This is a genomic window from Scytonema sp. PCC 10023, assembly GCF_963920835.1.
Taxonomy (GTDB): Bacteria; Cyanobacteriota; Cyanobacteriia; order Cyanobacteriales; family Nostocaceae; genus Kalymmatonema.
Genome location: NZ_CAWUDP010000007.1, coordinates 115,344 through 171,851, shown reverse-complemented (window position 1 = coordinate 171,851; position 56,508 = coordinate 115,344). Strand labels below are relative to the sequence as shown.

The following is a 56,508-nucleotide window of genomic DNA, read 5'->3' as shown; positions in this document are numbered from 1 at the left end:
AATCTGAAATGGTTTCCAAGGCTATGTAATATTTGCCTATACTTTCACCAACTATTACTCCCCTTTTTGAGTGTAAGATTACCGATGTCGTTTCTTCTCCCCTGCACCGGGTGCACACCTTACGGTAATCTTTGGGCGGGAAAGGAGTAGAGGATTGACAACCAGATAGACACAATAACAAACAAGCCCAATTAGAATCAGCGCTGGCGAAACTCAAAGAAATGAAAGTTTCGACAAGCGTAATTGTTCAACCTTGGGTTTGGGCGCAATGCTCCGACTTTCCTGATTCACGTGAACTTGAAGTCCAACGAAAAGATTTTTAGAACCAAGAACAGGCGGAGTCTACCGTGTCACAGCAGCGACTTGCGTCGTAGTGTCACCCAGTAGCTCAACATAGACAAGTGCTGACCGGGTTCACGAGAGTCGGTAGACTTGTTACGCTGCCAAATTCTCATCTAATCAACAAATCTTTACAATAAATGGGAAAATCGGTAGCTTTCACCTGCGCTTATGGGTTGGTAATTGCGATTGAGCGCAACTACCACCCCTATTAATTTTAATCTTCGTGGTCTTCAAAGGGATCGCTCAATTCCTTGCTAGGAGGGCCAAAAGAGGTGTAGATGGACAGCGCGGTGATTGTAATGACAATAGCACAGACGGAAATGCTAAGAACTATTGCGGGTTCCATGACAAGTATAGATAATGTGTTTTATTCCTATAGAATATTACAGAAGATTAAAAAATGCTTTGGCAACTCATATTAGGTGAACTATGGCACAAAGGACGCGGTTGGGAGATATCCTCAGACCTTTGAACTCTGAGTACGGTAAAGTAGCTCCGGGCTGGGGTACTACGCCCCTAATGGCTGTTTTTATGCTGCTATTTTTCGTGTTTCTGCTGATTATTCTGCAACTCTACAACAAGTCCCTGATCATCCAAGATGTTTCTGTTGACTGGCGGACTTTGGGCGGTAAGTGATGTTTAAAGTTGAAAAGCCTGCATAACAAGTTACGTCACACCCGGTTCGTCCCGGGTTTTTTTGTCCGCTGCTAGCTGTTGGTGATCCGACTATCGCTACTACCGATTACCCACCACCCGCTTACGATTCATTAGACTACATATGTAGGTTTCTAAGTCGGTTTTGAGTTTACAGGAGAAAAACATGAATGTATTTGGTATCGGTTTACCAGAAATGGCTTTAATATTTGTGGTAGCGCTGTTAATCTTTGGTCCTAAGAAGCTACCCGAGGTTGGTCGCAGTTTGGGAAAAGCAATTCGCAGTTTTCAACAAGCTTCTAACGAGTTTCAAAATGAGTTTCAAAAAGAAGCAGTTCAGTTGCAAGAAGCTGTGAAAACAACTGCTGAACTAGAAACCAAGGAAATACAAGCAGCTCAGTTGCCGCAAGACACTGCGAGTTCCGCCCAAAAAAGCTAGACTGAAGGCAAAATGACGGAAGCTATTGCCAAAAAAATGGTGATTCCCCAGCTAATAGTTGGGTTGGGGAACCCAGAACCCAAGTACGACAAAACTCGCCACAATATCGGTTTTGCTGCTGTAGACGCGCTATCTCGTTGTTGGAAGATTCCTTTAGCAGAAAATCGTAAGTTTCAAGGGGAGTATGGCGAGGGAATCGCAGCTACTGGAGATAAAATCCGCTTGCTGAAGCCATTGACTTATATGAATCGTTCCGGACAAGCAATGCAATCCGTGACAAGTTGGTATAAGTTAGAACCTGAATTGGTGTTGGTCATTTATGATGAAATGGATTTACCCTTAGGAAAAACTCGGCTGCGCTTGTCTGGTTCTGCTGGGGGACACAACGGGATGAAAAGCGCGATCGCACATCTTGGAACGCAAAACTTTCCTCGTTTGCGTATCGGTATTGGCAAACCAAAAGGTGCAGCTAACGCCTCGGAATCAGGTAGCGTTTCTCATGTCCTAGGACGATTTTCTGCTGCTGAAAATGAGGTCATGTCTCTTGTCCTCCAGTTTGTCGTGGAATGTGTAGAACTGAGTCTCAAGCAGGGAGTAGAAAAGGCTATGAATGTTTGTAACAGCCGCTCTTTTGATAGTCCTGAGTCTTAGACTGTGTCTATGAATTAAGTATAAATACATAATTTTCTGACTTTACGCATCCGCAACCAAAATAAATCGTACCCCAACAACGGGTACGATTTATTTTGCTTAAGTAATGTATTAAGCAACCGAATGGGTTAAGACTTATTTTATTTCATACGTCGCTTGCGTCTAGCTGCTACTGCCTTGCGTTTGCGCTTTTCTTGTGGTGTTTCAAAATGCCTGTGGTACTTTACATCAGCTAAAATTCCAGCTTTGGAAACTTGGCGTTTAAAGCGACGCAAAGCTGAATCAATGCCTTCATTTTCTCCTAAAAGCACTTGGGTCATTCTTCTTGTTCCTCGTGTTCCTCATAATCAATATCTCCCATTGTAGTGCCGCCTTAACATTGGCGAAACTCCCCTTAAGAAAACTGAGACAGTAGCGGAAGTAGGGGATAAGAATTTTTGACGATTGATTATTGAGTCTGTTGGTCCATTTTGATTGCAAGCGCTAATTGATATAGTTGACGACGGGGAAGCGAAGTCATTTTTGCTAACTGACGGCTAGCCTGCGATCGCGATATTCCCTGACTCATAATCTTTAGCAACTCTGCTTTGAGTTCTTCTTCGCTAAGTTGCGGTTGAGCCGGTGGGGTTCCCGCCACGAGTAAAGTATATTCGCCTTGGGGTTCGCGTTGGCTGTAGTGAGCGATCGCACTCTCAATTGTTCCCCGCCAAAATTCCTCATACAATTTAGTTAACTCCCGCGCTATGACGATTTGGCGAGAAGTGCCGAAAATTTCTGCGAAATCTTGTAAAGTTTCGCGCAAGCGGTGGGGAGACTCGTAGAAAATGAGTGTGCGGGATTCTGTTTCTAGGGATTCTAAATGCGATCGCCTTTGTTGACCTTTAGCTGGCAAAAATCCTTCAAAAACAAATCGATCTGTTGGTAATCCTGCTGCACTCAATGCCGTAATTGCTGCATTGGCACCAGGAATTGGCACGACTGGTATACCAGCCTCAACACAAACTTTAACCAGTTCATATCCAGGATCAGAAATTCCTGGTACACCTGCATCAGTGACTAAAGCAATTGCTTTGCCGTTACTCAGTTGTTCTAATAACTCTGGGATGCGGCTGCTACGGTTATGTTCGTGGTAACTCACCTGCGGCGTTTTAATTTGAAAATGTTGTAGTAGTCTACCCGTGTGGCGCGTATCTTCCGCAGCGATGACATCCACTGTTTGCAAAATTTTTACGGCACGGAATGTCATATCTTCCAGATTGCCAATCGGTGTACCTACCACATAGAGTGTTGCTGGTTTTATGTCCATGCATAAATATTATCTTGTGGGGTGGGCATCTTGCCCGCCAGAAATTAGACTTTTTGCAAAAGTCTGTATTAACTATTCGGAACCACAGATTATTCAGTCTTGACAGGTGTTTCGCCTACTGCACAGAAATGGAAAAACATGGACTATTTGTCGGTTTAGTCACCTTGGACTTGATTTACCTTGCTGAGTCTCCCCCCAAAAATAACCAGAAGCTAGTCGCTGCTGACTATACTGTAACCGCAGGTGGTCCAGCAACTAACGCTGCTGTCACTTTCAGTCATTTGGGCAATCAAGCTACAGTCTTGGGTGTCATAGGTTCTCACCCAATGACGCAGCTAATTAAAGGAGATTTGGCAAATCACAAAGTCGCAATAACTGATCTTAACCCCACTACCCAAAACGCGCCGCCAGTTTCTTCTATTATTGTCACCCAAGCAACTGGTGAACGGGCAGTTATTTCCATCAACGCCGTCAAAACTCAAGCAAGCAGCGAATCTGTCCCGCCAGACATTTTGCAAAACGTTGATATAGTCTTGATTGATGGACATCAGATGACTGCTGGGAATCAAATTGCCCAAATCGCAAAAGCTAAGAATATCCCAGTTGCTATCGATGGCGGTAGTTGGAAACTCGGGTTTGACAAAGTCTTACCTTTTGTAGACTACGCTCTTTGTTCTGCTAATTTTTATCCCCCTAGCTGCCATACTGAGGATGAAGTTTTTACCTATCTGAGTCGAGTTGGTATTCCCCACATTGCCATCACTCATGGAGAAAAACCCATTCGATACCTCCAACACGGTAAGCCTGGCGTGATAGATGTGCCGACAGTACAAGCCGTTGATACACTGGGGGCTGGAGATATTTTCCACGGTGCTTTTTGTCATTACATTTTACGGGAAAGTTTTCCCACTGCACTGGAGCAAGCTGCCCATATTGCTTCTTTTTCCTGTCAATTTTTTGGCACACGCCGCTGGATGCATTCCCGTCAGTAAATTTTTCGCTTGAAACGAAGTGTTAGGTCTTCAGTCTATTGTTCGTCCAACTTGCTTAAACCAGGTAAGCTTGTCCCAGTACCCACGCTGAAAGCGGATTTTCTCATCTATGACATGAAAGAAGCCACAGCCTCTCAAAGTGTACTTTTTACCTACTGTGCCTAATTCCGTTCCATCCCCAACGAATGTGCCACCGCCAGACCATTCAAGAATAGCCCACTCTCCATCCTCAAATAAGTTTTCAATGTGGGTGTAAGTGTCTGGTGTTGAACGGAAGAAGTTGACAAAATCCCTATGAATGGCGCTTTTTCCCTCAAGAGGAGTCCCGATAGCAATCTGAATGTTCACAGCATCTTCGTGGTAAAGTGCGGCTGCGGCGTCTGCATCGTGAACGTTCATAGCGTCCACCCACGCACTAATCACTTGCTTTGGTGTTCTCATGGGTAATTTTCTCGAGCTTAACTATTTATCCAACAGAGTACAGTCGAGCCATCCTTTGGGAATGTGGCTTCCTAAGTAACGGTTTCATATAACACGCTTGCCTGTCATGCTATCCTACTAGTCGTGGGATAGCCTCCTGTGCATATCTCGATATAGCAGTGTGCGGTACAACACTCCTCAATTTGGAACACCACCCCACACGGGGCATTACATCCAATTAGACACCCAAGGGATATAAAGGGACAAGGCAATAAATGAAAGATTTAGAAAAAATCTTAGAATTAACTCGTTCCGTAGGTTGGGGAGCAACAGATATACTGCGCTCCTTCTACCATCAGACTGGCGACTACAATCTAGAAGTGCAGTATAAACAGAATGAGCCTGTCACAATTGCAGATGTAAATGTCAATAATTACATTTTAGATAACCTGCAAGCGGTTTTGGGTCATGATGATTTTGCCTACATTAGCGAAGAAACTTACAAAGTCGAACAAGCGAACCAAGAATGGGTGTGGATCATTGATCCATTGGATGGTACGCGAGACTTTATCGAAAAAACTGGGGAGTATGCAATTCACATTGCCTTAGTCCAAGAAACACGCCCAGTGCTTGCTGTAGTAGCAGTACCTGAAGCTCAAAAGTTGTACTATGCCATCAAGGGAGGCGGTGCTTTTGTGGAAACCCGTGATGGGAAAATACCGTTACAAGTGTCATCACGGGAACGTATCGAAGATTTAACCTTAGTTGTCAGTCGCAGTCACCGCAATCAAAGATTAAATTACCTACTACAACACTTACCATGTCAAAATCAGAAAGCAGTTGGCAGTGTAGGCGGCAAAATTGCTGCAATAGTTGAACAACGAGCAGATGTCTATATTTCTCTTTCTGGTAAGTCTGCCCCAAAAGATTGGGATATAGCTGCCCCAGAACTGATTCTGACAGAAGCTGGTGGCAAGTTCACTCATTTTGATGGTACGCCGTTGCAGTATAACACTGGTGATATCAATCAGTGGGGTGGTTTGCTTGCGAGCAACGGTCAGTATCACGAGGTTTTGTGTCAGGAAGCTGAAAGGATTTTGCAAGCGTGGGAAGAGGTGAAAAATTGATTGCTATGCAAATTTTAAAACTCAATATCTTCCAGTTTCACTCCTTGCCCAGATTGAAGGCTTTTTCTAGCTGATTTAATTTTATAGAGGAAGCGTGGGTTGTTTTCCAAACAGTAATCTAACCAGTCATCTTCTGATTGAAAACCAATGAGTATTCCTGCTGATTTGCCATTGTGAATAATCACAATTTCCTCCTCACCAGCAGACTGCAAATACTTGGATAAATTCTTTTGAATTTCAGAAAGCGCTATTTTCTTCATCGCGTTTCCCCACCTTTTCTAACCAAGCTTCTACTTCAGATTTGAATACAATTGCCAAAATTTCGATTGTGGTTTCTGTAACATCATAAACAATAAACAGGTCATGCACTCGTAACCGAAACTGCGACGGCGACATCCCTCGTAAACGCTTTATCCGATTCTTTCTGGTTTTGGTCGGCTCATGTCGCAGGTATTCTTTTATAGCATCACATACTGTCGAGCGAATATTTGGCTCTAAAGTGCGTAAGTCTTCGACGGCTTCTGGTGAAAAAATGATTTCATAGCTCGTTCTAGCTACGAGTAACGCTAGAATGACAGCTTGCTCAAGTTGAAACCCAGGGGGAATTGAATTCATCAAACCATTAGAATAAAAATACTTCTTTATTAACTTGGAAAAATTGTAAACAGGCAAAGGTAAATCGTAATACCCCCTACTAATTTAACCTTTAAATCACTCGATGAAATCACTCCATCAGTTGAGTTGCCACTTTTCTCACTTCTGTATGAAATTCCCAAAATCAATTATCTACCGTTAAACTTTGCACCCCTGTCATTCTATCTACCGCTGGTTAGTCATTCCCAATCTTTTCTAAAATCCGAAACTCTATCTGTGGATTTAATTCCTCAAGAATTGCTGATTTCCCATCAGGACGAAGTAACAAAGAGTCCTTAATAAACCAGTTGCAGCCCAATGAGAAACACCACAGACAATTAAATAATCACATCTTGGATATCAGTGAGTTATTTTACCGAAAATTTGGGTTTAAAGCCCCGCCCTTGTAGGGCGGCTTTTTATTGACAGCGTGCTAAAAGTATGAAATTATACTATTGCCCGTAGTCTAAAAGGCTCTAGTGAGGCAATATTGGGTACTCCCCAGCTACAATGCTCAGCTTCGTGCTCTTGTTGTAGGAAAGAGATAGAAGTAATTGAACAAATCTTTTCAAACGCGGTCGGGCAGTCCTTGCGAAAAGTGGACGTATCCAAACGGGGATACTTGAATGCAAGATTCAAGTATCTAGGGAGGACGGTTGAAGCAAGAATCCTCAGCATGACGGCTGAGGAGTGTCAACAATTCACCTTGACGAAAGACATGGAAGCGGGGTAAACCAGTTCTCAGGTTAGCCTCTGGTGCAACCATCCGAGGTTGGCGATCGCCCTTTGGGCGGCTCCTCCGGAGCATCGCCAATCTCGGTGACATCTACTAAAACGGAAGCATTATCTTGGTAATTTGAAGAATTCGCCGTCAGCAGTCATTTTTAGGGACGAGAAAGATGTCATTGCAGCAGTACAAAACACATCTGACAGCATTGGTGCTTTTTCTTCAGCTTACGCCATTTCTCACCAACTACCAGTCAACTGCCTCAGCCTTAATAGTGTAGAAGCGACGCCAGAAAATGTAGAAACTGGCAAGTATCAAATAGTACGTTTCATCGGTCTTGTCTCGAAAAAGACGACTTTTGAGGCGACTCAACCATTTATCAATTTTGCTAATAGCAAACCATCACCCTTAATACTGCATAAGTTCGGCTTTGTGTCATCTATCAAATAGAGTATATGCGTTGTTCAAACGTAATAATATTTATATATATATAAAACAACTCAATTTTTCTTAACATTTGAAAAAGCAAATGGTATTGCAGATGTCATTGCTAAAGCAGGCGATGGTGATAGATCATGAAGTAGGGCGATCTAAAATATCGCTCTGTTGTACCTGTACCTTAACCAAACCTTGAATTGAGATATAATTAAAGTTTCCACTGTTTGTTGTCAGTTGGGTGATCTACTATTTTAGGAGTGGAACGTATGAAAAGAGAACATCGACCAACAGTAGTCAATGATCGACTTAGGGACATCATTGCTCATGTAGAATCAACGTCACATACAAACCATCTCAAGTTACTTGAACCCTCTCAGCCCGTACAGACCTTACCAAAGAATAGCAGTTCTTGTGGTGAGGATGGGACTTCCAATTGAAAATATATTGGCAAAAGCAATTAAAGTACGTGTAGGAAGTACCCTATTTAGTATAACCTGAAATCAGTGTTTAGTTTGGCTTTGGATATCCTGGTTAGTTTTGCGATAGTGAGTTAACAACTTGATGTGAGGGGTTTTCTGAAATGTTTGTGACTTGTTACCCCCCTTGCCCCATACCCATAATAGTATAAGGGGCAGGGGATTTGTTTGTTTTACAAAAAATAAATATAGATAATAAATATAGATAAATAGAGTAAAGCGTTCTCTTCTGGCACAATGGTCACAACAGGCGATGAAGTTCTATCTTGCCAAGCTATCCATGACTGTTGCTGTTCACCTAGAAAACGTTTACAAGATTTACAATAATGTTCCCGTGGTCAATGACCTCTCATTTACAATCAATGCGGGAGAAATGTTTGGTTTACTTGGTCCGAATGGTGCGGGGAAATCTACGACAATTCGGATGTTGACCACGCTAACGAAACCAACCCAGGGACGGATAGACGTATCTGGCTATAATGTAGTGTCGCATTCGATATTAGCAAAGCAGCATATTGGGGTTGTGTTGCAGCAAATTAGTGTGGATGACGATTTAACCGTGTGGGAAAATATGGAGCTGCACGGCAGGCTACATCACATTGCTAATCCTGGGCGACAGCGGCTGATTCATCAATGGCTGGAGTACGTTGAACTCGCAACCAAACGCAATGACTTGGTAAAAACCCTGTCTGGGGGAATGAAGCGGCGGCTACAGATAGCAAGAGCGTTGTTACATCAACCGCAAATTCTGTTTCTAGATGAACCAACAGTGGGACTAGACCCCCAAACAAGGCGACGTCTTTGGGAAATTATTCGGGATTTGAACAAGCAAGGGATGACAATGCTGCTTACAACTCATTATATGGATGAGGTGGAGTATTTATGTAATCGCATTGGCATTATGGATAGTGGTAGATTAATTTCTCTTGGCACCCTACAAGAGTTGCGCTCCGCTCATGGCGAAGGTTTGGTCATGAAGCAAACAGGAGACCGTTGGGAATATCTCTTTTTCCCCACTTTGGAAGATGCAAATTTGTACTTAAATCAACAAAATGATAAAACAGGGATGATGGTACGTCCCTCTAACTTAGAAGATATTTTCGTTGAACTCACAGGACGCAAGTTGGATTAATCTTACCCCCTCAAAGTTCGGAGTACGGCTTCTACCCTTGCTACGCCGTCCTGCATACCCTGCTTTTGGTATAAATCCCGGGCTTGTTGAAACACTGTAATTGCTTCTTTTGATTTGCCCTGCTTCATTAAAATATTACCCCGCAACTCATAGACTTGAGGATTTTTCGGGTCAAGGTTGACAGCTTGTTCGTATGCCCATTTCAGATTGTTGTTCTCTCCTAAACGCAACAGAACTGTAGCCAACCCTATATAAGCGTTGACATTACTCCGGTTAGCTTGTATTGCTTGACGGTAGGCTTCCTTGGCGCTCCTGTTATCTCCCAAATTGCCACTGACATAACCCAAAGCATATTGATAATCGCTATTGTTAGGATTAAGGGCAACAGCACGACGGTACGCCTGTAGTGCTGCGGGAAAATTCCCTTGTTGGGCGTAGAGATAGCCAATCCCAGAATAAATCGTGGCGTTTTTTGGTTCTACAGCAGCAGCTCTTTGATAGATGGCGATCGCCCCATTGTAATCACCACTATCTACCAGCCTCCGCCCTTCCTCCAAAAGTCCCTTTAACTCCTGGTTGCTTTGCTGTTGTGGTAGTGCTTCTTGAGCCTGAGCTACCAAGGGTATTGTTGCTACAAAGCTTCCTACTAGGAGAACACTTAATATAAATGATGTTCGATTGTACACAGTAATTTACCTAAAAGTTTCTGCAACTTTTTCCCACAATCTCCGTGGCTGATTGTCCATTAAAACAGATCTATTTGGTTTTGCAAACTCTATTTGTTTACTTTTACAAAATATTTACGATAAATTTCCTTTTGTTCTGTGAAATTACAGTAAATTCGCATTCATTTTTCATATGCTCTGCTTTTCAGGTATCTGCTTCGATGCTTGAAAATCCAAGCAGCAGTATGAGCTGACAGTTATGTTTTTGAGGCAAATGTATGATTTTAACTACGACCGATGTGATTCAAGGAACCATCATTCAGTCATATTTAGGCATTGTAACGGCGGAAGTGGTCTATGGTAGCAATTTCCTGCGAGATTTTTTTGCTAGCATCCGCGATGTTATCGGTGGACGCACGGGTAGCTACGAACGCCTATTTGAGGAGGGTCAGCGCAAGGCTTTAGAAGAATTAGAGCGACGGGCATTACGTTTAGGAGCAGATGCTGTGGTTGGCATTGAAGTCGATACTGGCACAATCAATGTTGACCAATCAGGTGTTCTCATGCTGATTACTGCCACAGGCACTGCTGTGAAACTGCGTTAGTACTTAACAGTTATCAGTTAACAGTTATCAGTTAACAGTTATTAGTTCTTAATTATCATCTGTTCATTAATAACTTGTTAATGGTAACTGTTCAGCAATAACTGTTTTTATATCTATTCATTCCAGAGGTTATGCACTCTAATTGAATAATTAACTTTTCATCAAAAAATATTTATGCTAAACTTATTTTTAGATAAACGTAGAAGAAATAATTTGATATCATTTACCTTTTTGTTAAGTTATTCATACTTAATCAAACTTAAACAAATGTTAGAAAAATCTGATAATTTTTCTGACTAAAGATAGAGCTATTAACTATTTCTACTGATAGATATTTAAAACCATCACAAGCCATTTAATTTTAAGCATTAGCATCAATACCTGAGAAAAAACTTTACTTTAAAGTGGTAAGGGGAAAATAGTCTATGTCATACACAAATCGAGTAGGTGACGAAGTGATTACCGAACCTGTGATCGGTCGAGTAGGTGATTACCATGATCGTGTTCGCTGGGGTCCGATTATTTCTGGTTTGTTGGTTGCCCTAGCAACTCAATTGATTTTGAGCGCCATGTTTAGCGCGATCGCAGCAGGCACTGTTGAAGGTTCAGGTGCACCCAGAACAATTGCACCTAACGCTGCAGGTAATGCGGGAATTTGGTCAACCATCGGTTTGTTGATTTCCCTATTTACTGGTGCTTGGGTTATGGCTCGTGCTTGTGGTCCGATGAACCGCAATACAGCTCTTCTTAACGGCGCAATACTTTGGGCAACAACTTTAGCGTTAAGCTCTTGGCTATTAGCAAGTGGAGTATCAGGTGCTTTTGGTGTTGCTGCTTCTAATGCCGGAGAAGTTATTAACCAAGTGCAACAGCAAGGTGGTGTGAATATACCGCAAAACACACGCAACGTAACTGCCCAAGAAGCTCGTGAGATTGCAGCAAATGTACGTTCGGGATTGTGGTGGTTTGTATTTGGTTCTTTGTTAGGTTTACTTGCTTCAATGATTGGAGCTGCTGCTGGAACTCGCAGTCCGCGCACAACCCATCGCGCCTAAAAACTTCTTGAGAAAAAATAAATATCTCTACCTTGTTTTTCTAGCACCTTAGTGAAGGTGCCTTTTTGTTATCAAAATTTTGGGTCTAAAACCCCGTCCTTCCAGGACGGCTTTATTGACAAACACGATTTCCGAGTGAGACTATTTAATACAGAACAAATGCTTTTAAGTATAAGCAAGCAACGGAATAGATACAAATAAGAATAGTATCACGTAAGCAAAGCTAACGCTAAGCCGCGCTTGTGAAAGCTTAAAGGAAAAATAACGCGCCAAGCTAAAAAACGAGTAGGGAGGGGCACTCCCGAATTAACGCTTCAGGAGTTGTGACCAATACTTTTGTAGGTGAAAACCTATAAAAGCAAGTTGTGACGTTGAATGAAGAATCCTCGCCCTTGTAGGGCGGGGAGTGTCAATTCATGGTAGTTTGTAACAACTAACAAATGTAGAGACGCGCTGTTTGAAGCGTCTCTACAACTAACTACCACTTCAAGTACGCTGCCTCAATTCCTTGTTCTCGCCGAATCTTCCCATCTTTTTCAAACCAAGCAATCACCTGCTGGGAAGTCAAATCTTCAATCTTCACTTCATAGTCTTGGGCAATTTGCTTCAAAAGCCGCAGTGATGAGATTGTTAATCTGGTTAAAAATTTCTCCGGTGAGGAAAGCAAAGCCGCATCTACTTTTGCTGACTCCTCTAGAGTTAAAAATTGTGTTGTTGGTTGCTGTGATGGTAACTCCATAACTTTTCTCTAAAATTTAGTCAAATTTAGTAGTTGTAACGGGTGATGATTCATCACAGATTGGTAAAGTCTATTACTAATTACCTATAATTCATGACCTAGACTTAATATCAAGTGCCCACTGGTTGGGGCTACTTATTTAATGGAAAAAACTTAAGCTCAGTTTTTTCGCTGTTGGACTAAATAGCCACAGCGATGTTCGCCGTTAATAATCCAGTGGGTACGCTCTACAGTACAATCTGGTAAAACTGCGGCAAACATTTCCAATTCATGACCGCAGATGCTGGGAAAAGACTCTGCAACATCAGAAATCGCGCAGTTGTGTTCCATTAAAATAAATTGTTCGCCTTGTGATGACTCACTCGAGTCTACGGGGTGACACTCAGCCATATAGCCTTCAGCTTTTCTCAGTTCTACCAAAGTTGCCACCCTCTGTGATAGTGAAGCATTTCCCAAGCGTTCTCGATATTCTTCTGCCTTGCGTTCCCACTGCTTTCGTAAAATCGAACTGACTTGGTCGCGTCCCACTGTTTGAGCTAATGTATCCAGTAGAGAAACGGCAAATTGACCGTAGCTATCGGCAACTTCCTTACTCAGGCGATCGCGTCCTTGACGAGTCAATTGATAAATGTGTTGCGGACGCCCCATCCCCCCCTGCACTGACAAAGAGAAATAAATCAGTTGCTCCGCCTCTAGATCCTTAAGATGACGACGAATTGCTTGGGGGCTAATATCGAGATCTTCGGCTAGCTCAAAAGCTGTAGCCTGCGAGTGTTTCAGGAGATATTCTAGGATATCTTGCTTAGTTGAGGACTGCTGGGTAGTCACCATCATCGTCCCAAAAATTCATTTTATTTGAAGAAAATATGATTTTGACAACAATGTTGTTGTTAATCTAGCTTAAAATGAAGATAAGTTAAACAACAAAGTTGTTGCTTTAGTCTCTATACTAATTTTAGCAGTCGCGTAACCACTTGGTTACTGAATATGGGACTCAGCTACAAAAAGCCCGTCTCCCATCCTTAAAGAGATTCCCAACTGAGAACACAAGAGAAAACTACCGATGAGTGCCACTGTCAAAACCTTAGTCAACCAGCCATACAAGTACGGCTTTATCACCGATATTGAAGCCGACATGATTCCGCGTGGACTAAACGAGGACATCATCCGCCTCATCTCCGCCAAGAAAAACGAGCCGGAGTTCATGCTGGATTTTCGCCTGAGAGCTTTTCGCCAGTGGCAAAAGATGACAGAACCAACTTGGCCAAGCGTTAAGTATCCTACGATTGATTATCAGAATATCATTTACTACTCAGCGCCGAAACAAAAGAAACAAAAGCTTAACAGCTTGGACGAAGTTGATCCAGCTTTGTTGGAAACCTTTGAAAAGCTAGGTCTTCCCCTGTCAGAACAGAAGCGACTGGCAAACGTTGCCGTTGATGCGATTTTCGATAGCGTTTCTATCGGTACCACCTTTAAAGAAAAGCTGGCGAAAGATGGTGTCATTTTCTGCTCAATTTCTGAAGCATTGCAGGAACATCCAGAATTGGTGCAGAAGTACTTGGGTAGCGTTGTCCCAGCCGCAGATAATTACTTTGCAGCTCTCAATGCCGCCGTATTCAGCGATGGTTCCTTTGTCTATATTCCTAAAGGCGTAAAATGCCCAATGGAACTGTCTACCTACTTCCGCATCAACAACGGTGAAACTGGACAATTCGAGCGGACACTGATTGTTGCTGAAGAAGGTAGCTATGTCTCCTACCTGGAAGGCTGCACCGCGCCGATGTATGACAGCAACCAGCTACACGCCGCTGTCGTAGAACTCGTCGCCCTCGACAACGCCGAAATTAAATATTCCACCGTGCAGAACTGGTACGCAGGCGATGCGAATGGCAAAGGCGGTATTTACAACTTCGTCACCAAGCGCGGTTTGTGTCAAGGTGTCAATTCCAAAATTTCCTGGACACAGGTAGAAACGGGTTCTGCTATCACCTGGAAGTATCCCAGCTGCGTGCTGGTGGGTGATAACTCCGTGGGTGAATTCTACTCCGTGGCGCTGACAAATAATATGCAGCAAGCCGATACCGGTACAAAGATGATTCACGTTGGCAAGAACACCCGCAGCACGATCATTTCTAAGGGAATTTCTGCTGGTAATTCTAGTAACAGCTACCGGGGTTTGGTGAAAATCAATCCCAAAGCGCAAGGGGCGCGGAACTATTCCCAGTGCGACTCGATGCTAATCGGGGATAATGCCCACGCGAATACTTTCCCTTATATTCAGGTACAAAATCATACGGCGAAGGTGGAGCATGAAGCTTCTACTTCCAAGATTGGGGAAGACCAATTATTCTACTTTGCACAGCGGGGCATTTCGTCGGAAGATGCGATTTCGATGATGATTAGCGGCTTCTGCAAGGATGTGTTTAATCAGCTACCGATGGAGTTTGCGGTGGAAGCTGATAAGCTGCTAAGTCTGAAGTTGGAAGGTAGTGTAGGTTAATTGTTTGTAGTCAGCACTTTAGTGCTTTGAAACTGCTAAGAAAAAAGCGCTAAAGCGCCTACTACGAACCAAAAAGAGAAGAGAGAGAACAAGCATGATTATTGAGAATAGTGAAATTGTGCTGTCTGTACGGAATTTGACAGCTGATGTTGATGGAACACCTATTCTTAAGGGTGTGAACCTTGAGGTACGCTCGGGTGAAATCCATGCCATTATGGGACCGAATGGTTCTGGTAAGAGTACTTTTTCTAAGGTTTTGGCTGGACATCCGGCGTATGAGGTGACTGGCGGTGAGGTGATTTTCCAAGGACAGAATTTACTGGAAATGGAACCAGAGGAACGCGCCAGAACTGGTATATTTTTGGCGTTTCAGTATCCGTTGGAAATTCCCGGTGTGAGCAATTTGGATTTCCTGCGGGTGGCTTACAATTCCCGTCGCAAGGCGCAGGGTTTAGAGGAATTGGATGCGTTCGACTTTGATGATTTGATTGAACAAAAGCTGGATGTCGTGAAGATGAATCCTGCTTTCCTGAGTCGAAGTTTAAATGAAGGTTTCTCCGGTGGTGAGAAAAAGCGCAACGAGATTCTGCAAATGGCGCTATTAGAACCGAAGCTGGCAATTCTGGATGAAACAGATTCGGGTTTGGATATTGACGCGCTAAAAATTGTGGCGAACGGAGTGAATCAGCTGGCGAGTCCAGAAAATGCCACGATTATGATTACTCACTATCAGCGGTTACTCAATTACATCGTGCCTGATTACGTTCATGTGATGGCTCAGGGACGGATTCTCACCAGTGGCGGTAAGGAATTGGCGCTGGAGTTAGAATCTCGCGGTTATGACTGGGTTTTGGAAGAGAATGCGGCTGAGGTGGGTGTGTAATGTCTATTCAAGTTTCTCCCAGTCCGGTTCCTAACTCAAATCCAGTAGATTTGGCATCGACTGTGTTGGATAGGGATGCTTATCTGGCTGAGTTGTTAAATCAGGTTGTCCAGACACGCCATAGCGCGTCTGTTGAGGTTGATGCTTGGTTGCAGGAGTTACATGAACGTGCGGCGCTTTGGGTACGTAAATCGGTTCTCCCCACCAACCGCGATGAAGAATGGCGCTTCACTGATTTATCCTCTTTGCGGAAAGTGCAATTTAATGTAGAGACGCGCCAGGTTGCGTCTGTACAAAAAGATACGCTGCTACTACCAGAAGCTGCTAACAGTCGCTTGGTGTTCGTTAACGGGGTTTATGCGCCTGAGTTATCAGCGGTTGCAGATTTGCCTGATGGGATTGTGGTAAGCAATTTGACTAATTTGCCTGTAGAGACGCGCCATGGCGCGTCTCTACAATCACGCGTGCAGGAATATTTGGCTCAAACTGAGGGAGCGCATGAGGTGTTTACCGCCCTCAATACCAGTGGAATGACTGATGTTGCGGTGGTTTGGGTGGCGAAGAATGTGGTGGTGGAAACACCAATTCATTTGGTGTTTGTTGCTGCTGGTGAGTCTCCCTCGATTTCTCTACCGCGTTGTTTGGTGGTGGCGGAGACTGGTAGTAGTGTGACTTTGGTGGAAGAGTATACGAACCGCAAAGACGCGAAGAACGCCAAGGAGGAAGAGAAGAGGGTTTACTTTACCAATGCGGTGACGGAGATTTGGGTAGAGGAAAATGCTCAGGTAAGTCACACTCGACTTGAGGAGGAAGGTGCAGAGGGTTTCCATATTGGGAAGACTGCTGTTTCTCAAGCTCGTTACAGTCGATATACCTGTCATGCAATAACTCTTGGTGGGAAGCTGTCGCGTCACAATTTAGAGATTTTGCAAACTGGTGAGCAAACAGAAACTACCCTCAATGCGTTGACAATGATTGGGGGGAACCAGTTGGCGGATACTCACAGCGCGATCGCCCTTAATTATCCTTATGGTAGAAGTCAGCAATTGCACAAGTGTATTGTAGGCGATCGCGCTCATGCGGTGTTTAACGGCAAAATTTTTGTTCCAAAACCCGCACAGTTGACAGATGCAGCACAGTTGAACCGGAACTTGCTGTTGTCACCTAAAGCCAGAGTTGATACCAAGCCCCAATTGGAAATTACCGCAGATAACGTAAAATGCGCCCACGGTGCTACCGTTAGCCAGTTGGAAGATGATGAAATCTTCTATCTGCAAAGCCGAGGTATCGATGCGAATGATGCTCGCAACTTATTAATTAACGCCTTCGCCGCCGAAATCATCAACCAAATACCTGTACCCTCTTTGCGAGAAAGACTCACACAAACCGTCAACAGTTATCAGTCAATAATTAATGACTAATAACTCATGACTCATGACTCATGACTAATTACTAAAATGACGTTTACCCAAGAAAAAACCCTTGCTGATATAGTCCGTGGTGACTTCCCCATATTACACCAGGAAGTCAACGGCAAACCCTTAATTTACTTCGACAACGCCGCCACGTCGCAAAAACCTTTGCTCGTACTCAACACTCTGCGAGACTATTACGAGCAATACAATTCCAACGTGCATCGTGGCGTGCATATTCTCAGCGCCAAAGCCACCGAAGCTTACGAAGCAGCACGCGACAAAGTTGCTGCGTTCGTCAATGCTGCATCGCGCCAAGAAATTGTCTTCACCCGCAATGCGAGTGAGGCGATAAACTTGGTTGCTTACAGCTGGGGAATGAGCAATTTGCAACGAGGAGATGAGATTATCCTCTCGGTGATGGAACACCACAGTAATTTGGTACCCTGGCACTTTGTAGCACAAAAGACGGGTGCGGTGCTGAAATTTGTGGAACTGGCTGCAGAAGAAACTTTTGATTTGGAACAGTTCAAGAAACTGATTTCTGACAAAACGAAATTGGTGTCAGTGGTGCATGTCTCTAACACTTTAGGTTGTATTAACCCTGTAAAGGAGATTTGCGAAATTGCTCATAAATATGGCGCAAAAGTATTAATTGATGCTTGCCAAAGCGTCCCTCATATGCCTATCAACGTGCAGCAAATTGACTGTGATTGGTTGGTGGCTTCTGGTCACAAAATGTGCGCTCCAACAGGGATTGGCTTTTTGTATGGTAAGTTAGAATTGCTGCGATCAATGCCTCCCTTCTTGGGTGGTGGTGAAATGATTGCGGATGTATTTTTAGACCATTCTACATACGCAGATTTACCCCATAAATTTGAAGCGGGTACACCTTCAATTGGAGAAACAATTGCTCTTGGTGCAGCAGTAGACTACTTGAGTGGGATTGGTATGGATAAAATCTATGCCTACGAATCAGAATTGACTGGCTATCTATTCGAGCAGCTAGAACAAATTCCACAAATTCGCATCTACGGTCCTAAACCTAAAGTAGCAGGTTTGGGTAGAGCGGCTCTTGCTGCATTCACAGCCGGAGAAGTTCACGCTAACGACATATCTACATTATTAGACCAAGAAGGCATTGCAATCCGTTCTGGACACCACTGCACTCAGCCATTACACCGCCACTTAGTTATTCCGGCGACTGCACGGGCAAGTCTATCTTTCTACAATACCCGTGAAGAAATTGATATTTTCGTCAAAGCTTTGAAGGAAACGTTAGATTTCTTTGGCGGGTTCTTAAGTTAAGTTGATGATAGACAATACAACTCTTGCATAAGTCAATTTTTTTGAAATTAAACCACAGATGTAGGCGTAAGCCGTGCCGTAGGCTACACAGATGGACACAGATAAATATCGGTGTCCATCTGTGGTTCAAAAATTCATAAAGAGTTGAAATTTTATCAGTTGGTAGAAGGGCAATATGTTGAGCGCGAGTTTAGTATTGCTTTTCCCACAGTATCAGTTAGTGAAATAAGCAGATTTATTGAGCAGAGTAAAACCGTGGGGGAAATTGCTGTGCTCAAATCATTTCGCTCTTGGGTGAGAGGGAAAATATTATAGTTGGCTGGTGATTAGACTTCTTGCAAAAATATGATTAATGGATATTTAGAACCACAGATGCACACGGATTAACACTAGTTAATTATCTGTGTGCATCTCTTGTTAATGTGTGGTTTCATTAGACTTCTTACAAAAGTCGAAAAAAAAGAATAATTAACCACAGATGGACGAGGCAGTGCGTTGCTCTGGTTCCCAGAGTTGAAGCAACTGCCGTACAGATGGACACAGATGGAACTCACGTTCCGCAAGGGGTCTATTTTCTCCACATTTGACTACGGGCTTCGTTTGTGTAGCCGCATGCTTCTAGAGTGTCGGCACAAAAATCAACTTCAAGTATTAGGATCTACCGCTAAACTCAAAAATCCATCTGCTATGATCGCGGGTTCGTCAAAATCATACTAAATCCCCATGTCAACGCCAAAAAACCAATCCATGCAGCTTACCCATACTCAAGCTAGGATTGCTTTGAGCAAACTGGGGATCAAATCTTGCAATTGATTATCTACAGGAGTATCGTCAGAACTGGGTAAATCCTCCGCACAGGGCAACCAGTGCAATGGCTTGTACTTTAAGATAGTGAAGTTGCTTGCAGACTCTTACACTGATGATATCCAGTCGAGATCCATTGTCTCTGTATTAAGAAATTTATACTCTGACAGCGTTTTCTTGCGAAAATTCCCACTAGGTGAACCTCCATAGGAGAATCTGTGAAGCTTGCGCTCTAAATTTGGTTAGTTAAGGGAGAACAGATGACTCTCAAGCGGTTGGGTTTAATCATACTGACGTTGGTTGCGATATTGCTTGTCGGCTTATCTTTGTTAAGTAGTTGGCAAGAACCTCAGTTCCAGAGTCGTTTGGAACTTTATCAAACAAATATTGTCCTGCAAGCTGCTTCTTGGGAACCGTTAGATGACAAGAACGCGAATCTCAAGCCATTGCAGGATGCACTACTGGGCGTTAAACCTCTTGAAAGCGCGACAGAACAGTATCAAGAGGCACGCAAATCCGCTCAAACTAATTTGGAAAAAGCCAAAAAGCAACTGGCGCAGATCCAATCTCAACCCGCGACGACTCCTACAACTCCTAAACCGCAACCAGAATTGCCTCCTGCTACCAACACTTCTCGTCAGGAACAGCAGCAAAAGTTGCAGCAGTCTGTTAAACAACTGCAAAAATTAATTCCTGAATTAGACTTGCGACTGGGAATTTTACAAGCGCAGCAAGGAAAAATAGAGACGGCGCAGAAAATTTGGAGCCAATTACAGCAACGTTCAGACATTAATCCTGAATTTGAGCAAGCTGCTGCTGTGTTGGCAGGGCTAAGGAGTGATCCCCCGCGTATTTTGCCTTCTTCTGAACAACTGATTCAAAAGAATTTAGATGGTTGGTTTCGGTATATTGCTCTGAGTGAGTTATACCAACTTCAGCAGCGTCAGGATGCTTTAGCAGATCTGGAAGCAGTTCAACAAGAAGCTGCTGAACAAGCATTGTTGAAATTAGCAATTATTGGTACCGTTCCAGCACTGACAGCGTTTTTCGGTTTAGGGCTGCTGATTTTTTTGGTTGGACAGCGCCTTATCCAAGGGAAAACAGCTTTATTGGCTCAAAATTCGGATGTGGGTTGGTCAACGCCTTGGGATGGTGAAACGATTTTACAGGTTTTTGTCGTGGGCTTTTTCTTGATGGGACAACTTCTTGTACCCATAGTCATATCTCTCCTCCCTATCCCACGCCCCGCCCCTAATGTCAGAATTCAGGCATTATACGTCTTGGTAAATTACCTGTTGCTGACATTTGGTGCCCTGTCAGTACTGTATTTATCTATCAAACGCTTTTTCCCTTTACCAGATGACTGGTTTCGCTTCCGGTTAGGAGGTAAGTGGTTTTTGTGGGGGCTGGGTGGCTATTGTGTGGCTTTGCCCATAGTGGTGGTGGTGTCTTTGATTAATCAACAACTCTGGCGAGGACAAGGTGGAAGTAATCCCTTGTTGCAACTGGCGTTAGAAAGCCAAGATACTGTGGCGCTTGGCATATTCTTCTCTACAGCTGCGATCGCCGCCCCAATATTTGAAGAACTTTTGTTTCGCGGCTTTTTATTACCCTCCCTGACTCGTTATCTACCTGTGTGGGGATCAATTCTTGCCAGTGCTTTTCTATTTGCAGCTGCTCACTTGAGCTTGTCGGAAATTTTACCACTGTTCGCCCTAGGTATTGTCTTGGGGATCGTTTACACGCGATCGCGCAATCTCCTTGCTCCTATGCTTCTCCACAGCCTTTGGAACAGCGGCACTCTGCTAAGTCTTTTTGTCTTAGGCAGTACTAGTAAATAATACTTTCTGCTTGCCATTGAAAATACCCAAAATCTTTAAAGAATTTTTACAAAATTTTACCAATTCATTATTGGTATTTAGTGTTGAGCAATGTTACCTTGAATGCACAAATATTATTACGGATAACACTTACAAAAAATTGCGGTAAGTCTGAAAGCCCAAACCCTGCATGGGTGGAATCAAAAACCAAATGGGAACTCCACTTTTCATGAATCGTCTAGAGATGTGTAAACTGGACTACACGTAAGTAACCGCGTATGTAGGGTCGTTAAGCGCTTGGAGACTGATGCTTATGTCAAGAGAAATAAAAAAAATCCGGAAATAGCACTAGTTAACTTGTATGAAGTAGTGGGGCATAGTTGTATTTCGCATTAATTGCAAAAATCTCTCAATAAAAGCATTTTTGGGCAAGAAATCGTACAAAAGTGCTGTACTGGGATTTCTCGTTAAAGTAAAGAAAGAGGAATGATTGAGGAGTGTAGTCTCAAGTGCTCGCTGCCCTGAAAACCTCGCTCCTCCGAAGCTACCGCGTTCCCTAAAAACTAGTGGTACGCTGCTTTTGCATATCTGTTTTACCTGTATTCATACTTATTTATAAGAATAAATATTAATACTCAGTAATTCAACAGAATTATTTTATAGCAGTATAGGATTTCAATTTTATACGTCATTTATAAAGTGAAGGAGCTTGACGCATATGGCAAATCTCACCCCCAGTCACGCCGCCAAACAACTTTTAGCTGGATACTGCGGCATTATTTTTGGAGGTTTTGGTATCCATAAATTTATTCTTGGGTATGCACCAGAAGGATTTATCATGCTAGTGATTTCCTTAGTAGGAGGTTATTTCACCTACGGATTTACATTCTTGATTATGCAGCTTGTAGGTTTAATTGAAGGGATGATTTATTTGAACAAATCCCACGACGAATTTGTTGATACCTACTTTGTGAAAAAGCAGGGCTGGTTTTAGAAATTCGTCTTTCAGTATTGAATTTGTATTTTAGAGTATCTATCTTAGGTGCATGAACTCATAATTTTACAGTAGTAGGAGGGGCACTGCTCATTCTACAAATAGCTATTGACAGCCTTAAGTTACCATTGCTTATACCTTTAAGATTTGTCACCAAGCGGAGAACTTTATCTGTCTTTTATTCATCCTCCTGTGGGTAAATTTCTTTCTATAGTATGTGTCAATTAATTCTAAGTTAAGAATAAACTATAGCAGTCCGCCCTTGGATTTGTGAAAAAACAAGATCCCCGACAACTTTTACGAAGTCGGGGATCTGAAGAACTCAATTTTAGTCTATTACTTACTCTAAAGACTATTTATCTTTAGTGAAAAATATTTTATTTACACCAATATGTTAACGCTCAAACGTAAAAATATAACCTTAACACTACTGACAGTATTGGGATTAGCTTATTTCTGCACTATGTCTCATATTGCAGTCAATCCTTTCTGGAAAAGCGAGATACTCCTTATACCAATACAGGTGGTTACACTTATATACGTGACTTATATGCGTTCGAGTCGTCAGTGATAGGGTCTGAAAGTGTAAATTCAATTAAAAATTCAAAAGAAAAACAATTTTTTTATAACTAATACACAACTAGACCCCCATACAACCAAAACTTAACAAAACTTAATAAGTTTGACATTATGTCAAAGCTTTGGATTTCGCCTACGCTCGAATTAGAGACGCTTTTAGAGAGGCGTTAAAGTTTCATCGTAGCAAATTCAAAAACTTTCCATGCAAATTGTCTCGAAAACTAACGTTTCCCCAGAACCAGCCTCGACAACAGAGAAAATCACTTTGGATGTCGGGGGTATGAAGTGTGCTGGCTGTGTGAGGGCAGTAGAACGTCGGCTTACTGAGTATCCAGGAGTTAAGAGCGCCTGTGTGAACCTGGCGACAGAGGTAGCAGTCGTAGATTTGGAAGGTGGTGCAGTCGATGCGGATGCACTGGCAAAGCAATTGACAGCTGCTGGGTTCCCAACTCAACCCCGGAAACTAGGCGGGAAAGTAGTAGGTGAGACAGAATCCATACAAGACCCAGCGGAACGACAGCGCCGAGAAATGCAGTCTGCAAAACAGCAATTGATCATTGCTGCTGTCCTGCTGATCCTGTCATTTATTGGTCATATAGGTAACATTGGTGGTTACGTAATACCGATTTTGCATAACATCTGGTTTCACTGTGGATTGGCAGGGCTAGCGCTTCTTATCCCTGGTCGCCCAATTTTAGTAGATGGCTGGCGGGGTTTACGGCACAATGCACCCAACATGAACACTTTAGTGGGATTGGGAACACTGACAGCTTACATCGCTAGCTTGGTGGCTCTGCTGTTTCCTCAACTTGGGTGGGAGTGCTTCTTTGACGAGCCAGTCATGATGTTAGGCTTTATCCTACTAGGACGGACACTGGAAAAACAAGCCAGAGGTCGCGCTGCAGCAGCATTTAAGGAATTGCTCGCCCTCCAGCCGATTGTTGCGCGATTGATTGCCAAGCCTAAAACGACGGAATCGGCTGCCGCATTGTCTTCTAATAAAGGAATTGTAGAAATTCCCGCTGAGGTGGTGCGTGTTGGTGAATGGTTACAGGTTTTGCCAGGAGAGAAAATTCCAGTCGATGGTAAAGTCGTCGATGGGCAAACAACTGTCAATGAGTCCATGCTAACTGGAGAAGCGGTGCCAGTGACAAAGCAACCAGGAGATTTGGTGATAGCAGGGACACTCAATCAATCAGGAGCGATCGCCATTGAAGCAACCCGCACTGGAAGTGATACGACTTTGGCTCAAATTGTCGCCTTAGTGGAAGCCGCACAAACCCGTAAAGCTCCGGTACAAAAATTAGCAGATACAGTCGCTGGGTACTTCACTTACGGTGTATTAACGGCGGCATTGTTAACATTTGTCTTTTGGTACTTTTTCGGCACCCACATCTGGCATCACACAATTATGTCGTATGCCATGCAAATCTCTCACCACTCCTTACTCAGCACCCCCCACAGTTCCCACCCCACAATCTACACCCCGCTCCTTGTGAGTTTAAAGCTAGCAATTGCCGTAATGGTAGTCGCTTGCCCCTGTGCCTTAGGGCTTGCCACGCCAACAGCAATTTTAGTAGGAACAGCCATTGGCGCAGAACGGGGTTTGCTGATCAAAGGCGGCGACGTTTTAGAAAAAGTACACGAATTAAACACAGTCGTGTTTGATAAAACTGGTACTCTTACCACAGGTCGTCCCGTAGTTACAGATTGCCTACCAATTGAGGGACTGGAGAATCATTCCCAATCGCTCATTGCCAATCCCCAATCCCTAATACAACTGGCAGCAGCAGTAGAAAGCGGCACTATTCATCCTTTAGCAACGGCAATTCAGCAAGAAGCCCAACAGCAACAGTTATCTATCCCAGATGCTGTGGACTTTCGTACCGAACCAGGACTTGGTGTCTCTGCTGTCGTAGAAGGCACTTTGGTACTTTTAGGGAACTGTGACTGGTTGCATTGGCACGGAATTTCTGTCAGTGAAACTGCACAAAAACAGGCACACAAGCTAGCAGCAGATGGGAAAACGGTAGTTTTCGTAGCAGTTGGAGACGCGGTAGCCGGACTGATTGCTGTTCAAGATACCTTAAGACCAGATGCTAAAGCAACCGTAGATAAGTTGCGTCAGATGGGTTTACGGGTGATGTTGCTAAGCGGAGATACACAACAAGCAGCAAATGTGACAGCAAAACAACTAGGACTAAATACCAGTGATGTTTTGGCTGGCGTTCTCCCTGCAAAGAAGGCTGCTACTATTCAAGAATTACAAGCATGGGGAACAAAGGGAAGTACTGATCACTCTATTGTCGCTATGGTAGGAGATGGCATTAATGATGCTCCAGCCCTATCTCAAGCTGATATTGGTATTGCTTTACACTCAGGTACCGATGTTGCGATGGAAACAGCGGAAATTGTCTTGATGCGGGATAACTTAACTGATGTTGTAAAATCTATACAACTTAGTCGTGCAACTTTGAGCAAAATCCGTCAAAATTTATTTTGGGCTTTTGCGTATAACACTGTTGGCATTCCTTTAGCAGCTGGTGTTTTGTTGCCAAGTTTAGGTTTTGTCTTAAGCCCATCGGGTGCAGCTGCATTAATGGCTTTTAGCTCTGTTAGTGTCGTCACTAATTCCCTTTTATTACGACGTTTTGCTCATCGCTCCTAATCTCCTCGTTTCAAGGTATTATTTGTGAGCGTAAATATTTGGTTTTGCCAATCTCACGTTAAACTAGGTCGGTAGTTAAGTGTTTCGAGACCCACAAAACCTGTTGAGACGGGTGCAACGCCCATAGTAGTTAAAAGAGTAGGACAGCTTGTTCTACTCTTGTGAACAACTAAGCAATTTAAAAGCATATAAGATAATTACCATAGACTTTTACTCAAAGAATGGCAGCAAACAATACGAAACAAATCTTGATTAATAACAGTTCAACCGACGAATTTAGCAACGATTTTTCAATGGCAGCAGAAACAAATGAAAGCCATCTACTGATAATAGAAGACGATCAAGGACGCAAAGAATTTATTCTTGATCGCCCGGTATATTCCATTGGTAGGGACGCCCACTGCGATATCCGTTTAATCTCGCAGTTTGTCTCGCGCCGCCATGCCACACTCATTAGGCTACCGCGCGATGGTAAGAAGCATAGCTATTATTATCGGATTGTCGATGGTGATGCCAAAGGCAAACCTAGTTCCAATGGTCTAATGATTAATAACGGGCGGAAGATCCCCGCTCATGACCTGAAAAATGAGGACGAAATCGTTTTTGGTCCTCAAGTACGTGCTATTTATTACCTACTGCGAGATAGTATGCGCACAGGAGGACAAACAGATTCCAGTGAGTATGATATTACACTAATAAACCCCGGCATGACCGAGGATCTGGAGGACTGAAGGCATATTGATTCTGGATTCTACTGTCAGAAGAGCACATTTTTTGGAGGGGCGTTTTGCTATAAGCTAGCCTTATCATTGAGGTAGCCCAAGCAGACGCCTTTCTTTACAGATTGACACTCTCTGTCCTAAAGGAGCAGAGATTCTTGAGACATCGCTGTCTTAATATCCTGATTTATCAGGTTCGCACGCTACAGCACGTTTGCACACAAGCTGCGTAGTGATATCTCCTTCCAATCTTTTAGCCGTCTACTTTCCCCCAGTCCAGGGGTAGGTTTTTATGTCTTGTACTGACCATTTCATTGTCCCATTTTTTGACTCAGGCGTAAACGTATCGACGGCAGCTTTCATCCCTTGCCTAAAGTACGGATGTATACGACAAGAGTCGGACACCAAGGGTTTTCAGCGGGAGCATCCTTATAAGGCGGGAAAGCGTCAAAAGCGCCAATAGCTACTTACCCCGCGAGACTCTCAATCAGATGCCAATGGCGGCAATCTTCAATTGCCTGCTTAACGTATTCAAACATTTGTCGGCAGTGATTATCTCGCTGAAGTGCTAGTTCCTCGTTTTTAATCACGATACTCATCCGGGTTTCTGTTTCAGTAGCTGTGCTTTTGTCAATCAATGCTTCCACCGTCACTAACTTTAAAAAGGATATATGACCAGGAATTTCACGCGCCATGATGTAATCGGCTGTATAGTATTGAACATCCAAATTACAATCTTGTAGAAGTTCTACAAGTAAGGGTTGAAGTTGGTCAAGAGGAACAGAAAGAATAAATGAACAGGTATAGCGAGCCATAATAGCCCCAAGCCTTGCAACACTCCGTCCATCCTATAATACCGAACCATCTAAAAGCCAAATCATTATAGATTCATTAAAGAACCTGTGTTTTGAGTAAAGACAAAAGCAGCATAAGACACGTAAGTACTTCACAATAGCGGTTTGGCGGAGGTTGATTATGAAAGTAGCAATTGCTGGAGCAACAGGATTTGTAGGTAGTCGTTTGGTGGAACGACTACAGGTCGAGGGTATAAGAGTGCTAGTGTTAAGTCGTAACACCACTTATGCCCAAAAGGTTTTTCCACCTACGGCTTTTCCCAATGTGGAAATTGTTGCCTATACACCAACAGCATCGGGAGGTTGGCAAAGTGCCATCTCTGGTTGTGATGGTGTCGTTAATCTTGCAGGCGAATCTATTGCTGAAGGACGTTGGACACCTGAACGCAAACAGGAAATTTTAAATAGCCGTAAACTGGCTACACAAAACATTGTGGACGCGATTGCCAACGCTTACCCCAAGCCTAGTGTGTTAGTTAACGCTTCGGCTATTGGCTACTACGGTACGAGTGAAACGGCTACCTTTGATGAAACCAGTTCACCCGGTCACGATTTTCTTGCCCAAGTTTGTCAAGCCTGGGAAGCAGAAGCAACAAAGGTAACAGATGCTGGCGTGCGACTCGTCATTGTGCGATTGGGAATTGTTTTGGGTAACGGTGGTGCTTTGGGTAAAATGATTACACCGTTCAAACTCTTCGCTGGTGGTCCCTTGGGTAGTGGTCAGCAATGGTTCTCATGGATTGACTTAGATGATGTCGTTAACCTGATTTTTCTAGCTTTAACGAAACCGGAAATGCAAGGAGTATATAACGCCACTGCCCCTCATCCTGTCCGAATGGCTCAATTGACCCAAACTATGGGAAAAGTCATGAATCGTCCTTCTTGGTTACCTGTTCCGGCATTTGCTCTCGAAGCCCTTTTAGGGGACGGGGCAATGGTCGTTCTGGAAGGTCAACAAGTCGTTCCCAAACGCACTTTAGAAAGTGGATTTAAGTACAAGTATCCCAATTTGGAACCAGCACTGGTAAAAATTCTCAAATCCTAGGGATTAGCGATTAGGGACTAGGAAGTAGTACAGTCAGGCACAAATCACTACACAGTTGGGAATAAGTAAAAACCTTGATTGTGTAAGTATTTTTCTCTTTTGGTTGCTGACTTGTGACTCCTTGCACTAGAGAATTCCCGGCGTTGCTGAATCCATGTATGAAAAAGATGTCGTGTGATTCCAAACCCTTGTACCAGACGTACCATGGTACGTCTCTACACTTGGATTCATACTTCAAATCAGCAACGCCGAATTCCCAGTCCCTACCAAGATCAATTATTCATTCCCAGTTTTGAGGAATTTCTGAGAAACCCAATTAACAATGCCACTGATGATGGCACCAGCCATAAGGATGCCAATAGCCGGGTTAAATACAGGTTGCCAAAGGCTGTGCCACAAATCTAAGCCCAGTGGGACTCCAACTGCTTCACCAATAGCAGCAACCGCCAACCACCCAAAACCAAACAAAACTAGGAACACATCTGCCACTAAAACCAAGTTTAGCCAGCTTAAAAACTTATCTTTCATAGTCATTAATTATCAGTCAATAGTTTTAGACTATTGACTGTAGATGTGGGACTGTTTAGCAATTATTCCTCGGGAAACAGCCAGTTTTTGACTTTTGCCAAACTCTGCCAATCTGGTTTTCTGTTGAAACCGTCTTCAATGCTATTTTTGACTTCTTCTCGCCAGTCTGGGTTGACAAAAATCAACTGTTGTGCAAAGTCAACGTGTTGTCGCAAACCTTTTTGACCTGTTTCCAGCATGGCAACAGCAAGATTCACCCGTGCTTGGGCATCTTGTGGATTGAGCTTTACCGCCTTCTGTGCAGCCTTGTAAGCAAGGTTGGGTTTGTCATCTAGTAAATACAACCACGCTAGACAAGTCCAAGCAGGACTACTTCTGGGAGCGCGATCGCACAGATCCTTAAACACAGGAATAAGAGTTGAAGCTTCTTCTCCGGCTTTATAACGTTCTAAACCTGTATCAAACAGAGAGTCAACTGTATTAGTCATGAGTCATGAGTCATTAGTCATCAGTCACCAGCCCTTCGTCAAATGACAAAGGACAAATGACTATATTACACACCAAACGACTTACCGCAACCGCAGGTTTGGCTGGCGTTAGGGTTAGTGAATTGGAAACCACCGCCAATCATAGAGTTGCTATAATCTAGCATTAAACCATACAGATATAATAAACTTTTGCGATCGCAAACAATTTTGAAGCCATCATAATCAAAAACTTCATCTTGAGAAGTAATCTTGCTGGGGTCTTCAAAATCCATCAAGTAAGACATTCCGGAACAGCCACCTTGACGCACTCCAACCCGTAAGCATAGGTCTTTGCCGCCTTGCTGATCTTGCAAGAATTTCACCTGACGCAATGCGGCTTCGCTCAATTGAATTCCCCGTTGTTGAGACTGAGTTGCTTGTGTCATCTGCTGTTTTTACTCCTTATACCGTTTCACAAAAATTTTGATACAATTAACTCCCCTTGCCTGTGTTGCTCAAGAACTGCTTGCCTGTATATATCAACCTTAAAGTCAAATGGTATGCCTCTGGTGTGAGCATGGCTCTGTGGGGGCAAGCACTCTAGTTTCAACACCAAGCTTACCGGTTGGTGGCTGTAAAGGTTTTTGTATCCATTCTAGCGATATTAATGCCGCAGGAATGCAAATTGTAAACACTGCGTCAAAAGCACACAAAGATTTTTATTCTAGAATTGAGAGATTCAATGTATTTAGAGATTCGATATTTTGAAGTTCAAGCCTTGTGGTAGCCACCACCAGCAACCACTGTTCACAAACAGCCAGAGAGTTTTGATCCGAGGCGTAAGCCCAAGTTGAAAGTTTAATTCTATATAGCTTGTTTTGATTAACTTACCTCTATGACAAGTTTTAATCGCTCTACCAGTCGTCGGCTGAAGAAATTAACCCAAATTCCTTCTGTATGGGAGGGCGATCGCCGTCCATTGTCGTCATCACAAACTCACAATTCAGACTTAGAGGCAAAGGGCGAATGCATTCTTTGGGTAGATGGCTCACAAGGCATTGTCCGGGGTATGGACGTAGTCGCAGCAGAAACTGGTCCAGAAGCAATTGTTCGTACCCTCATGCGAGCAATGGAGCATCCTCACAGTCCAGCAAAACCTGCTCGTCCTCAAAGAATTGTAGTCAAAGACCGCGAAATCCAATTTTACCTGCGCGGAGTCCTACAGGATTTGGACATTGCGATTGACTATGTACCAGAACTGCCTTTGATTGATGAACTGTTTCGTGGGTTTACCGACATCTTGGATAGCCAAGTTCCTGATTTGCCCCCACAGTATGCACAAGCGCTGCGAGAAAAAGCATTTGCAATTTGGCAAGCAGCGCCTTGGGAATTATTAGAAGAACAGCAAATCTTGTCCATAGAAATTAATAAATGGGATGTTGGTACACTCTACGCCTCAGTTATGGGAATGCTGGGGATGGAGTATGGCATTTTGTTGTATCGTTCAGAAGAGTCGTTGAAGCGCTTTCGCGCAACAGTTTTAACAGAAGACGAATCACAAGGGCATTTAGAAGAAGCTTTCCTTAAACAAGACTGCCTGTTTCTGACGTTTGAGAGTGCTGACGACATTGACGAAGATGATGACGAAGATGATGATGAAGAATTCGGCGATTTAGCGGATTTGCCGTTATCGGAAATAGAACCCACCTTCGGTAACATCCATCCTTTAGAAGGACTGCGGTCTGTTTTATATGACGAAGAAGCACTTGTAGTCTTGGTGGCATTAGAAAGCCTAAATCGCTTTATCCGCGATCACCGCCGTCAGCTTAGTGATGACACCTTCCCTACCCTCAGTCGTCGGTATCGCATTCCGTTACCCGAGTCATCGGATGAACCAACAAAATCACTGCCTGTAACTGTCTGTTCCATGCCGCAGTTAGCCGCCGAGTTAGAGGAAATAGGAGGTTTTGACGTCGAGGATGATGACATGGAGTCAGAATCGACACCAATGTTCCAGTCATTACGAGATGATTTGATACCAGAAGACTCATTCCTCAGCTTAGGAGTCGTGTCGTGGGAGATGTTGGAGTACTTGCATCAAGGTGCAAAATATCACAAAACAGGAGAAATCACACAAGCAGGGGATGGTTTGCCCGTGATTTTAATTCAAACTTCCCGTCCTAAAGCGAAAACTGTGATTTCAAATATCGAAGAAGCTGGAGGACTCAAAGCAATTTGTTTTAATCCAGGTGCTGATCCTTTTGATGGCAAGGGCTACGACTTAGGTTTGTTACAAACTGAAAACGGCGAATTGTTCCTGTTCGGTGAGTTTGAAGATGACGATCCAATACACGTAGAAGCCCGCAAAAAATGGAATCAGCGGTGTAAAAATACCAAAGGATACTGTGGCTTGATCATTGCCAAAGGATTGACAGGGGCTTCTCGTGGTAATCCCCAGTTACGAGATATGATGGCTTTATTTGAAGCGCGGTTCCTTTCTCCCAACGATTTAGGCATTGGCACTCTCCAACTGATGCCCCAACTCCAATTTGAATAAGCGTCTAGGCAAAAGCATATTCTCTATGCTCATTCTCTTTTAAATTCAATATATGTTTTTTGGACTGGGCATTTCGCCCAGTCCAAATTTATGATGGGTGGCAGAATAAAGTCCGTGAAACAAAAAATTACAGCAGATTGCAAGTTCATGAGGTACAGGTTTTCAACTCAAAAGCCAGATATAGAGCCAAGTTTACTTCTGACTCCTGACTCCTGACTCCTGAATTCTGCTGTAGCAGTGTTGGAAGGGTGTAGAGGTTAGGGAAAAAGCATCAATAGATCTCTTGCATTCATTAAAAAGAAGCACCCCTCAAGAGTCCCCCCGCAAGCGGGGGGAAGCAATAAAAATCTTGTTTCCTCCCTGTTTACGGGGAGGGTTAGGGTGGGGTTCTTGGGACTTATGCAATCTTGTTTAATACATCCCCAATAGCCTTTGGTTAAAGGTAAAAGGTTAAGGGGGAAAGGGCGAAAAACTTATTTTTTTCCCTTTCACCTTTCCCGTTAGCCCCTTAAACGAACCGTATTGCCCTATATCCCTAACTCAGTCTAAGTAGATAATCCCATTGTGTAAGCCATAATACTGCTGCTTGGGGCTATATACTGTTGTTTTACTTTTAAAGTGTTTATTTTAAAAAAACTAAACAAAAAATTTATTTTTGAGTTTTGAAACTTTTAAAGTTATAAAACAGATAAAAGAGCCATGTGCTGTCAGAGCATTATTTAGCTCAAATCTGGAAAAAAAACATTATCAGCAGCACTTTAAATTTTGTTAGTAAAACTTTAGTGTATTCGTAGTGGATTTGTCTTTGTAGTCAGTACTAGTGCAGGCTAAGTACGTAATACGCAAATCAATATTGATACTCTAAGAGTGATACAGGCTGATGTTCAACTTTCCTTAAAGTTAGCACAATAGAATTGAGAGATTCCAGATTTTTGGGCTAAGGCTGATGGAGACTAAAAGTCACATGAATACCAGATATCACGAAATTTCTTCAAAATTCTCTTTTCTTCCTATCCCTGTTCCTATCTCTTCTTGGGCTTCTGTGCAACGATTAATATCTGCTGATAAATGCAAATTGCATCTGTGACCAGTTAGTCAGTAATCACTAACTCTAATTGAGATGACAATACATTACCTCATTACCTCGAACTCATTTACAAATTTCATGTCAGTTGAAAATATTGCTAAACATGAATTTTTTGTAATTTTATTTTTTTGAAATCTTTAAAAAAGATTTTCAATTTTTTATGAGCGCTTTAAAATATTTTTCAAATGAAGCAAAATTCATGTTTTTTGTAAAAATGATAAAAAATGAGTAAAAACTAAAAATTCTTTAGATAAGGATATACAATGTAATCAGTCAAATGTTTCATTAATGCAGTATTATGGCAAAAAATTAAAGTTGTTACAAAACGTTTGAGTTGATAAAAGCAACCACTAAAAAAACAAAGTAAACAATGATAGTGTTGGATGTTAAAGCTGCTGTGGTTTCAATGCTATTTACAGAATCTCCAAATTGATGCTCTGGAGATAGAAACGAACTGTAGCCTAAATTTAACCAAGCTAGCACTACAAGCAAGGTGAGAAAAAACAACCCGTAGATTAATCTAAATATTACGGAATGTTAATAAAAAAGTCTGGAACAAAACTAAAGCTATGCTATCCGTCGAAGCTCAGCGACATTGTATGAATCCATAGGTCATAAATCTGTGGGAGATTGCAGTGTATTCTTAGAATTCCCAGACAGCTTTGGATATCTACACCTGGCAAAGTGCTTCTAACCTCTTTTCTTGGGTGATGACACTAGCTTTTGAAGGTGAAATCCCTTATGAACAAGGGTTGGAACTCCTAGCTATTCAGGTGGCTGCCAATGAGTTGCCAAACATGGAATAGTGTAGAAGTGGGGGCGATAAGAAAAAAATGCACAAGTTTTGAGCCCAAAATTATCAACTTTGTGGCACTTTCATCGCACCAGCCAAATGTTCACAAAACAGATTTCGTCTTGGGAGCAGTTGCTTGTTTGTGCCTAATTTAAAGTCTTTGGAAACCACCTGTAGATGCCACTGGAAGGTGGATAAAAGGTAGGTGCCAAGTAAGATTATGATTTTATGACTGGAGTGTTTGGTTAACTTGGGCTGTAAACAAAGTTAAATGCTCTTGTAACTACCAACATTAAAATTCGTTATTTGGTTGACAGAAGATATCTCAACTAAGTTTATAAAATTCATAGTCAGGCTTTATTCATCTTGTTGCTGAGTTTAATCTCTTAGCAACGAGTGTGCGCTATTTTTCCTGTCACAAGAGCTATTAAAGGAGTTCTGTATTTAGACTTTATTGGAAAATAAAGCATACTTTATCAAAATTGAACAATTTTTTGGGATTAACCAAATCACTTGTTTCCTGACAAAAACTCTGATAATCTTATCCTTTTCATCTCTAGTTAGTTTCTTTTGATGATGTTAACAACCAGCAGATAGTACAATCAAATGACAAATAAGAAATGGGCTGTAAAACGTATCACTGTGAATTTAGCAGCACAGGAGGCGGAAAAACTGGAAAAGTATTGTGGGCAGACGGGTAGACCAGCAACGGATGTCATCCGGGAACTGATCCGAGGACTGCCACTCTCCTCCGAAGAGGCTAAAGAAGCAAGTCGCTAAGGAGACAGTCTAGAGTTGAGAGTCTCAAGTCAACAATCCAAAGGTTTTTGACGACCGACTAACAACGACTGACTATGCTATGACCTCCTCACACATAACTTGATATAAGTGGCAAATTCCGACACCAACCCAGTTACAATTTGTAATGAAACTGAAAAGGAAGGACGGAATGCGCGTTGCAATCGTAGGTGCGGGACTGGCTGGGCTAGTAACCGCTGTCGATTTATCGGATTCTGGCTGTGAAGTCCACATTTTTGAGTCCCGTCCATTTGTGGGTGGGAAAGTGGGCAGCTGGGTTGATGGCGATGGAAACCACATTGAAATGGGGTTGCACGTCTTCTTTGGCAACTACTACCAGATGTTGGAATTGATGAAGAAAGTGGGGGCGTTGGACAACCTGCGCCCCAAGGAACATATCCACACCTTCATTAATAAGGGGGGAAAAGTTGGTGCTTTGGATTTTCGCTTCATCATGGGTGCGCCTTTTAATGGATTAAAAGCATTTTTCACCGCTTCCCAACTTTCGTTGCTGGATAAGTTGCAAAATGCAGTGGCATTAGGAACCAGCCCGATAGTACGCGGCTTAGTAGACTTTGAGGGCGCGATGAAAAATATTCGTGACTTGGATAAAGTCAGCTTTGCCGATTGGTTTCGCAGTCATGGGGGTAATAATGGTAGCATCAAGCGGATGTGGAACCCCATCGCCTACGCCCTCGGTTTTATCGATTGCGAACATATTTCTGCCCGTTGTATGCTAACAGTCTTTCAGTTATTCGCGGTGAGAACCGAAGCGTCGAAGCTGCGAATGCTGGAAGGTTCCCCTTATGAGTACCTGCACAAGCCTATCTTGGAGTATCTTGAAGCTAGGGGGACAAAAGTTTACACTCGTCGCAGAGTGCGAGAAATACAGTTTACTGAGGAGGCAGACCAAACACGTGTTACTGGAATGGTAGTGGCTGATGGTAATACAGAAGAAGTGATCACAGCTGATGCCTATGTCGCTGCTTGTGATGTTCCAGGAATTCAGCGTTTGTTACCTCAAGAATGGCGCAAGTGGTCGGAGTTTGAGAATATATATAAATTGGAATGTGTGCCAGTAGCAACAGTACAGTTGCGGTTTGATGGCTGGGTCACGGAACTGCGTGATGCCGAAGAGCGCAAACAACTCAATCATGCAGCAGGAATTGATAATTTGCTTTATACTGCTGATGCTGACTTTTCCTGTTTTTCTGATTTGGCATTGACAAGCCCTGGGGATTATTACAGGGAAGGACAAGGTTCACTATTACAGGCGGTGTTGACACCAGGTGATCCGTTTATTAAGCAAAGTAATGAGGCGATCGCCCAACACGTCCTCAAGCAAGTGCATGAGTTGTTCCCCTCTTCGCGGGAGCTAAACATGACTTGGTATAGTGTGGTAAAACTTGCTCAGTCTCTGTACAGAGAAGCACCAGGAGTGGATATTTATCGTCCTCAGCAAAAGACGCCAATTTCTAATTTCTTCCTAGCAGGTAGTTATACCCAGCAGGATTACATCGATAGTATGGAGGGGGCAACAATTTCGGGAAGGCGTGCGGCGAAGGTGATTTTGGAGAATCTAAAGAAATGAACCGCCAAGGCGCTAAGGACGCCAAGGAATAACAGATATGGCTGATTGGTTGGAGCATAGTGTACAGGTTGAGGTAGAGGCTCCTATAGAGTTAGTATGGAGCCTCTGGGCTGATTTGGAGCAAATGCCTCGGTGGATGAAGTGGATTGATTCAGTGACGGTTCCAAAGGATAATCCTGAGATATCTTTGTGGAAGCTCAATACTGGCGGTTTGGAGTTTACTTGGAAATCTCGCATTCTCAAAGTTGTCCCGAACCAAATCATCCAGTGGGAATCGGTGGATGGTTTGCCAAATCAGGGAGCAGTGCGTTTTTATGACCGCCACGGCAGTAGTATTGTTAAACTTAGCGTTGCCTACGCTATCCCTGGTATTCTAGGGAAAATTATGGATAATTTATTTTTGGGAAGGGCGGTGGAATCAACTATTAAAGCAGATTTGGAACGGTTTAGGGAATACGCTCTTAAGGCAAAAACGGCTTCACCCCAGTAGCCATATTTAAAACTCAAAAAATTTAAGTTTGTGCATAATTTGCCCCTTGTGCTGAGTGAAATCAATTAGAAGACTCAAAGCACAAGGGGCTGATTTCTGCGTACTCGCACTTTATCTGTCTAAATAGTCAAAACGTCATGCTCAATCTGACCGATATTATCGATCAACAAGGCGCTTTCGCCACTCTAGAAACTCTTACTCTACCTAAATAGGGGGGAAACCCCGCCCCGTTGAAAAATCACCAGGTTGGATCTGAAAACAAATTTATCGTCAACTGTTCGCGTCCGGGTGGTACAGCCGCAATACAAGCGCGGATGGTATCTCCATCCTCCACTTCCACACTGCAAGCGTAACACGACCCCATCAGACAGCCAGTGGGAATAAATACGCCAGCCCGATCTGCTACATCCAGCAGTGGTTCTCCCACTTCGGCATCAACTGTAATATCATCTGGTAGAAACCGGACGCGAACATTCATGAAAACCATCCTCAAGACAAAAACGGTGTTAAGTCTAAATGGCGTTCAACTTCAGTTGCAAGAGAGTCTAAAATATGCTCTCTTTGTTCCCGGTAATTGGCAACGCCCGTAGGCAAAGATTTCAAACCTCGCTGTTGACGCAAGCGATTTAACCAAGCACGTCTCCAAGGACCGTTGTCAAAAATACCGTGGAGATAAGTACCCCAAACTGATAAGCAATTATCCACCAAACCTAAATTAGCATCATCAAACAGAGTATGGTAGTTCTGGGACTCTGTTGTGGGAATTTCTATCCGCGATCGCCCTTGGTGGATTTCAAACCCAATCACGGGTAAGCCCATTTGCGGATAATTCGAGCTGACTTGGCGCTGACGGGCAATTTTCTGTCCTGTGATCACAGTTTTTATCGGTAATAACCCCAGTCCTTGATATCTGCCAGCTTGTCCCTCAATTCCCTCTGGATCGGCTATCATCTGACCTAATATTTGATACCCACCACAGATACCCAAAACTGTACCACCAGCTGCTGCATAGTGCTGAATTGCTTCTGCCATACCACTTTTTTGCAGTAGCAACAAGTCAGGAATTGTGGTCTTTGTCCCTGGGATAATCACGGCATCAGGATGTCCCAATTCTTGCTTAGGACTTAAGTATCTCACTCCGACTGTAGGTTCTGATTCTAGTGGGTCAAAGTCGGTAAAGTTAGAGATTCTCGGTAAGCGGATAACAGCGATGTTAAGTTCAGTTTGTAATTTTTGGACTCTACGTTCCAACAAGTCAAGAGAATCTTCAGCGGGATAGACCTGTTCCAAGTAAGGGATAACACCGATAACAGGAATACCAATGCGTTCTTCCAACCATTTTATTCCCGGTTCTAAGAGCGATCGCTGTCCACGGAACTTGTTAATGACTATACCCCGAATTAAAGCGCGTTCCTCTGGCTCCAGTAACTCCAAAGTTCCCACCACATGGGCAAAAGCACCACCTCTGTCAATATCAACAACCAGTATAGTTGTTGCATTCAGGTGTTTTGCCACCCGCATATTCGTCAAATCTCGGTGTTTAAGGTTAATTTCCGCAGGACTCCCAGCACCTTCGCAAACCAATAAATCAAATTCTGTGCTCAAATGCTGTAGTGATTCTTCAATTGCCCGCCACCCTAGGTCAAAATATTGTTCGTAGTATTCTGCAGCACTGACTTTGCCTACAGGCTTTCCCTTGATTATGACTTGCGAGGTCATATCTCCTTGAGGTTTAAGTAAAATTGGGTTCATTTCTACCCAAGGAACAACTCCCGCAGCCCAAGCTTGTACCGCCTGAGCGTAGCCAATTTCCCCACCATTGGCGGTAACATAAGCATTTAAAGCCATATTTTGACCTTTGAAGGGAGCCACTCGCCAGCCACGGCGCGATAAAATCCGACAAATAGCTGCGGTTAACAGTGATTTCCCGGCATGGGATGTCGTTCCCACTATCATAATTGCTTTCATAACCAAATATCTGTGTTTCCAGATTGGGTGTATTAGCCTAAGGAGTTAAGGGTGATTTATGAGACATTAGCCATGAGTCACAAATTTTTGGACTTATGACTAAAAACCCAAGATTTCACCAATGAAGTCGGATACGTATGATCAAGACTTCCTTCATGAATTGAGTTGAAACTTCCGTGTTTATTGTTCCCTTTGATTCCCCACTCTTAACTCTTGTTGACCCTTAATCCTAAAAGGGTAGTCGAAACCAACGAATGACAGCATTGTAAAAGCGATCGCCCCATGTGGGACTACCCCAAGGTTTACCCTGAAATTGTTCCACCAACTGGCGACCCAGGGGAGTCAGCCGAAAACTGTCTGTAATACCCTGACCATCAACTTCGCGCCGCAGTACACCTACTTGGATCAGCCACACCAAAGCATTATCTGCTGTCAATTCTGACAGAGGTCGTTTTGTGAAGTTTTTTTGGACACCAGAATGACCAATCATCTCACTTAACGCTACACGGCGTGAGCGCATCGCTTCAAACAAACCAAGATTGAAGGGAGAACACACCAGCGCTCTTTGAGCTCGTTTTAGCGTAGGCTGGGCGTAAGCAAAGGTTTTCTGGCTTTGAGAATCGACAACAGGCATTATGGCTCTCTTGATAAATTTTTTCTAAAGAGAGATATCTACTGTTAGTAAATTGTAGCAGGAGATACCTAATTCTACAAATCTTTACATATTACCTATTATCTCCTATCAGCAACAGACAACCTTTTGACTAACAACGGCTTGGTAATTCGCGTGCGGCTAGGAGATGAATCACTAGTACAAGCGCGACTGCGTTCAACGAACCGGAGAACATTTCAATATTTGTGAAACTTTATCGCTTTCTTTATAGATAAATGCAGTTCCAAGCTGAATTCTCACTCTTAGGGACTTCCAAATAAAAAAGTATCCAAAAATCTCTTGTGGAACGGGCGAGACGCCCGTTCAGATCAAGGGCGGGCGGGGACGCCCAACGCCAGTCGCCTACGGAGGGAAACCCTCCTGCAGCGCTGGCTCCCCCACAAGATGAATAATTTATTTCTTGGAAATCCCTTATGGAATACCTGTAGTAGACGCCACTTAAAAAAAATACACAAACTTTGATACAATAGCACTCGTCAGGGAAAGTTGAACCATGTTATTAACATGACTTGCCCTGTAGCTAACCTTGTATACGAGAGATACTAAAACTATGGCACTAGCAGTTGGTAGTGATGCACCTACATTTACCGTCAAAGACACCAACGGCAACACTGTCTCGTTATCTGATTTTAAGGGGAAAACGGTAGTTTTGTATTTCTACCCCAAAGATGACACACCAGGCTGTACCAAACAAGCTTGTAGCTTTCGGGACGCTATTGACCAATACAAGAGCAAAGATATAGTCATATTGGGAGTCAGCGCAGATGATGAAGTCTCCCACCAAGCATTTGCCCAAAAATATAATCTCAATTTTCCGCTACTGGCTGACACCGATAAAAGCTTGATTCAAGCATACGATGTTGATGGTGGTGGATATGCCAAGCGCGTTACCTACGTGATTGATGGTAACGGCAAAATAATCCAGGTTGACTCTAGTGTCAACACATCTACCCATGCTAGTGATGTTTTAGCTGCATTGGGGCTGTAGACAAGATAAGGGGATAAGGGGTAAACAGATGGGACAGGGGGACAAATCAATTCAAAATTCAAAATTCAAAATTAAGGCTCTCTCCCTCATCTTCCTCATCCCCCTCATCTTCCTCATCTTCCTCCTCGTCCCCTTGTCTAATCACTTACCCGTCTGAGGCGTAGTCACCTGAAAGCCTGGTTGGTTTGGCTGCTGTTGAGTTTGCTGCTGAAGCAATTGTTGTTGCTTTGCTCTGAACTGAGCTGCGGCGTCATTCAATTGTTGGTTCTGTTCATTTGCATTCCAAACCGTATTTCCCTGTTGAAGGCGATGCAATAAATTAAACATACCGAAATTACTCACCTCATCGCTGCGAGGCGATAATGGATCATCAGTCTGTTGTGGATTGAGGTCTTGCAGAATATTTCTGGAATTAGATTGAGCTAAGCTGGGTTGAGGCAATACTAACGAAGCAAAGCTCATTCCTGCAAAGGTGAGTGCAAATAGTTGCTTAAGCGGTAAAAAAGGTATTTTCATAAAAACCTCCAAGAATTTTGAAAACGCACACCCTCAAGATGTGGGAGTGCGGATGAGTTTTTACCTTAAAATAAGTAATGCTTTGATCTTAAGCAAGAGTCCGCCGCAGTTGGGGTTGAATACTCAACAATGCTACAAGAGCGAAGCCAAGCAACACCAGCAACGCACTGCCAAAGGTAACATCACCCCAAAAGGCGTGCATCACCACGCTATTTAATCCCCAATCTTTGTGAAAATACAAATAGCGAATTGGTTCAATGGCGTAGCTAAGCGGATTGAGGGTAGCGACAATCTGCAACCATTTCGGCATGAAGGATAAAGGAGCCAAAGCAGTGCTGGCAAACAACAATGGCAGGTTACTGACAAAAATAACCGCAATGAGTTCGATGTGTCCAGGCAAAGCAAAAGCCAAACCAAGGCTAATCGCAGTTACACCTAATGCCAAGAGGAAGACAATTAAAGCTATTGTTGCCAAACCTGCTGCATCTGGTAAACCAGCCCCTAAAAACGCTGCTGCTGTCACAATGACGGCTGCTTGCACCAAACTTTGACTGATAATAAAGATTGCCGAAGCGAAAACTATCGAAAACCGCGATGCTAGTGGCGCTACCAGCAAACGATTCAAAAAGCCGAATTCTCGGTCAAACATCACGGGTAAGCCAGCATTCAGCGCCCCACCAAATGCAGTAAAAACAATTATACCTGCGCCCAGAAATTGCCCATAATTTGTGGTGTCACCAAATATGCCTTTCGGTGCATTTTGAAACAAAGCGCCAAACAGCACCAACCACATCACCGGCTGAATAATACCCGCAATTAACGTTGAGGGACGCCGCTGCAATTGAATAAACAAGCGACGAGTCAAGGCTAACGTCTCTTGCACAAATTCACCAAATACGTTGGGAGCAGCCTCATCATAAGCTTGAGGTGATGCAACTTGCTGCCAATTGATATCCGATTTTGGAGGAAAAACAGTACCACTCATAGTAGTTGTTAGTTGTTAGTTGTTAGTTGTAGAGACACTTTCATGAGAGCGCGTCTGTAGATTTGTTAGTTGTAAATTGGGCTTGTAGTAAGCGCTTAAGCGCTCACTACGAACCCATGTCCTAGTATCTATCTCATATTTTGTTTCTTCTCAGCCTTGGGATCACGACTTCCAGCCGCCGCGAGTTCCGCATCCATCAAAGTTCGTCCCGTCGCCGCTAGGTAAACATCATCTAAACTCGGTCGAGATTGGGCAATACCAAAAATCGGTAAACCAGCGGAATTCAGCGATTGTTGGATGGTAATTAAAGCATCATTTTGCGGAGTGACTACCAAGTTGAGGGAATTTCCTTGAGCGTTATTAATAATCACTTCTTGAACAAACGACAAAGATTTCAGCAAATCTTTGGCTTTCTCGGCTTCCTCAACGGGTGAAAACTCGCGGATTCGTAAAGTGATGCGATCGCCCCCCACTTTATCTTTCAACTGAGAAGGTGTCCCACTGGCAATCACAACTCCACGGTCAATTATCGCCACCCTATCAGCCAAAGCGTCTATTTCTTCTAAATAATGGCTGGTAATCACTACCGTTGTTCCAGCTTCTCGCAACTTCCGCAAGAAATCCCATACCACGAAACGGCTTTCTATGTCAAGTCCTACCGTTGGCTCATCCAAAACCAAGACATCTGGTGCATGAAGTAATCCCGCTGCCAAGTCTAGGCGCTTGCGTAAGCCACCAGAATAAGTGCCAGTCTTTTTATCAGCATATTCCTGCAACCCGAGTAACTCCAACATGGTGTTCACTCGTTGTTTTGCCACTGCGCCAGGTAAGTGATAAAGTGCTGCTTGCAGTTGCAAGAGTTCGCGTCCAGTCAGTACTTTATCTGGAGCCACTTCCTGGGCGACATAACCTAGCCGTTTTCTTGCTGCCCTAGGGTTATTAATGACAGATATGCCAGATACTTCTATTTTACCCGCATCCGGTGTGGTCAGAGTACACAAAGAACGCAGGGTAGTGGTTTTTCCCGCTCCATTGGGACCAAGTAAACCAAAGATTTCCCCTGATTCTACCTTGAAGGAAACATCCTTCACGGCTTCAACCGTGCCGTAGCGCTTTTTTAAATTTTCAATTAAAACGGCGGCAGCCATGATAGTTTATCCTAACTATACAAATCTCAACAAAGTCTATCTTTATTGTAGTTGAGTGGTGTTAGGCGTGGCGATGGCACAAAGTAACGCAGCGTCTTAAAGGGCGATCGCCTGGGTACGAGTCAATACGGTTCAGTTAAGGTTGATGTGTAAAAAATCATGTGTGTAGAGACGAGAGGTGGCGCGTCTCTACATTCTGTTCCTGATAAGGATTCTGGTCTTATCACCAAGCGTATTGGGGTAAGACTCGCTTTATCTTATTGGTTAGGTTGCGCTGGGGAGATATTCACCAGGTAATTGAGTAAATCGCTTGGACTAGAGAAATCCAATAGCGCCTCAGCTAACTCGTCTAACTGAGTGATGGATAAACTCTGAATCTGCTGTTGTATCTCCGGTTCAATTGCACCAAACCGACGTATTAAAAGACGCAGTATGACTGCTACCTCTCCTTTTTGTAGACCTCTTTGTTCTCCCTGCTGCAATCCCTTTTGCAAAATGTCTTGATAAATCACAGATTCTTGCATAACTTCCTCTCTAAATAGCTGTGTAATCAAATTTTTTGGAAACCTCAAACCAGCTAGAACCTGTACGCAAGCTGATATATTCTGTCGTTCGTCCCTTTCCTCAATCATATCGACAGCAGCAGCGACTTGTTCTAACAAGTCCTGGGGTGAGTCGGTTCTCGCCAACGTCGCCAGTGGTAAGAGTGCGGGGTTAGCTAGCAGGGGTGTTGGATCTTCCTCCCACAGACGAATCACTCGATACTCATGTCTGGTTTTTCTGTCCACATATTGAGTGTTAAAGACAATTTCTGAGGAGGTGGCTTGTAAGAAAATCAACACTTGCTCAATGTCACACCAGTATTGTCGTTTCAATCTTGTGTAGTAATCAAGCATCCGAAAGTCGAGTGGCGGTGTGGATTTTGGTGAAGTTTGAAATTCTAAATGCAGGATTTGGTTGGAGATTTGCAGGAAGGTGACTGCATCAGCGCGGATTGGTTCTAGGTTGAGTTCGGTTTTCAGTACCTCGATATCTGAGGTGTCAGATGAGAGTAACCATCTGGCAAATTCGGCTGGGTAGTTTTCGGCAAGGTATTTGCAGGTGTTGTCGTAACTCAAGGGGGAATTGCCTACACAAAAATGTGGATTTTATGCTATTCTATGAATAATGGAAAAGGTGTGCGCAGGTAAACTCAGCTTCAGAACAGCGCAGTTGGTCGTAAAGAATATTTCAACAAGTAAATTATCGAATGAGAGTGGGGTGGGCATCTGGTTTTCCCAGTTTATAGGACGGGCTAGAAGCCATACGTGTCAACAATCACGTTCAAACGTTTATTCCACGTTGATTTACCCCACCCCTTAATCCCCTCCCCTTGTTAAGGGGAGGGGAGGTTTGCCTGGTTCCCAGCCTCAGGCTGGGAATGCCTAGTGGGAGGCTCTGCCTGCCTTACTTGCGTTGCCTGGTTCCCAGCCTTGCCTGGTTCCCAGCCTGAGGCTGGGAATGCCTATTGGGAGGCTCTGCCTGCCTTACTTGCGTTGCTAGGCGCTTCAACAGTTACCAGTTATCAGTTATCAGTTATCAGTTATCAGTTGTTCACTGTTCACTGTTCACTGTTCACTGTTTTAAGGGCATTTCCAGGTGGAACCACCGAAACGAGATTTTAGAAGGGTTTTGGGTTAAGTTGACACCAATGGTATGTAATCCCCCCAGTTTATAGGACGGGCAAGATGCCCATCCCACAAGAAAAAGTTGGATATTTTTTTATTTGGAAGTCCCTAAAATCTCAGCGACGAGTATCAGAATTTCGCTGACGAGTGTTGAAGACTCAGCCACGAGTGTTGAAGACTCAGCCACGAGTGTTGAAGACTCAGCGATGAGTGTTGAAGACTCAGCCACGAGTATTAAGGGATTTCCAACAAATAAATTATCCCCTAACAGTGGGGTGGGCATCTTGCCCGCCCAGTTTATAGGACGGGCTAGAAGCCATACGTGTCAACAATCACGTTAAAACGTTTATTCCACGTTGATTTACCCCACACGCCCTTCGGGTTCGCCAGTTCCCTACGGCGGGAAACCCGCCTTCAGGACTGGACTCACCAGTCGCCTGGGTCGGGAAACCCTCCTGCAGCGCTGGCTCCCCTTAATCCCCTCCCCAAGGCATCGGGGAGGGGAGGTTTTGGCGTTAGCCAAAGCCGGGGTGGGGTGAAGCAGCTTCGGGGTGGTAAGCATAAAGCCGTGATGTAACGTAATGACAAGGTTCTTGCCTTAGACACCTATGCCCTCCTCCCCTCTCTCAATTTGGAACAGAGGTGTCTGTAAGGGCGGGGTGAGGTGTAAGTCATGAATGCAACGCGCGTATTTTTCCGTAATCGCGGGCAAGGCGATTGAAGCATCATAATAATATTGTTATTTCTAACACCCGTGCCTGCCCATGAACGAACAGCGCCAGCAAGCCTATCTCGACTTGATTGAAAGACTGTTGAATTGTCCGAGTGGAGAAGAACCAGAGATTTTAGAGGCTAACCAAGATTTACTTGATGCTGACTTCTTGCTCATGCTGGAAGCTATGGCGGAGTATGAATCACAGGAGGGGAATGAAAATACAGCGAGTTGGTTGAGAAATCTGGCAAATCAGTTGAGGGAAGCGTTGAACCTCACCCCCCAACCCCCACGCCAGTCGCCTCAACGGGGGGAACCCCCGCACGGCGCTGGCTCCTCTCCGCAAGCAGAGAGGGGGGAGAATTATCCCCTTACCGCTGATGGAGAGGCGTTACAAGCGCATCTGCAATTCTTGATAGAGATACTGCAAACAACAGCAGAAAGCGAGGGTGACGCGCAGGTAGTTTACCCGTTGCTGGCAAACAACACACAATATCTCAATCTGAATTTAGCAGAACTCTTGCGGCGTTGGGCGACAAGTAAGCTGGCGGAAGTGGAGACAGATGAAGCACAATCCATCGCCGTAAATATTATCAATTTTAGTAATCGGATTCAGCAATTCCCCTTGGGTGACAAAGCCAGCAACATGGAAATTGCGATCGCTGGTTATGAAGTCGTGTTAACGGTGTTCACCCGCGAAGCGTTTCCCCAAGATTGGGCGATGACGCAAAATAATCTGGGGAATGCTTACTCCAACAGAATATTCGGGGAGAAAGCACAGAATATAGAACTTGCGATCACATCTTTCACCGCTGCATTGGAAGTAACAACCCGCCAAGCGTTTCCCCAAGATTGGGCGATGACGCAAAATAATCTGGGGAATGCTTACCTTTACAGAATATTCGGGGAGAAAGCACAGAATATAGAACTTGCGATCACATCTTTCACCGCTGCATTGGAAGTAACAACCCGCCAAGCGTTTCCCCAACTATGGGCGACGACGCAAATTAATCTGGGGAATGCTTACTCGGACAGAATATTCGGGGAGAAAGCACAGAATATAGAATTGGCGATCGCATCTTTCACCGCTGCATTGGAAGTAACAACCCGCCAAGCGTTTCCGCAAAAGCATGCTGAGACATCATTCAACCTGGGTATTGCTTACCAAGACGCACAACGGTTCACTGATGCTTACACGACTTTTAAATCTGCTATTGAAACAGTGGAGTTGTTGCGGGGGGAAATTGTTTCTGGCGATGAAAGCAAACGCAAGCAAGCGGAAGAATGGAACAAACTTTATCGTCGCATGGTAGAAGTTTGTCTGGAGTTGAAAAAATATAGCGAAGCAATTGAATATATTGAGCGTAGCAAAACCCGTAACTTGGTGGAACTCCTGTTTAGCCCTGACTTGTACCCCAAACTCGCCATATCTGAAGAATTTAAAAATCAACTCCAACAGCTACAGCAGGAAATCGAAGAAGAAAAGCGTCGTATAGAACAAGCAGAAAAATCTAATCTCCAAGATATTAATCGCACCCAGTTGAATCAGTTGCGACAAACGCGAGAACAACTCATAACAAAAATTATCGGCTTGAACCCCATCCGCTATGACGAGATTCACAATCTGCTAGATAACGAAACTGCGATCATCCAATTCTATATCTTTAATAATTGCCTTAATAATTGTTTTCGTGCTTTCATCATCACCCGCCATAAAGAACAACCAGAAATTTGGCAGTCGCAACCTCAAGACTTAGAAAAGTTGCAGAATTGGAGAGATGAATATCTCCAGCTTTACTCTGAGGAGAAAAAGCGCTGGCGATTTTACCTGAATGATAAACTGAGCAAACTTGCTGAGATTTTACATATACAAGAAATTCTTTCTCTTGTTCCACAAGAGTGCGAGAAAGTTATTTTAATTCCCCATCGTTACCTGCACCTACTCCCTCTCCATGCTTTACCCTTATCATCAGATGAATATCTCATAGACAAATTCCCTAAAGGCGTCAGTTATGCACCCAGCTGTCAACTTTGGCGCGTGACTCAAAACAAAGCTAAGAAATTATCTCATACTAAATTACCTCACCCCGCCCTAACGGGCACCCCTCTCCTTAGTAAGGAGAGGGGCGGGGGTGAGGTTTTGAACACAACTTGGTATGACTCACCATTCCGCCACTTATTCGCCATTCAAAACCCCACAGAGGATTTAGAATTCACCAATATCGAAGTCGAGACAATTGCTGCTGCATTTCACCCACGCCACATCCTGAAAAAAAGTGAAGCGACAGCACAAGCTTTGAAAGAATCACCAACCGCCGAAAATTTCCGCGATGCATCTTGGCTACATTTTTCTTGTCACGGCTACTTCAATTTTAACCTTCCTGAAAAATCCGCTTTACAGTTAGCCGCTTCTGAAATTTCTCCTCTCCCAGCAGATGCAGAAACCTCCCGCTATTTGCGAGTCTCTGACGACACAGAAATTGATTTAAAAAATTGTCTCACCCTAGAAGATATCTTCCAATTAAATTTACCTAACTGTCGTCTTGTCACCCTTTCTGCTTGCGAAACTGGCTTAGTTGACTATACCAATACCAGCGATGAATATATTGGTTTACCCAGTGGGTTTATCCGCGCCGGTGCAGCTAGTATCGTCAGTAGTTTATGGGCTGTCAATGACTTTTCCACTGCTTTGTTAATGATTAAATTTTATGAAAACCTGCAAACTGTAACTCAAAATGTGCCTTTTGCTCTTAACTCTGCGCAGCAGTGGTTTCGTCGAGTCACCCAACGAGAGTTACTGCAATGGCTTGATGGTAAAACAGATATGGAAGCTCAGCAAAAACAGAAAGTAAAAGAGAGATTAGAAGAATATAACCCAGAACATCGACCATTTGAACAGGCAGGTTTTTGGGCAGCTTTTTGTGCAATAGGAGAATAACCTCACCCCCCAACCCCCTCTCCGCAAGCAGAGAGGGGGAGTCAGGACTTGCTTTAATTTGGTAGGGTGCGTTATGGACATTAGTCCTAACGCACCGAAAATCAAGGATGGTGCGTTAGCCTGCGGCATAACACACCCTACTAGCTTTACTACAAAAAAACATATTGAGGTAAAAACTATGGAACCAGATAACATCATCGAAGCCTTTACCCAAGTCGTGAGAGAACAAGATTATGTGTTTTCTGACGATGCGATCGCCGATTTACCAACGCTGCAAAAAAATCTTGCTGCGCTCAAAGAAAATCTTAACTCACAGGCGATCGCAGAAACTATTCGTCAGTGGTACAAAAATCATAAATCTGTGATAGATGCCATGCTAGTTGAAGAACGAGAAATTAGTAAAGTCGCGAAGACGAAACCGCAAAGCCAAGAAAATACTCTGGAAAATCGTTACCGAGTTTTGCAAGAGGAAGTGCAAAAATTACAAGAGAGAAAGAAGGGAGATGATAAACCAAATTAATCTAGAGACGCGCTGAATGAAAGTATCTTTACTAGGGTGTGTTAAGGCGATGTCAGGATTTAAGAGTTTGAGTCATTGGCAATTTGCCTTAACGGACTAATTGATTGGTGCGTTACGACGCATTGAGATTTTTCTTCAAAATGATGTATACTCGTGCGTCGTAACACACCCTACAAGAATATTATCTTTTATTTATCAACTGGCTCTGAGATTCAAACCCAAGATGAAAATCTATGCTCCTAATATTCACCTCTTTGCTTTTCAGCTTTACAAGGGTGCAAATGTAGAACCCACTTCCGTGCAAGCTGATGATATTCAACTGTGGCAAGTTGCTGATAAAATAGTCCGCACCACTTTACATCAAGATTTACATCTCAGTCAGAAGATAAATATTCACAAGGAACCGGAAAGTCTCCGCGTTGATTTGCTCAAAGACTCAGAAGTCAAAGATGATAATTATGCTGTAGATGTAGAGGGTAAAATCTCCCTAGATGACAAGCAACAAGTCGTCATCAAAGGCTTTGCTCATCCCTTGCGACTTCATGACAGCTACGGTTTGTGGCTCAATTTACGTCGTCCAGAAAAAGAAGATGATGGTACACCAACGGATGATGTCGATACTGCTTTCTTAAGCAAGTTAAATCCAAATAATTGTTTCACCTTAGAAAAGAACAAATTCTTTCTCGGACAAACTTTATTAATAACCGCTTGGCTAACAGGCGCTAAAGATGAAAAATATCTTTATCAAATTGCTCAAGAGTGTCTGGAAGCAGTTTTTCCTAATCCATCTCAACGTCCGCCTTTTCATCGTCAAGGAGAGTTATTTGGTAGTCCTATTTTTGAATATGGTTTATTTAGCCAGTTAACTAACTACCAACACGTCCTCATCTGGTTATTCCGTGATGACAAGGCAGATGAGAATTTAAATCTATGTTATCAAGAATTGTTAGACTTGTTCTTCTTTCGCACCAAAATTATCAAAGCTTATCAAGACAGTCGCATCACTTATCACCATGTTGCTTCAGCTTATAAAGAGATAGAAGACACAATTGATAACTTGCCCAAAAAAGGTAAATACGATAAGGTGACAACAGACGAATTAAAAGACTTAAAAAATAAGTTAAAAGAACTACCGCAATTAGCTTTGAAATATACTCGTTTGCTGCGAAATTTAGAAGACTATCAAAATACAATCGCCATAAATGAGTCTAATTATTCAGAAAGATTGCAACAAATAAGTGGTATAATACAAAATGCTGACTTGGCGTTTTTCAAAACTTTCAGCCAGGACAATTCTCCTTTTTTCCAAAAACAAATTCAAGCTGATTTGGGATATTTCCGCCACGGTTCTACGTTGTTAGAGCAAGCTATATCCTCAATTCGCGGCATAGTAGAAATAGAACAAGCAGAACGCGATCGCTCTTTGGAAAACACCATTCAAGTAGTGGGTGTCGGCTTAGGTGCAGGTGCGATCGTCTCTGGGGTAGTCTCACAATATATCGACAAACCCTTTTCAGTCCCATATCTCAAGCACCCAGTTCCTCCGATGTTGTTATCATTCTTTTGGAGTCTTTTGGCTACCTTGTTTTTTGGCTGGCTGGCTTGGCTTGGGACTAAACTCAAGAAGTAGGTTTGGTAATGGTAGGTAGTTCATGGTATCTCTTACAAAATACTATTTTGTAAAAAAACCACAGATGGACACAGATGGACACAGATAATTTATCTGCGTTTATCTGCGTACATCTGCGGTTCTAAATATCCATTAACTACGGCAGTTTTCACTTATTGAAACCACATTTTTTAGCGTTCTTCTTTGCGTCTTTGCGTCTTTGCGCGAGATAAAAAAGGTCTACTTATATGAAAATAGCTGTAATCATGCTTTCACAATCACTCACTCTATTATTTGTTGGGTTTCACTATCGTTGAACCCAACCTACAGCTAATTTGTCAGAGGATTAGTAAACTGTACACCCTCTATGATTGCACCAATGTTGAAATCCTCACTGTAAACCTCTGAAATTTGATTGAGCCTTGCAGTTGCCCAAATTTGAGCATCCCAAAATCCAAAGTTATGAGCTTCAACGCCGCGAATTGCTTCTAAAGTAATTAGTCTGGTTACATCAACCACAGAACAAGCACTCATGTAATTACGTATCCGGGCGATCGCCTCACTTGGACTCAAAAGCTGTCTTTTTGCACGAGTTGTCGCCATGAAAAACTCACCCATCACTTGGGTACTAATCACAGCACGGTTCGTTTGAATTAGCCGATCAACAATTGCAATTGCTCGTTCCTGTTTTGTAGAGTCGAAAGGGTCATAAATGTAAACAAGAATATTAGTATCCAGCAAAATCCTACCGTTCATATAGGTCTTCTCTTTGCCAGTCTCGTCCTCCAGGTAGGGAAGGTCGATTTTTCATGCTGTTGATAAAGACTTTTTCTGCTTCCCAGGCGGCAATATTTGTTTGAGAAGTAGTCATAGAACCAATGTGTAGATCGATGGCTTGGCGAATAATTTCAGCTTCACTGACGCCTGTTTGTTGGGCAATTGTCTTCAGCAGATGTTCTTGATGGGGTTCGATATAAATTTGCTTACGGATTTTGCTTGGCACAATTTTAGCAAAATATAATGTATACATTATATTATACATTATATTGAATGAGTTATGTTAGTTTGCAAACATAAGAATGTAGGACTAGCCCTTTCAAGGTGACTCGTAAAATCTCTTCTTTTCTCTCTGCGCTCTCTGTGTCTCTGCGGTTTATTATAAGTTATTTATTTAACCACAGAGGCGCAGAGTACACAGAGTAAAGAGGTTAAAAAGGAGTTTTTTGACCAAAATTTTTACCCACCTTGAAAGGGTTGATCATAGTAGCTCCTAATAACTACTTTTCATACCCTGGATAGATTTCTATAATCTATCTTTATCAACTTGTTTTAAATTCGTTATAGTTTATACTGCATCTCTTGTACAGCTAGCTGTCGAATCGCAAAGTTTCTTTTTGCGGGATATATATATTGGTGTGTGTTTTGTGTCAAACAACGCAATTGGAACTGATAGCAAGCAGTAGCAGAGATAATTAATTGATAATAATTGATATAGATTTTAAAGCGCCGCCGCCATGCCGACTGAACAGTTAACGAAAGAAAGCGATAATCTGGATTTAAGACAGCTATTGAAAACTTTGGCAGCTGTCAAAAAAGGAGACTTTTCTGCCCGTATGCCAATAGACCAAACAGGCATGGCAGGAAAAATCGCTGATACGCTCAACGATATTATTGAACAAAATGAGCGGCTGACAGCAGAACTACATAGAATGAGTAATGTTGTTGGGAAAGACGGCAAAATTAGCGAACGCGCCTCTCTGGGAAATGTTCGTGGTTCATGGGCAGAATGTGTTGATTCTGTCAATACTCTAGTGACAGATTTAGTCCAGCCGACAGCGGAAACAGCGCGTGTGATCCGGGCTGTGGCAAATGGTGACTTATCTCAAACGATCGCCCCAGAAATTGAAGGTAGACCCCTGAAAGGGGAGTTTCTGCAAACTGCGGAAATGGTCAATACGATGGTAGGGCAGTTGAACTCGTTTGCATCTGAGGTGACACGAGTGGCGCGAGAGGTGGGAACCGAGGGCAAACTGGGCGTACAAGCGGAAGTTCGGGGTGTTGCGGGAACTTGGAAGGATTTGACCGACAACGTCAACTTGATGGCGGGGAATTTGACGGCGCAGGTGCGGAATATTGCTGAAGTGACGACAGCAGTGGCAAATGGCGACCTCTCCAAAAAGATTACTGTTAATGTTAACGGTGAAATTCTGGAGTTGAAAAACACCATCAACACAATGGTGGATCAACTGAACTCGTTTGCATCGGAAGTTACGCGGGTTGCCCGTGGGGTGGGAACCGAAGGCAAACTGGGTGTACAAGCGGAAGTTCGGGGTGTTGCAGGTACTTGGAAGGATTTGACGGATAGCGTCAACTTGATGGCGGGGAACTTAACGGCACAACTGCGCAATATTGCCGAAGTCACGACAGCAGTGGCAAATGGTGACCTTTCTAAGAAAATTACTGTTGATGTCAAAGGCGAAATTTTGGAGTTGAAGAACACCGTTAACATCATGGTGGATCAGCTCAATTCTTTTGCATCGGAAGTAACGCGGGTCGCCCGTGAGGTGGGTGCAGATGGTAAACTAGGCGGTCAAGCGGAAGTCCGGGGTGTTGCGGGAACTTGGAAGGATTTGACGGACAGTGTGAACTTCATGGCGGGTTCGTTGACTGCACAGGTGCGGAACATCGCGGAAGTGACGACGGCTGTGGCAAATGGTGACTTATCGAAGAAAATTACTGTTGATGTCAAAGGCGAAATTTTGGAGCTGAAAAACACCATCAATACGATGGTGGATCAGCTCAATTCTTTTGCTTCTGAGGTGACGCGGGTAGCCCGTGAAGTGGGAACCGAAGGAAAGCTGGGCGTACAAGCGGAAGTGCGAGGCGTTGCGGGAACTTGGAAGGATTTGACGGATAACGTCAACTTGATGGCGGGTTCCTTGACAGCGCAGGTGCGGAATATTGCTGAGGTTACCACAGCGATCGCCAACGGTGACCTCTCTAAGAAAATTACTGTTGATGTTAGAGGTGAAATTTGGGAGTTGAAGAACACCGTTAACATCATGGTGGATCAACTCAATTCGTTTGCATCTGAGGTGACGCGGGTAGCCCGTGAGGTGGGTGCAGATGGTAAACTAGGCGGTCAAGCGGAAGTCCGGGGTGTTGCGGGAACTTGGAAGGACTTGACGGACAGCGTGAATTTCATGGCAGGTTCCTTGACAGCACAGGTGCGGAACATCGCGGAAGTGACAACGGCTGTGGCAACAGGTGACTTATCGAAGAAAATTACTGTTGATGTGAAAGGCGAGATTCTGGAGTTGAAAAACACCATAAATACAATGGTGGATCAACTCAATTCCTTTGCGTCAGAGGTGACGCGGGTAGCCCGTGAGGTGGGAACCGAAGGTAAGTTGGGCGTACAAGCAGAAGTGCGAGGTGTGGCGGGAACTTGGAAAGACTTGACGGATAACGTCAACTTGATGGCGGGTTCGTTGACTTCACAAGTGCGGAACATCGCGGAAGTGACGACGGCTGTGGCAAATGGTGACCTCTCGAAGAAAATTACTGTTGATGTCAAAGGCGAAATTTTGGAGTTGAAGAATACCATCAACACGATGGTGGATCAACTGAGTTCCTTCGCGTCGGAGGTGACACGAGTCGCGCGTGAGGTCGGTAGTGAGGGCAAGCTGGGTGTACAAGCCGATGTGAAAGGCGTTGCTGGTACTTGGAAGGACTTGACTGACAGCGTCAACTTCATGGCGGGTTCCTTGACGGCGCAGGTGCGAAATATTGCCGACGTGACAACAGCGATCGCCAACGGTGACCTTTCTAAGAAAATCACTGTGCAAGTCAAAGGCGAAATTTTGGAGTTGAAAAACACCATCAATATCATGGTGGATCAACTCAATTCGTTTGCATCAGAGGTGACGCGGGTTGCCCGTGAAGTGGGTTCTGAAGGTAAGCTGGGTGTACAAGCAGATGTGCGTGGTGTTGCCGGAACTTGGAAAGATTTGACCGACAGCGTCAACTTCATGGCGGGTTCGTTGACGGCACAGGTGCGGAACATTGCCACAGTCACCACGGCGGTGGCAACTGGCGACCTTTCTAAGAAAATCACCGTTGATGTCAAAGGGGAAATTCTGGAACTCAAGAACACCATCAACACGATGGTGGATCAGCTAAACTCCTTCGCATCAGAGGTGACGCGAGTTGCCCGTGAAGTGGGAACTGAAGGTAAGCTGGGCGTCCAAGCGGAAGTCCGGGGAGTTGCGGGAACTTGGAAGGACTTAACCGACAGTGTGAATTCGATGGCGGGTTCGTTGACGGCACAGGTGCGGAACATTGCCGAAGTGACGACGGCGGTGGCAAACGGCGACCTTTCTAAGAAAATTACTGTTGATGTCAAAGGTGAAATTCTGGAGTTGAAGAACACTATCAATACGATGGTGGATCAACTCAACTCGTTTGCATCCGAGGTGACGCGAGTTGCCCGTGAGGTGGGAACCGAAGGTAAGTTAGGTGTGCAAGCTTATGTCAGAGGTGTTGCCGGTACGTGGAAAGATTTGACCGACAACTTCAACTTGATGGCAGGTAACTTGACGGCACAACTGCGGAACATTGCCGAAGTGACGAAGGCGGTGGCAAACGGTGACTTATCGAAGAAAATCACCGTTGATGTCAAAGGCGAAATTTTGGAGTTGAAGAACACCATCAATACAATGGTGGATCAGCTAAGTTCCTTTGCATCAGAGGTGACGCGAGTTGCCCGTGAAGTGGGAACCGAAGGTAAATTGGGCGGACAAGCCGACGTGAAAGGTGTTGCCGGTACTTGGAAAGATTTGACCGACAACGTGAACTCGATGGCGAGTAACTTAACGGCACAAGTGCGAGGCATTGCCAAAGTGGTGACAGCAGTTGCCAATGGTGACTTGAAGCGGAAATTGATGCTGGATGCCAAAGGAGAAATTGAAACTTTGGCAGAAACAATCAACGAAATGATTGACACTCTGGCGACATTTGCCAACCAAGTCACCACCGTGGCGCGTGAGGTGGGTATTGAAGGTAAGTTGGGCGGACAAGCCAAAGTGCCAGGGGCGGCGGGAACTTGGAAAGATTTGACCGACAACGTCAACGAACTGGCTGCTACTCTCACCACTCAGTTGCGGGCGATCGCCGAAGTGGCAACTGCTGTTACCAAAGGCGACTTAACGCGTTCGATTGCTGTGGAAGCAGAAGGTGAAGTTGCCATCCTGAAAGACAACATCAACCAGATGATTGCCAACCTGCGGGAGACAACGCAGAAAAACACTGAACAAGACTGGTTGAAAACCAACCTCGCCAAGTTTACCCGGATGCTTCAAGGTCAGCGTGACCTAGAAACCGTATCTAAACTGATTCTCTCAGAGTTAGCACCGTTGGTGGGAGCTTCTCACGGCGTTTTCTACATCATCGAAACCACAGAAGAAGTCCCGTACTTGAAGTTACTCAGTAGCTACGCTTACCGCGAACGTAAGCATCTTGCTAACCGCTTTTACTTGGGTGAAGGCTTGGTGGGACAATCCGCTTTGGAAAAAGAACGCATTCTGCTGACAGAAGTACCGCACGACTATATCAAGATTAGTTCTGGCTTAGGCGAATTTACACCGCTGAATGTCGTTGTTTTACCAGTACTCTTTGAAGGACAAGTCACAGCAGTTATTGAACTTGCTTCATTCCGACGCTTTAACGAAATTCACCTGACATTCTTCGACCAACTTACCGAAAGTATCGCGATTGTGTTGAACACGATCGCCGCTAGTATGCGTACTGAAGAGTTACTCAAACAGTCGCAGTCTTTGGCACACGAGTTGCAAAGTCAACAAAACGAACTCCGGGAAACCAACCAGCGCTTAGAACAACAGGCTCAATCGCTCAAAGCCTCCGAGGATTTACTGAAGAAACAGCAAGAAGAGTTACAAGAAACCAACGCCGAACTCGAAGAAAGGTCAGAGTTATTAGCTTTACAAAACAAAGAAGTCGAGCGCAAAAATCAAGAAATTGAAAAGGCAAGCCGAGAATTAGAAGAGAAAGCAGAACAACTGGCGCTTTCATCAAAATACAAGTCAGAATTTCTCGCGAATATGTCGCATGAATTGCGGACACCGCTGAACAGCTTGTTAATTTTGGCGAAATTGCTATCAGATAATGTGGAGAATAACCTCTCTGCTAAACAAGTCGAGTATAGCCGTACGATTTACTCAGCAGGCAACGACTTGTTAACGCTGATTAATGACATTTTGGACTTAGCAAAAATTGAATCTGGAACGATGTCGATTGACATAGACCAGATGTTGTTTACAGAATTGCAAGAACACATTGAGCGCACTTTTAGGCAAGTTGCTATTGACAAAGGACTCAATTTCAGCATTGACTGTGCTGCTGATCTGCCGAGAAGTATCCACACTGATGCAAAACGCTTACAACAAGTCTTGAAGAATCTGCTTG

Annotated in this window: 54 protein-coding genes and 1 pseudogene (1 of these 55 cut by a window edge); 31 read left to right on the top strand and 24 right to left on the bottom strand. The window is 43.7% G+C overall.

Annotated elements, in window-relative coordinates:
- Window positions 1–556: 556 nt before the first annotated feature.
- On the bottom strand, window positions 557–688 hold the full coding sequence (psbN, locus tag ACM0OZ_RS06915) for a photosystem II reaction center protein PsbN (RefSeq protein WP_071838312.1): 132 nt from the start codon (window positions 686–688) through the stop codon (window positions 557–559).
- 83 nt (window positions 689–771) lie between these two features.
- Here psbN and psbH point away from each other — a divergent pair, with 83 nt between their 5' ends.
- The 3 genes from psbH (at window position 772) to pth (ending at window position 2,086) form a co-directional block, all read left to right on the top strand.
- A complete protein-coding gene (gene psbH, locus ACM0OZ_RS06910) occupies window positions 772–978 on the top strand; it encodes a photosystem II reaction center phosphoprotein PsbH (protein WP_069350974.1) in 207 nt (68 codons plus the stop codon).
- Window positions 979–1,162: 184 nt separating this feature from the next.
- Window positions 1,163–1,435, top strand: a complete 273-nt coding sequence (locus tag ACM0OZ_RS06905; protein WP_041034563.1) for a TatA/E family twin arginine-targeting protein translocase — start codon at window positions 1,163–1,165, stop codon at window positions 1,433–1,435.
- A 12-nt stretch (window positions 1,436–1,447) separates the two neighbouring features.
- A complete protein-coding gene (gene pth, locus ACM0OZ_RS06900) occupies window positions 1,448–2,086 on the top strand; it encodes an aminoacyl-tRNA hydrolase (protein WP_414582056.1) in 639 nt (212 codons plus the stop codon).
- Window positions 2,087–2,226: 140 nt separating this feature from the next.
- Here the strand turns inward: pth and rpsU are convergent, their stop codons facing one another.
- Both rpsU and rsmI read right to left on the bottom strand, forming a co-directional pair.
- The gene (gene rpsU / locus ACM0OZ_RS06895; protein ID WP_096561188.1) at window positions 2,227–2,406 is read right to left on the bottom strand and encodes a 30S ribosomal protein S21; all 180 of its coding nucleotides are present in this window, start codon (window positions 2,404–2,406) and stop codon (window positions 2,227–2,229) included.
- A gap of 128 nt (window positions 2,407–2,534) precedes the next feature.
- The gene (gene rsmI / locus ACM0OZ_RS06890) at window positions 2,535–3,392 is read right to left on the bottom strand and encodes a 16S rRNA (cytidine(1402)-2'-O)-methyltransferase (protein ID WP_414582055.1); all 858 of its coding nucleotides are present in this window, start codon (window positions 3,390–3,392) and stop codon (window positions 2,535–2,537) included.
- Window positions 3,393–3,520: 128 nt separating this feature from the next.
- On the opposite strand from rsmI, the gene ACM0OZ_RS06885 reads away from it, so the two are divergent.
- Window positions 3,521–4,384, top strand: a complete 864-nt coding sequence (locus ACM0OZ_RS06885) for a sugar kinase (RefSeq protein ID WP_414582054.1) — start codon at window positions 3,521–3,523, stop codon at window positions 4,382–4,384.
- 30 nt (window positions 4,385–4,414) lie between these two features.
- Here the strand turns inward: ACM0OZ_RS06885 and ACM0OZ_RS06880 are convergent, their stop codons facing one another.
- The gene (locus ACM0OZ_RS06880; protein WP_414582053.1) at window positions 4,415–4,825 is read right to left on the bottom strand and encodes a nuclear transport factor 2 family protein; all 411 of its coding nucleotides are present in this window, start codon (window positions 4,823–4,825) and stop codon (window positions 4,415–4,417) included.
- A gap of 254 nt (window positions 4,826–5,079) precedes the next feature.
- On the opposite strand from ACM0OZ_RS06880, the gene ACM0OZ_RS06875 reads away from it, so the two are divergent.
- Window positions 5,080–5,931 carry a 3'(2'),5'-bisphosphate nucleotidase CysQ family protein gene (locus ACM0OZ_RS06875; RefSeq protein ID WP_414582052.1) on the top strand — a complete coding sequence of 284 codons (852 nt, stop codon included), beginning with the start codon at window positions 5,080–5,082 and terminating at the stop codon, window positions 5,929–5,931.
- Window positions 5,932–5,945: 14 nt separating this feature from the next.
- On the opposite strand, the gene ACM0OZ_RS06870 is transcribed toward ACM0OZ_RS06875, so the two are convergent.
- From ACM0OZ_RS06870 to ACM0OZ_RS06860, 3 genes are all read right to left on the bottom strand, one after another.
- Window positions 5,946–6,191 carry a prevent-host-death protein gene (locus tag ACM0OZ_RS06870; RefSeq protein ID WP_414582050.1) on the bottom strand — a complete coding sequence of 82 codons (246 nt, stop codon included), beginning with the start codon at window positions 6,189–6,191 and terminating at the stop codon, window positions 5,946–5,948.
- On the bottom strand, window positions 6,169–6,546 hold the full coding sequence (locus ACM0OZ_RS06865) for a type II toxin-antitoxin system RelE family toxin (protein ID WP_414582048.1): 378 nt from the start codon (window positions 6,544–6,546) through the stop codon (window positions 6,169–6,171). The genes ACM0OZ_RS06870 and ACM0OZ_RS06865 overlap by 23 nt, the downstream gene beginning before the upstream one ends.
- Before the next feature lie 661 nt (window positions 6,547–7,207).
- Window positions 7,208–7,372 carry a hypothetical protein gene (locus tag ACM0OZ_RS06860; RefSeq protein ID WP_414582047.1) on the bottom strand — a complete coding sequence of 55 codons (165 nt, stop codon included), beginning with the start codon at window positions 7,370–7,372 and terminating at the stop codon, window positions 7,208–7,210.
- 48 nt (window positions 7,373–7,420) lie between these two features.
- On the opposite strand from ACM0OZ_RS06860, the gene ACM0OZ_RS06855 reads away from it, so the two are divergent.
- The 3 genes from ACM0OZ_RS06855 to ACM0OZ_RS06845 all read left to right on the top strand — a co-directional run bounded on the left by ACM0OZ_RS06855 (window position 7,421) and on the right by ACM0OZ_RS06845 (window position 9,337).
- Entirely contained in the window at window positions 7,421–7,741 is a 321-nt protein-coding gene (locus tag ACM0OZ_RS06855) for a hypothetical protein (RefSeq protein WP_414582046.1), read from the top strand.
- A 254-nt stretch (window positions 7,742–7,995) separates the two neighbouring features.
- Entirely contained in the window at window positions 7,996–8,166 is a 171-nt protein-coding gene (locus tag ACM0OZ_RS06850; protein WP_414582045.1) for a hypothetical protein, read from the top strand.
- Window positions 8,167–8,485: 319 nt separating this feature from the next.
- A complete protein-coding gene (locus tag ACM0OZ_RS06845; protein WP_414582044.1) occupies window positions 8,486–9,337 on the top strand; it encodes an ABC transporter ATP-binding protein in 852 nt (283 codons plus the stop codon).
- 2 nt (window positions 9,338–9,339) lie between these two features.
- Here ACM0OZ_RS06845 and ACM0OZ_RS06840 read toward each other — a convergent pair whose 3' ends face one another.
- Window positions 9,340–10,023 (bottom strand): tetratricopeptide repeat protein, encoded by a 684-nt coding sequence (locus ACM0OZ_RS06840; RefSeq protein WP_414582043.1) that lies wholly within the window; start codon window positions 10,021–10,023, stop codon window positions 9,340–9,342.
- Between the two features lie 257 nt (window positions 10,024–10,280).
- On the opposite strand from ACM0OZ_RS06840, the gene ACM0OZ_RS06835 reads away from it, so the two are divergent.
- Window positions 10,281–10,607: a YbjQ family protein gene (locus ACM0OZ_RS06835; protein ID WP_414582042.1), complete on the top strand. Its 327-nt coding sequence runs from the start codon at window positions 10,281–10,283 to the stop codon at window positions 10,605–10,607.
- A gap of 425 nt (window positions 10,608–11,032) precedes the next feature.
- Complete coding sequence (locus ACM0OZ_RS06830) at window positions 11,033–11,662, top strand: hypothetical protein (protein WP_414582041.1); 630 nt, start codon at window positions 11,033–11,035, stop codon at window positions 11,660–11,662.
- Between the two features lie 478 nt (window positions 11,663–12,140).
- Here ACM0OZ_RS06830 and ACM0OZ_RS06825 read toward each other — a convergent pair whose 3' ends face one another.
- On the bottom strand, window positions 12,141–12,401 hold the full coding sequence (locus ACM0OZ_RS06825) for a hypothetical protein (RefSeq protein WP_414582040.1): 261 nt from the start codon (window positions 12,399–12,401) through the stop codon (window positions 12,141–12,143).
- A 159-nt stretch (window positions 12,402–12,560) separates the two neighbouring features.
- Window positions 12,561–13,232 carry an iron-sulfur cluster biosynthesis transcriptional regulator SufR gene (gene sufR / locus ACM0OZ_RS06820; protein WP_414582061.1) on the bottom strand — a complete coding sequence of 224 codons (672 nt, stop codon included), beginning with the start codon at window positions 13,230–13,232 and terminating at the stop codon, window positions 12,561–12,563.
- A gap of 232 nt (window positions 13,233–13,464) precedes the next feature.
- Between sufR and sufB the strand changes: the two genes are divergently transcribed.
- From sufB to ACM0OZ_RS06775, 9 genes and pseudogenes are all read left to right on the top strand, one after another.
- The gene (gene sufB, locus ACM0OZ_RS06815; RefSeq protein ID WP_414582039.1) at window positions 13,465–14,904 is read left to right on the top strand and encodes a Fe-S cluster assembly protein SufB; all 1,440 of its coding nucleotides are present in this window, start codon (window positions 13,465–13,467) and stop codon (window positions 14,902–14,904) included.
- Between the two features lie 94 nt (window positions 14,905–14,998).
- Window positions 14,999–15,787: a Fe-S cluster assembly ATPase SufC gene (gene sufC / locus ACM0OZ_RS06810; RefSeq protein WP_414582038.1), complete on the top strand. Its 789-nt coding sequence runs from the start codon at window positions 14,999–15,001 to the stop codon at window positions 15,785–15,787.
- A complete protein-coding gene (sufD, locus tag ACM0OZ_RS06805; protein WP_414582037.1) occupies window positions 15,787–17,208 on the top strand; it encodes a Fe-S cluster assembly protein SufD in 1,422 nt (473 codons plus the stop codon). Before sufC ends, sufD begins: the two co-directional genes overlap by 1 nt.
- A gap of 36 nt (window positions 17,209–17,244) precedes the next feature.
- Complete coding sequence (locus tag ACM0OZ_RS06800; protein WP_414582036.1) at window positions 17,245–18,507, top strand: SufS family cysteine desulfurase; 1,263 nt, start codon at window positions 17,245–17,247, stop codon at window positions 18,505–18,507.
- A gap of 141 nt (window positions 18,508–18,648) precedes the next feature.
- Window positions 18,649–18,822, top strand: a pseudogene (locus ACM0OZ_RS06795) (Uma2 family endonuclease); the annotation flags it as partial.
- A gap of 749 nt (window positions 18,823–19,571) precedes the next feature.
- On the top strand, window positions 19,572–21,152 hold the full coding sequence (locus tag ACM0OZ_RS06790; RefSeq protein ID WP_414582035.1) for a lysostaphin resistance A-like protein: 1,581 nt from the start codon (window positions 19,572–19,574) through the stop codon (window positions 21,150–21,152).
- 697 nt (window positions 21,153–21,849) lie between these two features.
- Window positions 21,850–22,125 (top strand): TM2 domain-containing protein, encoded by a 276-nt coding sequence (locus ACM0OZ_RS06785; protein WP_414582034.1) that lies wholly within the window; start codon window positions 21,850–21,852, stop codon window positions 22,123–22,125.
- A 781-nt stretch (window positions 22,126–22,906) separates the two neighbouring features.
- A complete protein-coding gene (locus ACM0OZ_RS06780) occupies window positions 22,907–25,372 on the top strand; it encodes a heavy metal translocating P-type ATPase (protein WP_414582032.1) in 2,466 nt (821 codons plus the stop codon).
- A 221-nt stretch (window positions 25,373–25,593) separates the two neighbouring features.
- Entirely contained in the window at window positions 25,594–26,103 is a 510-nt protein-coding gene (locus tag ACM0OZ_RS06775; RefSeq protein WP_073632373.1) for an FHA domain-containing protein, read from the top strand.
- A gap of 455 nt (window positions 26,104–26,558) precedes the next feature.
- On the opposite strand, the gene ACM0OZ_RS06770 is transcribed toward ACM0OZ_RS06775, so the two are convergent.
- On the bottom strand, window positions 26,559–26,906 hold the full coding sequence (locus ACM0OZ_RS06770) for a hypothetical protein (protein ID WP_041034602.1): 348 nt from the start codon (window positions 26,904–26,906) through the stop codon (window positions 26,559–26,561).
- 160 nt (window positions 26,907–27,066) lie between these two features.
- Here ACM0OZ_RS06770 and ACM0OZ_RS06765 point away from each other — a divergent pair, with 160 nt between their 5' ends.
- Window positions 27,067–27,990, top strand: a complete 924-nt coding sequence (locus tag ACM0OZ_RS06765) for a TIGR01777 family oxidoreductase (RefSeq protein ID WP_414582030.1) — start codon at window positions 27,067–27,069, stop codon at window positions 27,988–27,990.
- 276 nt (window positions 27,991–28,266) lie between these two features.
- Here the strand turns inward: ACM0OZ_RS06765 and ACM0OZ_RS06760 are convergent, their stop codons facing one another.
- The 3 genes from ACM0OZ_RS06760 to ACM0OZ_RS06750 form a co-directional block, all read right to left on the bottom strand.
- Window positions 28,267–28,518, bottom strand: coding sequence for a hypothetical protein (locus ACM0OZ_RS06760; RefSeq protein WP_414582060.1), 252 nt, complete (start codon window positions 28,516–28,518; stop codon window positions 28,267–28,269).
- 62 nt (window positions 28,519–28,580) lie between these two features.
- Window positions 28,581–29,006, bottom strand: a complete 426-nt coding sequence (locus ACM0OZ_RS06755) for a tetratricopeptide repeat protein (protein ID WP_073632382.1) — start codon at window positions 29,004–29,006, stop codon at window positions 28,581–28,583.
- 65 nt (window positions 29,007–29,071) lie between these two features.
- On the bottom strand, window positions 29,072–29,431 hold the full coding sequence (locus tag ACM0OZ_RS06750; protein WP_414582029.1) for a HesB/IscA family protein: 360 nt from the start codon (window positions 29,429–29,431) through the stop codon (window positions 29,072–29,074).
- Window positions 29,432–29,880: 449 nt separating this feature from the next.
- On the opposite strand from ACM0OZ_RS06750, the gene ACM0OZ_RS06745 reads away from it, so the two are divergent.
- The 5 genes from ACM0OZ_RS06745 to ACM0OZ_RS06725 all read left to right on the top strand — a co-directional run bounded on the left by ACM0OZ_RS06745 (window position 29,881) and on the right by ACM0OZ_RS06725 (window position 36,301).
- Window positions 29,881–31,542, top strand: coding sequence for a DUF6930 domain-containing protein (locus ACM0OZ_RS06745; protein WP_414582028.1), 1,662 nt, complete (start codon window positions 29,881–29,883; stop codon window positions 31,540–31,542).
- 1,749 nt (window positions 31,543–33,291) lie between these two features.
- Window positions 33,292–33,435 (top strand): hypothetical protein, encoded by a 144-nt coding sequence (locus ACM0OZ_RS06740; protein WP_414582027.1) that lies wholly within the window; start codon window positions 33,292–33,294, stop codon window positions 33,433–33,435.
- Between the two features lie 593 nt (window positions 33,436–34,028).
- Window positions 34,029–34,202 carry a CopG family transcriptional regulator gene (locus tag ACM0OZ_RS06735; protein WP_073632391.1) on the top strand — a complete coding sequence of 58 codons (174 nt, stop codon included), beginning with the start codon at window positions 34,029–34,031 and terminating at the stop codon, window positions 34,200–34,202.
- A 169-nt stretch (window positions 34,203–34,371) separates the two neighbouring features.
- The gene (gene zds, locus ACM0OZ_RS06730; protein ID WP_414582026.1) at window positions 34,372–35,811 is read left to right on the top strand and encodes a 9,9'-di-cis-zeta-carotene desaturase; all 1,440 of its coding nucleotides are present in this window, start codon (window positions 34,372–34,374) and stop codon (window positions 35,809–35,811) included.
- Between the two features lie 37 nt (window positions 35,812–35,848).
- Window positions 35,849–36,301 (top strand): SRPBCC family protein, encoded by a 453-nt coding sequence (locus ACM0OZ_RS06725; protein WP_414582025.1) that lies wholly within the window; start codon window positions 35,849–35,851, stop codon window positions 36,299–36,301.
- A gap of 238 nt (window positions 36,302–36,539) precedes the next feature.
- Here ACM0OZ_RS06725 and ACM0OZ_RS06720 read toward each other — a convergent pair whose 3' ends face one another.
- The 3 genes from ACM0OZ_RS06720 to ACM0OZ_RS06710 form a co-directional block, all read right to left on the bottom strand.
- Window positions 36,540–36,779 carry a 2Fe-2S iron-sulfur cluster-binding protein gene (locus ACM0OZ_RS06720; RefSeq protein WP_414582024.1) on the bottom strand — a complete coding sequence of 80 codons (240 nt, stop codon included), beginning with the start codon at window positions 36,777–36,779 and terminating at the stop codon, window positions 36,540–36,542.
- 11 nt (window positions 36,780–36,790) lie between these two features.
- Window positions 36,791–38,269, bottom strand: a complete 1,479-nt coding sequence (gene cobQ, locus ACM0OZ_RS06715; protein ID WP_414582023.1) for a cobyric acid synthase CobQ — start codon at window positions 38,267–38,269, stop codon at window positions 36,791–36,793.
- 229 nt (window positions 38,270–38,498) lie between these two features.
- Window positions 38,499–38,903 carry an Npun_F0494 family protein gene (locus ACM0OZ_RS06710; RefSeq protein WP_414582022.1) on the bottom strand — a complete coding sequence of 135 codons (405 nt, stop codon included), beginning with the start codon at window positions 38,901–38,903 and terminating at the stop codon, window positions 38,499–38,501.
- Window positions 38,904–39,492: 589 nt separating this feature from the next.
- On the opposite strand from ACM0OZ_RS06710, the gene ACM0OZ_RS06705 reads away from it, so the two are divergent.
- Window positions 39,493–39,930 (top strand): peroxiredoxin, encoded by a 438-nt coding sequence (locus tag ACM0OZ_RS06705; protein WP_414582021.1) that lies wholly within the window; start codon window positions 39,493–39,495, stop codon window positions 39,928–39,930.
- Between the two features lie 141 nt (window positions 39,931–40,071).
- On the opposite strand, the gene ACM0OZ_RS06700 is transcribed toward ACM0OZ_RS06705, so the two are convergent.
- From ACM0OZ_RS06700 to ACM0OZ_RS06680, 5 genes are all read right to left on the bottom strand, one after another.
- Window positions 40,072–40,446, bottom strand: coding sequence for a hypothetical protein (locus ACM0OZ_RS06700; protein WP_414582020.1), 375 nt, complete (start codon window positions 40,444–40,446; stop codon window positions 40,072–40,074).
- 88 nt (window positions 40,447–40,534) lie between these two features.
- Window positions 40,535–41,431: an ABC transporter permease gene (locus tag ACM0OZ_RS06695; RefSeq protein WP_414582018.1), complete on the bottom strand. Its 897-nt coding sequence runs from the start codon at window positions 41,429–41,431 to the stop codon at window positions 40,535–40,537.
- 128 nt (window positions 41,432–41,559) lie between these two features.
- Window positions 41,560–42,579 (bottom strand): ATP-binding cassette domain-containing protein, encoded by a 1,020-nt coding sequence (locus ACM0OZ_RS06690; protein WP_414582017.1) that lies wholly within the window; start codon window positions 42,577–42,579, stop codon window positions 41,560–41,562.
- A gap of 257 nt (window positions 42,580–42,836) precedes the next feature.
- The gene (locus ACM0OZ_RS06685) at window positions 42,837–43,697 is read right to left on the bottom strand and encodes an Rpn family recombination-promoting nuclease/putative transposase (RefSeq protein ID WP_414582016.1); all 861 of its coding nucleotides are present in this window, start codon (window positions 43,695–43,697) and stop codon (window positions 42,837–42,839) included.
- Between the two features lie 643 nt (window positions 43,698–44,340).
- Window positions 44,341–44,529 (bottom strand): hypothetical protein, encoded by a 189-nt coding sequence (locus ACM0OZ_RS06680; protein WP_414582015.1) that lies wholly within the window; start codon window positions 44,527–44,529, stop codon window positions 44,341–44,343.
- A 39-nt stretch (window positions 44,530–44,568) separates the two neighbouring features.
- Here ACM0OZ_RS06680 and ACM0OZ_RS06675 point away from each other — a divergent pair, with 39 nt between their 5' ends.
- The 4 genes from ACM0OZ_RS06675 to ACM0OZ_RS06660 all read left to right on the top strand — a co-directional run bounded on the left by ACM0OZ_RS06675 (window position 44,569) and on the right by ACM0OZ_RS06660 (window position 50,046).
- Window positions 44,569–44,823, top strand: coding sequence for a hypothetical protein (locus tag ACM0OZ_RS06675; RefSeq protein ID WP_414582014.1), 255 nt, complete (start codon window positions 44,569–44,571; stop codon window positions 44,821–44,823).
- Window positions 44,824–45,010: 187 nt separating this feature from the next.
- On the top strand, window positions 45,011–47,896 hold the full coding sequence (locus ACM0OZ_RS06670) for a CHAT domain-containing protein (protein ID WP_414582013.1): 2,886 nt from the start codon (window positions 45,011–45,013) through the stop codon (window positions 47,894–47,896).
- A gap of 178 nt (window positions 47,897–48,074) precedes the next feature.
- Window positions 48,075–48,416 carry a hypothetical protein gene (locus ACM0OZ_RS06665; RefSeq protein WP_414582012.1) on the top strand — a complete coding sequence of 114 codons (342 nt, stop codon included), beginning with the start codon at window positions 48,075–48,077 and terminating at the stop codon, window positions 48,414–48,416.
- 223 nt (window positions 48,417–48,639) lie between these two features.
- Window positions 48,640–50,046 (top strand): hypothetical protein, encoded by a 1,407-nt coding sequence (locus ACM0OZ_RS06660; RefSeq protein WP_414582011.1) that lies wholly within the window; start codon window positions 48,640–48,642, stop codon window positions 50,044–50,046.
- A gap of 309 nt (window positions 50,047–50,355) precedes the next feature.
- Here the strand turns inward: ACM0OZ_RS06660 and ACM0OZ_RS06655 are convergent, their stop codons facing one another.
- Both ACM0OZ_RS06655 and ACM0OZ_RS06650 read right to left on the bottom strand, forming a co-directional pair.
- Window positions 50,356–50,781, bottom strand: coding sequence for a PIN domain-containing protein (locus ACM0OZ_RS06655; RefSeq protein ID WP_414582010.1), 426 nt, complete (start codon window positions 50,779–50,781; stop codon window positions 50,356–50,358).
- The gene (locus ACM0OZ_RS06650; RefSeq protein ID WP_414582009.1) at window positions 50,771–51,055 is read right to left on the bottom strand and encodes a ribbon-helix-helix domain-containing protein; all 285 of its coding nucleotides are present in this window, start codon (window positions 51,053–51,055) and stop codon (window positions 50,771–50,773) included. Before ACM0OZ_RS06650 ends, ACM0OZ_RS06655 begins: the two co-directional genes overlap by 11 nt.
- A gap of 484 nt (window positions 51,056–51,539) precedes the next feature.
- Here ACM0OZ_RS06650 and ACM0OZ_RS06645 point away from each other — a divergent pair, with 484 nt between their 5' ends.
- On the top strand, window positions 51,540–56,508 hold the 5' portion of the coding sequence (locus tag ACM0OZ_RS06645; protein ID WP_414582008.1) for a HAMP domain-containing protein. The gene runs 1,868 nt beyond the window's last position; the window shows 4,969 of its 6,837 coding nt (coding positions 1–4,969); it begins with the start codon at window positions 51,540–51,542; its stop codon lies off the right edge, out of view.

What these genes read in the sequence shown, in the direction of transcription:
- ACM0OZ_RS06720 (WP_414582024.1), bottom strand. Translation starts at nt 36,779, where the DNA reads ATGAATGTTCGCGTCCGGTTTCTACCAGATGATATTACAGTTGATGCC.
- ACM0OZ_RS06870 (WP_414582050.1), bottom strand. Translation starts at nt 6,191, where the DNA reads ATGAAGAAAATAGCGCTTTCTGAAATTCAAAAGAATTTATCCAAGTAT.
- sufB (WP_414582039.1), top strand. Translation starts at nt 13,465, where the DNA reads ATGAGTGCCACTGTCAAAACCTTAGTCAACCAGCCATACAAGTACGGC.
- ACM0OZ_RS06695 (WP_414582018.1), bottom strand. Translation starts at nt 41,431, where the DNA reads ATGAGTGGTACTGTTTTTCCTCCAAAATCGGATATCAATTGGCAGCAA.
- rsmI (WP_414582055.1), bottom strand. Translation starts at nt 3,392, where the DNA reads ATGGACATAAAACCAGCAACACTCTATGTGGTAGGTACACCGATTGGC.
- ACM0OZ_RS06670 (WP_414582013.1), top strand. Translation starts at nt 45,011, where the DNA reads ATGAACGAACAGCGCCAGCAAGCCTATCTCGACTTGATTGAAAGACTG.
- ACM0OZ_RS06760 (WP_414582060.1), bottom strand. Translation starts at nt 28,518, where the DNA reads ATGAAAGATAAGTTTTTAAGCTGGCTAAACTTGGTTTTAGTGGCAGAT.
- ACM0OZ_RS06705 (WP_414582021.1), top strand. Translation starts at nt 39,493, where the DNA reads ATGGCACTAGCAGTTGGTAGTGATGCACCTACATTTACCGTCAAAGAC.
- ACM0OZ_RS06850 (WP_414582045.1), top strand. Translation starts at nt 7,996, where the DNA reads ATGAAAAGAGAACATCGACCAACAGTAGTCAATGATCGACTTAGGGAC.
- ACM0OZ_RS06875 (WP_414582052.1), top strand. Translation starts at nt 5,080, where the DNA reads ATGAAAGATTTAGAAAAAATCTTAGAATTAACTCGTTCCGTAGGTTGG.
- ACM0OZ_RS06710 (WP_414582022.1), bottom strand. Translation starts at nt 38,903, where the DNA reads ATGCCTGTTGTCGATTCTCAAAGCCAGAAAACCTTTGCTTACGCCCAG.
- ACM0OZ_RS06725 (WP_414582025.1), top strand. Translation starts at nt 35,849, where the DNA reads ATGGCTGATTGGTTGGAGCATAGTGTACAGGTTGAGGTAGAGGCTCCT.
- ACM0OZ_RS06835 (WP_414582042.1), top strand. Translation starts at nt 10,281, where the DNA reads ATGATTTTAACTACGACCGATGTGATTCAAGGAACCATCATTCAGTCA.
- ACM0OZ_RS06755 (WP_073632382.1), bottom strand. Translation starts at nt 29,006, where the DNA reads ATGACTAATACAGTTGACTCTCTGTTTGATACAGGTTTAGAACGTTAT.
- ACM0OZ_RS06845 (WP_414582044.1), top strand. Translation starts at nt 8,486, where the DNA reads ATGACTGTTGCTGTTCACCTAGAAAACGTTTACAAGATTTACAATAAT.
- ACM0OZ_RS06880 (WP_414582053.1), bottom strand. Translation starts at nt 4,825, where the DNA reads ATGAGAACACCAAAGCAAGTGATTAGTGCGTGGGTGGACGCTATGAAC.
- ACM0OZ_RS06745 (WP_414582028.1), top strand. Translation starts at nt 29,881, where the DNA reads ATGACAAGTTTTAATCGCTCTACCAGTCGTCGGCTGAAGAAATTAACC.
- ACM0OZ_RS06825 (WP_414582040.1), bottom strand. Translation starts at nt 12,401, where the DNA reads ATGGAGTTACCATCACAGCAACCAACAACACAATTTTTAACTCTAGAG.
- ACM0OZ_RS06785 (WP_414582034.1), top strand. Translation starts at nt 21,850, where the DNA reads ATGGCAAATCTCACCCCCAGTCACGCCGCCAAACAACTTTTAGCTGGA.
- psbN (WP_071838312.1), bottom strand. Translation starts at nt 688, where the DNA reads ATGGAACCCGCAATAGTTCTTAGCATTTCCGTCTGTGCTATTGTCATT.
- cobQ (WP_414582023.1), bottom strand. Translation starts at nt 38,269, where the DNA reads ATGAAAGCAATTATGATAGTGGGAACGACATCCCATGCCGGGAAATCA.
- ACM0OZ_RS06885 (WP_414582054.1), top strand. Translation starts at nt 3,521, where the DNA reads ATGGAAAAACATGGACTATTTGTCGGTTTAGTCACCTTGGACTTGATT.
- ACM0OZ_RS06830 (WP_414582041.1), top strand. Translation starts at nt 11,033, where the DNA reads ATGTCATACACAAATCGAGTAGGTGACGAAGTGATTACCGAACCTGTG.
- ACM0OZ_RS06735 (WP_073632391.1), top strand. Translation starts at nt 34,029, where the DNA reads ATGACAAATAAGAAATGGGCTGTAAAACGTATCACTGTGAATTTAGCA.
- zds (WP_414582026.1), top strand. Translation starts at nt 34,372, where the DNA reads ATGCGCGTTGCAATCGTAGGTGCGGGACTGGCTGGGCTAGTAACCGCT.
- sufC (WP_414582038.1), top strand. Translation starts at nt 14,999, where the DNA reads ATGATTATTGAGAATAGTGAAATTGTGCTGTCTGTACGGAATTTGACA.
- ACM0OZ_RS06690 (WP_414582017.1), bottom strand. Translation starts at nt 42,579, where the DNA reads ATGGCTGCCGCCGTTTTAATTGAAAATTTAAAAAAGCGCTACGGCACG.
- ACM0OZ_RS06765 (WP_414582030.1), top strand. Translation starts at nt 27,067, where the DNA reads ATGAAAGTAGCAATTGCTGGAGCAACAGGATTTGTAGGTAGTCGTTTG.
- pth (WP_414582056.1), top strand. Translation starts at nt 1,448, where the DNA reads ATGACGGAAGCTATTGCCAAAAAAATGGTGATTCCCCAGCTAATAGTT.
- ACM0OZ_RS06800 (WP_414582036.1), top strand. Translation starts at nt 17,245, where the DNA reads ATGACGTTTACCCAAGAAAAAACCCTTGCTGATATAGTCCGTGGTGAC.
- ACM0OZ_RS06860 (WP_414582047.1), bottom strand. Translation starts at nt 7,372, where the DNA reads ATGCTCCGGAGGAGCCGCCCAAAGGGCGATCGCCAACCTCGGATGGTT.
- ACM0OZ_RS06770 (WP_041034602.1), bottom strand. Translation starts at nt 26,906, where the DNA reads ATGGCTCGCTATACCTGTTCATTTATTCTTTCTGTTCCTCTTGACCAA.
- ACM0OZ_RS06750 (WP_414582029.1), bottom strand. Translation starts at nt 29,431, where the DNA reads ATGACACAAGCAACTCAGTCTCAACAACGGGGAATTCAATTGAGCGAA.
- ACM0OZ_RS06775 (WP_073632373.1), top strand. Translation starts at nt 25,594, where the DNA reads ATGGCAGCAAACAATACGAAACAAATCTTGATTAATAACAGTTCAACC.
- ACM0OZ_RS06655 (WP_414582010.1), bottom strand. Translation starts at nt 50,781, where the DNA reads ATGAACGGTAGGATTTTGCTGGATACTAATATTCTTGTTTACATTTAT.
- ACM0OZ_RS06680 (WP_414582015.1), bottom strand. Translation starts at nt 44,529, where the DNA reads ATGCCCACCCCACTGTTAGGGGATAATTTATTTGTTGGAAATCCCTTA.
- ACM0OZ_RS06865 (WP_414582048.1), bottom strand. Translation starts at nt 6,546, where the DNA reads ATGAATTCAATTCCCCCTGGGTTTCAACTTGAGCAAGCTGTCATTCTA.
- rpsU (WP_096561188.1), bottom strand. Translation starts at nt 2,406, where the DNA reads ATGACCCAAGTGCTTTTAGGAGAAAATGAAGGCATTGATTCAGCTTTG.
- ACM0OZ_RS06660 (WP_414582011.1), top strand. Translation starts at nt 48,640, where the DNA reads ATGAAAATCTATGCTCCTAATATTCACCTCTTTGCTTTTCAGCTTTAC.
- ACM0OZ_RS06780 (WP_414582032.1), top strand. Translation starts at nt 22,907, where the DNA reads ATGCAAATTGTCTCGAAAACTAACGTTTCCCCAGAACCAGCCTCGACA.
- sufR (WP_414582061.1), bottom strand. Translation starts at nt 13,232, where the DNA reads ATGGTGACTACCCAGCAGTCCTCAACTAAGCAAGATATCCTAGAATAT.
- psbH (WP_069350974.1), top strand. Translation starts at nt 772, where the DNA reads ATGGCACAAAGGACGCGGTTGGGAGATATCCTCAGACCTTTGAACTCT.
- ACM0OZ_RS06700 (WP_414582020.1), bottom strand. Translation starts at nt 40,446, where the DNA reads ATGAAAATACCTTTTTTACCGCTTAAGCAACTATTTGCACTCACCTTT.
- ACM0OZ_RS06665 (WP_414582012.1), top strand. Translation starts at nt 48,075, where the DNA reads ATGGAACCAGATAACATCATCGAAGCCTTTACCCAAGTCGTGAGAGAA.
- ACM0OZ_RS06905 (WP_041034563.1), top strand. Translation starts at nt 1,163, where the DNA reads ATGAATGTATTTGGTATCGGTTTACCAGAAATGGCTTTAATATTTGTG.
- ACM0OZ_RS06650 (WP_414582009.1), bottom strand. Translation starts at nt 51,055, where the DNA reads ATGTATACATTATATTTTGCTAAAATTGTGCCAAGCAAAATCCGTAAG.
- ACM0OZ_RS06790 (WP_414582035.1), top strand. Translation starts at nt 19,572, where the DNA reads ATGACTCTCAAGCGGTTGGGTTTAATCATACTGACGTTGGTTGCGATA.
- sufD (WP_414582037.1), top strand. Translation starts at nt 15,787, where the DNA reads ATGTCTATTCAAGTTTCTCCCAGTCCGGTTCCTAACTCAAATCCAGTA.